Genomic DNA, 57,671 nt, shown 5'->3' with positions numbered 1-57,671 from the left:
CACCGTGCCCTGCATGCCGGCGTTGCGTGCGAAGGATGGATAGGGAGGCTTGGGGGATCTCAAAGGTTTAGTGCCAACGCCGTTCGCCGTGCCGCCTGCGCTGCCTCCCACTACACCGCTGCGCGATGTGGTGGAAGGAGTGCCGCTGCTGCGTGCGACGGCCTGCGTGCGAGGACGTGGCGGTGCGGGCTTCGGTTTGGCCACCGGATCAACAGGTCGAAGCGCGTCTTCTATCTTGGGAGCGGTGGGAATGGCAAAGATGTCTTCCATTGTCATCGCCTCGGCTATCTCTGGTAGATCAAGATTCTCTGGCGGCGTTTCGACGGCTTCGGGAATCTCGACTGGAAGAACAGGTTCCTCCTCCGCAGCCACTTCGTTCGCCTCAAGAGTCTGCAGTTCGGCCATCGAGGCTTCGATCATCGCTTGATCAGCGGCGATGTCTGCTTCGAGTGATTTCAGATGTATCGGCGGCAGATCGGCGGCGAACATGCCGACAATGCCCACAGCCAGAAAACTGGCGGTGATGCCCACGATCCAGGAAAGCGTGATCAATGCCTGCAAGGTGCTGCGACGACGCCAGATCGCCGGCCGGGCAGCGGCAGCGCTGGAGACATTCGGCATGGCTAGGTCGAGGCCCATGGTGGGGAGCGTGTTTATCACTTGGGAGGTCATGGCACAACCGGCGGGATGGCTGTTGAGCATGAATCGCAAGAAAAGAGCGTCAACTTGCAATTGAGACTCTATCGCAAAAAAGAGTTTGCTCGTTGATCCAATCCCCCTATTCTCCGCCGCCGTTGCGATAGAATCTCAGTATCAACTCACTCATGAACCCGAACTCACCCTCGAAAATCCAATGTTCCGTTGGCCCTGTTGCGGCAGCCGCCGCCCTCCTGTTCCTAGCCTTTGCCTCCCATGCTCGCTCCCAAACCGTGAGCAATCCGGTGACCAAGCCTGCCGCCAATGCCACCGAACTCGACGCCATCACGATCTATGGCGAGGCCGAGAGCGACTATTACACGCACAGCGTCTTCCCTGAGGCTGTCGAGGGCACCAAAATCTTCGCGGGCAAACGTGCGACCATCATCGACCTAGACGCGCTGCCCAAGGTGCAGGCCAACAACTACCGCCAGGCTCTCGCGCAGACTCCTGGTCTGCTGTTCTCCGAGGAAACCACTCCGCTGGTCAGCATCGGCTATCGCGGTCTCGGTGAGCCGCACCGTTTCCAGTTCATGCAGGTGCTCAAGGACGGCATTCCCATCCACGCCGACCCTTTTGGCTACCCCGAGGCTTACTACACGCCGCCGCTCGATGTCGTGGACCGCATCGAGTTCATCCGCGGCGGCGGCGGCTTGATGTACGGCTCCCAACCCGGCGGGGCCTTCAACTACATCACCTACATGCCACGGCGTGACAAAGCCTTCGGCTTCCGCACGCAGAACATCTTCGGCACAGACAATCTTTTCTCCAGCTACACCTCCGCTGACGGCACCGTCGGCAACCTCGGCTACTACGGCTACTTCAATCACCGCAGCAGCGACGGCTTCCGCAACTCCAACAGCGACTACCGTCTCGACGGCGGCAACGTGAAACTCGTCTATCACTTCGACGACGACACCCGCCTCATCTTCGGCGTGGACATGTACGAGGAGGAGCACGGTGAACCCGGCGGCCTCACGGCGGCGGCCTTTGCATCCACGCCCGAGATGACAACAAAGTTCAATGACCGCTTCAAACTCCGCCGCTACATCGGCAGCGCCGAGCTACAGCACCAGTTCCAGCCCGGCACCGAGCTCAGCGTGAAGGCCTGGGGCGGCTACTACCAGCGCTGGAGCAAGCGCCAGCGCACCAGCGCCGCCGGCGCGGCCCAGTTCGGCACCGTGCCCACGCTGCCAAACGCCGCCACCAACGCCATCGAAAACCAGGAGTTCTACACCCTCGGCATCGAGCCGCGCATACGTCACGACTGGGAAGCCTGGGGCAACACCCACACCCTCGCCGCCGGCATGCAGCTCTACTACAACTTCTCCCCCCGCGTGGACAAGCGCGGTGCCACCCCCGGTGCCGAGGACGGCATCATCACCGCCGACTCCCGTCGCGAGGTGTTTTACGGCTCCCTCTTCCTGGAAAACAAGTTCACCTTCGGCCGCCTCACCATCACCCCCGGCTTCCGCTTGGAGATGATCAATCAAAACGTGCACACGCGGAACTTCGCCCCCGCCACCGGCCTTTTCGTCAACGAGTCCAGCAAGAGTGTCTTCGAGCCGCAGCCTCTCTTCGGCCTCGGCCTTGCCTACGACCTTGGCCATGAAACGTCGCTCTACGCCAACGTCTCCCAAAGCTATCGCACCACCGTCTTCAGCGAATCCATCGTCGCCCAGCCCGGCACCACCACCACCGACATCGGTCCTAGCCTGACTTGGTCCTACGAGCTCGGCGTGCGCGGTAAGCCCGCCACCTGGCTCACCTTCGACACCAGCATCTTCCTCATCGACATGGACAACCGCTTCGGCACCACCGGCACACCCACCATCATCCGCAGCGTCGGCCGCAGCATCAACTACGGCTGGGACGGTGCCTTTGAACTCGATCTCATCGGCCTGGCCGACTCCCTTGGTGGAACACAACACGCCAAACGCGCCGGTTCGCTCAACTGGTACGCCAACGTCACCCTGCTCGAAGCCGAGCTGTACGGCGGCCCCGCCAACGGCGGCACCCCGCAATACGCCCCGGACTACATGGTCCGCAGCGGCCTCATCTACAAATACCAGGACCGCGTCAAAATCGGCTTCCTCGGCACCCTCGTCTCCGATCACAACGCCCAGGACGGCGGCCCCGCCTTGTTCGATGTGCCCTCCTACATGACCTGGGATCTCACCGCCGAAGTGAAGGTAAACGAGCACTTCACCGTCATGGCCGGCCTCAACAACGTCTTCGACGAAAGCTACTACGCCCGCGTGCGCACCGATGGCATCGACCCCGCCTATGGCCGCAACTTCTACGTCGGCGGCAGCTTGACCTTTTGATCCTTGTTAGGTTGGATCACGTCCCTGCGGGGCGCGGAAGTGGTGTTCCGTCCTCGCAGGGATTTTTCATGCCTTAACCCAGCCCTTCGATCTTCCAGCCGTCGCGATACTCGCGTTTCACCAGCGCGTTCGCCGCTTCGAGGTTGGAGAATTTCAAACCAGCGCGATCCCATTCGAGCCACTGGCTCGGAAAACGATCGGCGATGGTGCCGACGACGACGGTTTCGGTCAGCGGACCGCCGTGGCTGAAATCGCCACAGCTTTTTTTGCCCGCGAGGATCGCATTGACCCAGTCGTGATAATGATCCTGCGGTTTGATGCCACGCGGATACTTTTCCGCCGGGAAATCAGCCTCCGGCAGCACAAACGGACGCACGCCGTAGGGTTTGAAGATCGCACCATGCTCGCCGATCCAGAAACCGCCGCTGGCAGGAAATTTGGAGAGCACTGACGGCATCTTCACCACGCTCATGTCAGGATCAATGCCGCCATCGAGCCAGGTGAGTTTCAGTGTGTCACCGGCGATGAGTTCATTGCCCGCGAACTCGAACTCGACACGGCGTTTGTCGGCCCACAACGCCCCGCTGCTGCCTTCAGTCGTCTGACGCACGCGTTTCGGAGCACCGAGCTTCAAGCCATCGAACGTGGCATCGAAATGATGACAGCCCATGTCGCCGAGTTCGCCACAACCGAAGTCAAACCACGCACGCCACGTCTGCGGATGATAGGTGTCATTGAGATACGGACGTGGCGAGCGCACGCCGAGCCAATGGTCCCAGTCGAGTCCCTCCGGGATCGCATCGCCCTGCGGACGCAATTCCATGTTCTTCGGCCACCAGTTGAGCTTTTTGTTCTCCCACATGATCACCTCTTTAATTTTGCCGATGGCCTTGGTGCGCAGCAGTTCCACCATCATGCGGCTTTCAATGCTGGAGCGGCCCTGATTGCCGAGCTGCGTCACCACCCCGGCTTTGACGGCCTCCTGCGCCAGAACGCGGCACTCATGCGGCGTGGGAGCCATCGGCTTCTGCAAATAGACATGCTTCTTGGCTCTCAGAGCAATTGTTGCAATGGACGCGTGCATGTGATCCGGCGTTCCGACCGTCACCGCGTCGAATTTGTCCGCGTGTTTCGACAACAATTCGCGCCAATCCTTGTGCTGCGAGGCTTCGGGAAAGTCTTTGGCCGCCTGCGCGATGTGGCGCGCATCCACATCACACAAGGCGACGATCTTCACCTTTGCGTGCGAGGCCACGCTGCGCATCGTGTTCCCGCCCATGCGAGCCACGCCGATGCTGGCGACCTGCAGCATCGAATTCGGCGAAGCAGAGCGAAGAATGGCGGGGAATCCCAGCACTGAGGCAGCGCTGGATGTTTGAATGAATTGGCGGCGGTTCATGAGGCCATGCAAACGACCTCATGCCACGCAATCCTTCAGTTCGGGCTGAGAAGCGGCTTGTCAACGCCACCACCGCTCGGTTTGCTTCACGTATGTCAGCCGCCCTTTTTGCCGCCGGTTTGGGGGACGTGATTCGTTCCTGCTACCTGAACGCCGCCTACCGTGTGCTCAGCGAGGCCACGCAGCCGGTTCCAATCATCATGGCCTCGCATAATCCCTTCACGATCGAGATCTTCCGGCATCATCGCAACGCGAAGAACTTCATCCTCTACGATCTGGCGCACAAGTTTGAGGAGTTCTTCAACGCCGGGTTGCACGGGGTGGACATCAACCGCGCGCTTTGCGGTTTTGCCGGTGTGGATCATGCGAAATTGATCCGTGGCAGCGCGGACGGGCACATCCCGGTGTTCGACGCGCCGGACGAGGTCGATTCGCAGGGACACATCGTGTTCCAACCCTTCGCGGGAAACGCGTCCTACCGCTCGCTGCCGCCGGCGCTGATCGAAAAAACAGCGCAAGTGCTGCGCAAGCTGCCGTGCCAGGTGTTTGTGATGACACGCAGTTATTTTCGTCCCGGTGCGAAGGGAAAAACCATTCATGCCGTGGAAGACGCCCGCACCTTGGAAGGTGGGAACATCACCGTGCTCGACAGTCTGACGGTACCCGCGACGCTGAACCTCATCAAAACCTGCCGCGCCTATGTGGGAAGCTGGAGCAGCCTGCAGCAGGCGGCATGGTTTGAAAACAAGCCGGTGGCGGTGTTTTACCCGGAGAACTACGTGGACGTGCAAAAGAACACCGCGTACGCCTTTGGCATGGGGCGCGACAACACGCTGGGCTGCGAGTACCCGCAGGTGGATGCCGCGGTGCTGGAGGCGTTTCTGCGGCGCTGGTGATTCAGCGGGGGAGAAAACGCCGCAGCACCTCGAAATGGCCGGCGGCAGTGCTGATGTCCGCGTTCAAATCCTCCATGCGGATCTTGTAGGGCGAATCGACCGGCGTGATGAAGGGCACACGGCTGACGCGGGCAAAGATCATGCCGTGATAACGGCCGGTGAGGACGAAGCGCGACCGTGCGATGGTTTCAAACGCCGCCTGCGGACCGGGCCGGGCGACAATCTGCGATTGTGGAAAACGTTCTGCTACCTCAGCCAGCAGTTTGTCATCATCCACCGGTGCGCCCATGCCCAGCCAGCGAGTCGGCGTGCTGCTGGCGGCAAACTGGCGCATGTAGTGATTGATGAGTGTGTTCCGCGCATTGACGAGACCTGCGGGAACGAGTGTGACGACCTGCGAAGCCACTTCGGACGGATCAACCGTCGGTTGATACAAATAGGCCGCATCCGGGAAGAACTGCGCATCATCACGCCTGCTGATCTCCTGCGCGATGCGCACGCAGTTTGGCGAGCGCAGCGTGATGAAGGCCGCCTGTTTCAAGTAAGGCACCCACGGCCTGAGAGCGGTGGCATACTCGGCCTCGCGGTTGATTTGAAATTGAAAGCCGCACGATAGGATGCCCCATGGGATGCCGCGCGCGATGGCGGCATCCATGTAGAACTTCATGGCGCGGAAGTGCGGTGATTCCGCGTCTGCCGGTCCCTCCTTCGGGTTGTTGTAAAGAATGCCGCCGCCGCCGAGCACGAGCAGTGCGAGATCGTCCGGCAGGGCGGCAGGCAGGTCGGAATTGTAGATCACCAACTCGTGCTCCGGCAATTGCTGCGCGAAGACGAGTGGATAGGTGTCGTCGCCGACGTTGCCGTAGCCGGACGCGCCGACGAAGGCGATTCTCATGCGTGCTGCGTTCGTTTCGCGGATTTTTTGCCAACGACGGGAGCCAGGATGGCGTGGAACTGCTCGGCGATGTTGCGCCAGTCGAATTCACCACGGCGCACATGCACGATGCCCTGCGCGGAGAGCTTTGCACGAAGTGGTTTGTCTGTGTAAAGCAACTGCAAAGCCGCCACGAACGGCGCGTGATCGACGAGAGCACCGGCGGTGTTGATCTCGGGGTTGATGAGCAGCCTTGAGCACGGGATTTTCACCGCAGGCACGGCCCATTCGGCCAGGGCGGAGGAGTCCGGCACGATCTGCGGGATGCCGCAGGCCATGCCTTCCATGGTGGTGAGACCCCAGCCCTCACCAAGCGTGGTGGTCATCTGCACGTCGAGGCTGTTGTAGATGCGCTGGAGATGGCGCGGGCTTTGCAGGCCGCGAATGTCCTCGCAGCCGGTGAGCAGCAGACGGTCAGCGATGCCGTGGAAGGCGGCGACGCGGTGCAGATCCCAGCCGGTGTCTTTTTGCGCGCAGTGGAGCAGCAGGAAGGCGTTGGCGACGCGGTGCTGCTTGATCCAGTCGGCGAAGATGTGAATGGAGAGATCGAGACGCTTGCGCGGCTGGTTGCGGTTGAGATTGCCGACGATGAAGGCGTTGCGCGGCACGTTGAGGTCGAGCAGGTGGCGGGCTTCTTTGCGGTTCATCGGCTGGAACACCGCCGTGTCGATGCCATGAGAAATGACGTGGCGTTTGCCTTTGAAGCCGGCCTTCGCCGCCTCGCGATGGCCGTAATTCGTGTACCACACGGCGGCATGAAGTTTGTTCAGTTCGCGCATCGCCACTGGATCGAGATTGCCGCCGTCCACGGGCATGTAACCGATGATGGGAATGCCCTTCGGCGCGATCTTGGCAAACTGGGCGACGTTCCACCAGTCGTTGTTGATGACGACGGCGGCAGGATCGAACTCGGCGCAGAGATCCGCAAAGCGGTTCATGCCCCACATGTCGCCACCTTGCCAGGCAGGCATGACACGATAAGGCAGATGATGGGCGGAGCCGTCATAATTGACGCCGGAAACAACCACCTCCCAGTCATCGTGCAGATGATTCAGCATCGAGTGAGTGACGGTGGCGAAGCCCGTGGGCACCAAGGCATCACCGATCCACAGCAGGCGTGGTTTGCGACGCGTGACGCCGAAGAACCGCCGGAACCACCCCTTCCGGGAAGATTCTTTTTCAACAGTGGTGGTGCCGAAGGCAAATTCACCACTGGCCATCACCGGCATCGAAAGCGCACCCGTGGGGCGCGTCGTGACGGTTTTTTTCTGAGCGGACTTCGAGAAGGGCACTTTCCTGGTGGCAGGCGCCGTCTGCTTCGGCCGCGAGACCCTCTTGTTGGCGGCAGCGCCACGTTTCACTGGCGCGGTCTTTTTGATGGAAACCTTTTTCTTGGCAGAGATCTTCTTGGTGGCGGCAGCCTTCTGTTTTACCGGCGTCTTCTTCGACACCGGCCTCCTCCCGGCTACCGGACGCGCGGCTTTGACGGCTGTTTTCTTCACAGGAGGCTTGCTGCTTGCCTGCTGGCTCTGACGTTTGGTGGCCTTGCGGGTGTTGGATCGCGTGTTCATGAGGTGGTGTCGGTTGGATTGAAACGGTTTCTCCGCTAGTCGGCGTCTTTAATGAGGCAATCCGGCAGCAGCTTGCGCAGTTCATCGGCGATGAAGCTCTCCACCGGCAGAGCTGAACCGCCTATGCGCAACATCACCAGCCGCTTGCATGCGCCGAGGTGGGGGATCGCATCCCGGGTGACGGAAGGGCTGGCCATCAGGTCGAGGTTGGTGAGCGTCCCGATGGTGGCAAGATGCTGGAGCGCATCCGACGGCACCGCTATGCCGCGCAAGTTCAGATTCGCCACCGTGCCCGCCTCGCGAATGCGGGAGACGAGTTCCTCCAGCACCGCTTCATCCGAAACCGGCATCGTGGAAAGACACACGCGCCAGATGGTGAAGGGTTCCGCAGGCAAAGCGTCGGCAGAGTAAATATCGGCAACACCGCCCATTTGCTTCTCCGAACTGGCAGAGGTCTGTACATTGACGAAACCGCCATGGTCGAAGACCCATTGGACGAGATTCACCTGCTCGGGTGCCGACCTGGCCGACGGGGGCTCTGCGGCGGGCGCGGGCGGAGTCACTGCGGGTGCTTGGGCCCTTGCCTCCTGCCCTTTGGGCAGCCAGCCTGCCTGCCAGGCAGCAGTCGCGCCCACACCCAGCAGTACCAAGGCCGCCGCCCAAGCCAGCCAGTGCTTTGGCGCGGCACGTGACTTCATCCGAATCGTGTCGGCATCGGTGGGAATCCGCACGGGTTTGCCAACCGGCTCAGTGATCTCGCTTTTGGGATGACGACGGAAGTTTTTCCAGTTGTCGCTGTTTCGGAGCAGCTTTTCCAGCACCTGCGTCATGTCACTGACGTGCTGGTAGCGCTTCTCCGGGTTGTTCTGCATCGCCTTGCTGACAATGGCATCAATGCCCTTGTCCGCTCCAGAGCGAACCGAGGGCGGCTCCCACACGCCCTTGGGCACATGGCCGGTGAAAAGCTCATAAATCATCACGCCCAGCGAGTAAATGTCCGCGCGATGGTCGATCTTCCCGTCCTGATCGAGCGCTTCGGGCGCGATGTAATCCGGCGTGCCGAGCGTTGTGCCGGTGGCGGTGTAATCGACCGACTGCGGGCCGACAACCTTCGCCAGGCCAAAGTCCGCCACCTTCACATTGCCACGCTCGTCGATGAGAATGTTCGCCGGCTTGATGTCGCGATGCACGATGCCGCGCTCGTGCGCGAACTGCAGCGCCTCGCACACCTGGGTGATGATCTTGAGGATCTGCCGGGGCTCGGGTGGAGCGCGCTTGAGCAGGTGCTGCAGGTCCATGCCGGAGACGAACTCCATCGCGTAATACATCTGGCCGTCGGCGGTCTCGCCGAAGTCATGTACGGCGATGATGTGCGGATGGTTCAGCAGCGCGAGCGCGTGGGCCTCGCGCTTGAAGCGCTCGGCGAAGCTTTCCTTGTTCCGATGCACCTGGGGCAATAGTTTCACAGCCACCGTGCGGTTGAGGCTTTTCTGCACCGCCTTGTACACCGCTCCCATGCCCCCGCGTTCGATGAACTCGACAAACTTGTAGCCTGGAATCAGCGCGTCCAGCTCCTCCATGGATGGAGGGATGAACGGTTCAAACTGGATGGCTTCACCACCATGGTCTTTCCCCGGCTGCATAGGGCCATTTAAGGCTGGGCCGTTGATCTTGGCAAGACATCCGAGTCAGATGCCGCAAAATAATCACTAGAAAGCTCCGTCAGGCCGTCATCCATCGCGTTTGCGGCGGCTTGCGTTCTTCGTGATTTGAGCCATGAGACATGCGACATCATCAGGACGCAAACGCCGAAGGATGCAGGCGTTTGAGACAGCCCAAAGGGCTGTCCCGCAGGGGTGAGGGAGTCGTGAGGCGACGACCGAGTCAACCTGCGGGGATCAGACGAATCAATCGCAGGCCTACCGAGGTCGTGGCTTGAAACCTCCCAACACAGCTCTGGAGGCATAAGGCAGTGGCCTGCTCCCGGAGGTGGGACGGATCATAAATGTAATTCCAGCGTCCTTGGGTTGTTGATGTTGTGCTGTTCTCTCATGCTGTCAAACGCAGCGCAGGGCGTAGCCCGGAGCGGAGTTTGACAGCATGCGGCCACCTCCGCCGGGGTGCGATACCCCAGCGAGCTGTGCGGCCGACATTCGTTGTATTCGCGTCGCCACTCCTCAATGACGACTCGCGCTTCGGCCAGGCTGCCGAACACTTCACGGTTGAGGCACTCGTCGCGCAGCTTGTCATGAAAGCTCTCGATGTAACCGTTCTCCCACGGCGATCCCGGCTTGATGTAGCGCATCTTGATCTGGTGCTGCTCCGTCCAGTCTTGGATCGCGCAGGCGATGAACTCAGGACCGTTGTCGCTGCGGATGTGCTGTGGCGTGCCGTGCTTGCGCATGGCCGCCGCCAGCACGCGCAGCACGTCCTGCGCACGGATCGACCATGCCACATGCGTGGCGTGGCACTGGCGCGTGTGCTCGTCAATCAAGGTAAGGATACGAAAGGCGCTGCCGCCTTCCACTTGATCGCTCACGAAGTCCCAGCTCCACACCTGATTGCGACGGGTCGCCTCCTGACGTGCCCGCTGCCCAGGCCCCACGCGTCGCAGCCTGCGCTGCCGCTTGCGCACTTGCAGCCCTTCGGCCCGTCGCACTCGCGCCACACACTTGGCGTTCACGCGCCCGCCTTCGCGCTGTAGCAGCGCGGTGATGCGGCGGTAGCCGTAACGTGGATGCTTGCGGCTGAGCTGCACGATGCGGTGATGCCGTCGCTTCGCCTCCTGGCTCATCTGCCTCACCCGGTAGTAGCCCGACCGCGCCAGCCCAACGGCACGACACGCCTACGCGATCCCGCCCAGATCGCGCTCCACTGCGTGTCGCGCCGCCCGAGGTTTGCTGGCCGGGCTCACCATTTTTTTGCGTTGATGGCCTTCAAGATGCCGATCTGCACCGTCAAATCGGCCACGATGCGCTTGAGCCTTGCGTTTTGCTGTCGCTGCGCTCCACCCTCCGGGCAGCCTGCGGCTGGCTATCTCGCTGCGCTCGGTTCCTCACTCAGCGCCCGCGCCTGCCTGACTCCATCAACCTGCATCCCGCCATACTTCCGTTTCCAGCCGTAGTAGGTCTGCACGCTGATGTTGTGACGTGCGCACACGTCTTTGACCTTCATTCCACCCTGCGCTTCACGCAGGATGCCGATGATCTTCTCTTCACTGTGTCTGCTCTTTTTCATGTTGTTCTGTTCTCCGAGTTGTGGAGCCAGAACTACATTTTACCACTGTCCCGTTCCCAGGAGGCAGGCCACTGTTGACACGCTCACTGACGCATTCCATCTCACGTGGTGATTCCACTCGATCTGTCTCTTGCCGAAGTTCCCAGCCTGCCTGCGCATGCGGCGCGGTTGTTGGCGAAGGAAGGGATCAAAACGGTGGCGGATGTGGTGTGGCATCTGCCGTTCCGGCATGAGGACCGGCGGCAGATGCAGGCGCTGGCGTTTCAGGCGGGGCCGTTGCCGTCGTGTCATCATGTGTTGGTGACGAAGACGGGGAACAAGTTCTTTGGCGGGCGTTCCGGGGTGTTTGAGGCCGTGGTGCAGCATGCGACGGGGCGGCTGGGCCAGCAGCTCACGCTGAAGTGGTGGAACATGCCGTTCATGAGCCGGGTGTTTGCCGAAGGGCAGGAATTGATCGTCTATGGAGTGATCAAAGACACGAAGGGCCGTCTGAGCATGTCGCACCCGGAGTATGAGATCGTCAAAGGCGGGGCGGATGACGATGCGGAGCAGATCCACACCGGGCGCATCACACCGATCTACCGCCTGAAGGGCGCGATGACTCAAAAAGCGCTGCGCGTGGCGGCGTGGCATGTGTGTCAGGCGCTGCCAGGGGCGTTTTGCGAAGATCTGCTGCCGACGCCGAGCGCGGAAGGCGAGTTCGTCGGCCAAACACGATCACTAGCGCTGCGGGAGGTGCATTTTCCTTCCAGCATGGAGAAACTGGAGCAGGCGCGGCGCTATCTCGCGCTGGAGGAGTTTTACGGCTACCAGCTCCGCGTGGCACGGCGGAAGCGGCGGGTGATTGAATCGGGTGGGCGCAAGCAAATCGGCACAGGCGAGCTGCTGCGGGATTTTTTCAACGAGCTGCCCTTTCAGCTCACGACGGCGCAGCAGCGTTGCCTGGACGAGATTCATCGCGACATGGCCTCCGGCGCGCCGATGAACCGCCTCCTGCATGGCGATGTGGGCAGTGGCAAAACGGTGGTGGCCTTCGCGGCGATGCTGAGGGCGGTCGAATCCGGTCGGCAGGCAGTCTTGATGGCTCCGACGCAGATTTTGGCCGAGCAGCATGCGCGCAATGCGCGCAAGTGGCTGGAGCCGCTGGGCCTGCGCGTGGCGCTGCGGACGGGATCGAAGCGCGAGGATGGCGATGGTTTGGAATTGATACGCGGAAAGAGCAGTTCGGACAAACCAGAGATCGTGATCGGCACGCATGCGCTGCTGCATGACGCGGAGTTGATGCACAACACGGGGATCGTCGTCATCGACGAGCAGCACAAGTTTGGCGTGGCGCAGCGGGCGAAGCTGATCCGCAAGGGCGACACGCCGGATGTGCTGGTGATGACGGCCACGCCGATCCCGCGCACGCTGACACTGACGATCTACGGCGATCTGGAGGTCTCGACGATCGACCAGAAGCCGCGTGATGGCGTGAAGATCATCACGAAGGTGCGGCCGAAGACGAAACTGAAGGACGCGGCGAAATTTTTGCGCGAGCAGATCGAGGAAGGCAGCCAGGGTTACATCGTGTATGCGCTGATCGATGAATCGGAGAAGCTGGAGGCGGGTGCGGCGACGAAGGGGCATGAGGAGTGGTCCAAACTGCTCGCGCCGTGCGAAGTGGGGCTCCTGCACGGTCGGATGAGCGCGGAGGAGAAGGAGGATGTGATGAAACGTTTCCGTGCGGGCAAGCTGGACGCGCTGGTTTCGACGACGGTGATCGAGGTCGGCATCGACGTGCCGAACGCGACGGTGATGTTCATTCACGACGCGGGCCGGTTTGGCCTGGCGCAGCTTCATCAGCTCCGTGGGCGCATCGGGCGCGGGGCGCACACGAGCTACTGCGTCTTGTTTGTGGAGGACAAGGACGAGGAGAACCGCCAGCGCCTCGCGATCATGGAGGAGACGAGCGACGGTTTCCAGATCGCCGAGGAAGATCTGCGGCGGCGCGGTCCGGGCGATGTTTTGGGCCATGCGCAGAGCGGGCAGGCGCCGCTGCTCTTCGGTGAACTGCTGGCGGACACGCGGCTCGTTCGATTGGCGCGTCAGCTTGCCGAACGCACGCTGGATGAAGACCCGCACCTGCTGCGACCGGCGCTGGCGGTGTTCCGCGATGAGCCGGTGGTGGCTGAAAAGGCGCAGGCGATGATGCAATGAGGCGCAAGGCTGCGAGTTCGATGCCGGCGGCTCTGAGGCATGGCTTACTTAAGAGGGCTTGACGACTAGAGCTTTTACCCGGTCAGTACCGTGTGTCATGCACCCGCACGCCCCCATGCGCCAGACCGGCGCGCTTGTGGATCAAACCGAGGTCGTTCGCAAACGGCGTCGGCGGGGGAAGCCGCGTCTTATGACGATGATTCGGCTCGTGGTCGTCATCGCGGCCGTTGCGGGAGTCACGGGGGGTGTCTTGTGGTTGAAGGAAGAAACACCCCATCCGCAGGCGGTCGAGGCGACGCGTGAATCACCACTGGTCGAGGCTCGGAGCCTGCGGCCGCGACTGGAGACGGCCCAATCCTCTGAACTGGCGGCCTACGCGATGAAGAAAGAGAATTCGCAGGTGCCGCAGGAGGTGGTTCAGGTGGTTCAGGTGGTTCAGGTGGTTCAACCGCAGCCGGGCAGCATGCCAACCGTGAACCGAGATCTACCCGTGTGGCTGGTGGCAGACGCCACGAAGTCTGCGGAACTGCTGAGGCAAGAACTGCGCGAGCGTGGAGCGCGGCAGATGGGAGCCGCCGTGCGGTTTGCGATGCTGAATGTGGCCGAACTGATGGCGATGGATGGCAAAACCTGGGCGGCGAGCATGGCCACGCCCGCTGCGAGTGAAAACAATGCTTCGGCGCTGCTGCTGACATTTTACCTATATCATCTTGATCGTGCGGGAGACGCGGCGGGCATCACCGCCTTCCTGCGTGCGGTGGAAAACAACGCGCCGAAGGAGAAGGCGGTGAGGGAATTCATCCTCGCAGGACGCAGGCCGGTGGATTTCGAGCGTGAGATGGGTCTCGCTTTCGCGGGCATCGGCGTGGAGCTGCAGTTCACGCGGCGCGGAGGAGCGGTGCTCAAGCCGTGATGAAATCCGGGGAGATTCTTTTTGCCGATCCTCTGATTTGATCTTATCCCCTGCGCATCTGCATGAAAACCTCCTGGCCCATCCGCCTTGTGCGCGCGCTGTTCTTCGCCTTCTCCGTTTTCATCGGCATGGCGATTGCGATGGGGCTGCAGCAGGAGGCTTGGACCGGGGCGGTGAGCGGTGCGCTGTTTATGGGGCTGCTCATGGTGCTGGATGCGGTGTTCGCGCGTTTCACGCTGCGCGATTTTTCGCATGCCACGCTGGGTCTGGCAGTGGGTTTGTTCTGTGCGTCGCTGATCACGCGGATCGGCGTGTTCAATCTCGCCTATTTCCAGAATAACGCCGATGGCGGGATGATTCAAAACATCGTGGAGATCTGCATCTACGGCACGCTGGCGTTTTTCGGCGTCACGTTTGCGCTGCGCAGCGACCGCGATCAGTTCGCCTTCCTGATCCCTTATGTTCGGTTTCGGCGCGATGGTTCTGAAGGCGAACCGATGCTGCTGGACACGAACGTGATCATTGATGGCCGGCTGCCCGGTGTGTTTGCCACCGGATTTCTCAGCGGCGCGGTGGTGGTGCCGCGCTTCGTGCTGGATGAGCTTCAGCGTCTGTCGGATTCTGCGGAGGCCACCAAGGTGATGCGCGGCAAACGTGGTCTGGAGATGATGGAAAAGCTGCGAGCACTGCCTGAGATGACCGTTTCCATCTCCGAAGATGCCGGAGGAGCGGCGGATGCTCCGGTGGACACGCGCCTGGTGACCCTGGCGCGAGAGCTGAACGCCCGGCTGCTCACGAATGACGAGAATCTCGCCAAAGTGGCCCGTTTGCGCGGGATCACGGTGCTCAGCTTCCGTGAACTGGCCTTTGCCCTGCATCCAGAACTCAGTGTGGGCGATGAACTGAATCTGCCGCTGACGAAACCGGGCAAGGACAAGAACCAGGCGGTGGGCTATCTGCCGGACGGCACCATGATCGTCGTGAACAACGCCGCCGCGCAGATCGGCCAGACGGTGGAGGTGGTGGTTTCCGGCACACTGCCGACGAGCGCCGGGCGTTTGATTTTTGCCGAGATCAAACCTGCGGGGTGAGGCGTCTGCGCTGCATCAGGCAGCCAGCCGCCGCGAGCATCACCAAGAAAGCTGAGTGAGGCTCCGGGACGGCGGTGATCGTCATGATTTCAATCGCACTGGTCGAAATACGCGAGGCGTACAGGCTGGAGGGATTGTCCAGGGGCAGATCGGGGACGAAGGTCCAGCCAAACGAATCGGAACCTTGGTAAAAGCCGCCACGATCAAACATGGCAGCGTCGAAGTCGGAGCCATCCCCCACGGTGTTGTTCGTGTCGAAGCGGCCGTCGATGCTGTAGTTCACGCCTGCCAGTTTCCAGATGCCTCCGTCATTGACGAACACGCCGCCGCCGGAGTCGCCGCCGGACAAGGTGGCTTCCTCGGACGTGCCGCTGGCGCTGAAACTGGCCGTCAGCAGATCACCCAGTGCGCTGGCATAAACACCACTGACCGTGTTGCTGCCCCAGCGTGCCGTACCGTCCGGTGAACTGTGTTCCCAGCCGTGCAAGGTCGCGCCGTCCAGCACGTCGGCTCCACGTGGCCCGCCTCTGCCGTTGGTGACCAGGGTGAGCCCGATTTCCAAAGAGCCGGTGTAAAGCGGCGCGTAATATGGAAACAATTCCTCCACCTTAAAGATGCGCAGGTCGGTGCCTGCGATGTCCCAGTAGCCGGTGCCGCTGTTGACGGTGAGGTCGATGTTGTAAGTGACGTCCGAACCGCCGTTGAAGATGCCGCTGTGTGTGAACGTGCTGCCCTGCGTGCCGAAGTGCTGTGCCGTGATGAAGTACTGCGGAGCGATGATGGTGCCGAGATACGCGCCATACTGGCCTTCATACTGCCAGCCCGAGTCCTCGAAAGCACCCGTTGGAGCCGTGGTGTTGTGGCCGGAATCACCCGTGTCGTAAAACAACACAGCACGGCATGGCGTGACGCTCATGCACAGCAGCGCAAGCACCGCAGCCGTGAAACCTGCGCGTGAAGATGCCGATGCTTTGGAGCGCGTGAACATCAGGTACACTCCCACCACTCTTTTTGAATTGCCATAAATCTTTGCCGAATCGCTTCAAAATCATGGCTTTGGCGCTCAAGAAACGCTTTTGCATGCTGGCATGGTCTGCGCTCATCAAAAACGACACTCGACACCCCGGTCATTTTTGTTATGAATGGCAGGCCTGTGACTCAAAAATGAAAAATAAGTGGTTCAACATGTTGGGTGCCTGCGTGCTCCCGCCACTCGTTGGCGTGGGAGTTTGTGGCGGCATCATCCACTTTTTGAAGAACCACGAAATGTTCCGGCCCGGAACAGTCACGTTGCCCACCGCTGCGGTTACCAAGGTGCGCCAGGGCAAATTGAGCGAGGTAGTCTCCGCTGAGATTCGGGCTGCGTTGCCTGTCGATGCGACCTTCACTCCTGCGGTGCCGAAGATCGCTCCATCCACCGCCGAAAAAGACGCGCTCAGACGTGCTGCTGAAGCCGAGAAGGTGAAACCTGCCAATTCAGCGAAGCCAGCCAGCACGGAACCTGTGGCGACCTCGGCCGCGAAGCCGGGCAAGCCAGCGCCTGTCATGGCTGTCAAAGCGCCCGCATGGCGTCCGGTTTTCGATCCCATCACCGAACATTGGACGCGTTTGATGCCGCGCACGGACGCGCTGCCGCAGGCGTACCAAGCCGTGCTCAATGATGATTCCGCCCATCTCGCGAAGCTCATCGCGATGGGTATCCCGCCCAATGAAACGACCCTGAGCGGAGACACGCCGCTCTGCGCCGCCGTGCGCATGGGGCGCGCTGAATGCGTCCGCGTGCTCGCGCTCGCGGGGGTGGACATGAACCAGCCTGCGCATGAAAAGCAGCCGCCCATCGCGATCGCGTCACTCCGCCGCAACGTGGAGGTGCTGGAGGCTCTGATCGATGCGGGGGTCGATCCGAACACGCGTTTCAAAACGCCCGTGGCCAAGCAGCTCATTGACCGCTGCATGATCAAGGATCTGCGCAATGCCATGGAGAGTGATCGAGGCATCACGCCGCTGATCTGCTGTGCCGCGCGTGGTGATGTGGAGGGCGCGGTCACTCTGATGCGCGCGGGTGCCAAGGCCGGCCTCGGCACCACGCGCTACCATCGTTATCCGATCAATTTCGCCGCCACGCAGGGCTATCTGTTTCTTATGCGCGTGTTGCTGGGCCGTGATCCTGATTCTGAGCCGGACACGCTCGTCACCGTCGATCTTTCCAGCCAGCGCGCCTGGGTGATGAAGGAGGGCCGCATCATCAACAGCACCTCTGTTTCAACCGGACGCGAAGGCTATGGCACACCCGCAGGCCGCTACGTGATCACGGACAAGCACACCACCCACACCTCCACGCTTTATCACGTCGCCATGCCCTGGTTCATGCGTTTGAACTGCGGGGCGATCGGTCTGCACAGCGGTTACGTCACCGGACGTCCCGCCTCGCATGGCTGCATCCGGCTGCCCCATGAGAAGGCGAAACAGTTTTTCAGCCAGGTCCGCGTGGGTGACGAGGTGCAGATCGTTTATTAAAGCGTCTTCAGCAGCTTGTCGTGGATGCCGTCGAAGCCGCCGTTGCTGAACACTACGATCACATCACCGGTGCGTGTTTCGTTCTTCAGGCGGCTCACAATCGCTTCGGTGTTCGCTTCAAACCAGCACGGCTTGCCGCGTGCAGTTACTGACAACGCCACCTTGGCCGTGTCCAATCGTTGATCCGCCGCCACTTTCTCGGGATTTGCCACGGCGGCGATCACGGAGCCGTCGGCCTCGGTCAAAGCCTCGATCAATTCATTTTGCAGCACATTGCGGCGGCTCGTGTTCGAGCGCGGCTCAAACAGCGCCCACAGGCGGCGGCCGTTGTAGCGCTGGCGCAGGCCGCGCAGGGTCTCGCGGATCGCCGTCGGATGATGGCCGAAGTCGTCGATGATCGTGATGCCGTGCGTCGTGCCGCGTTCTTGCTGGCGGCGGCGGATGCCGCGGAAGCTCATCAGGCCCGCACGAATCGCATCGTCGCTCAATCCGGCGAAACGGGCCGCGCACACGCACATCGCCGCGTTGCGCGCGTTGAACTCACCCACCATTGGCACCTCAAACGCATCGCCATTGATCTCAAAATGCGTGCTCTCAGGCGTCACGCGGGTGATCTTGATGCGGAAGTCACACGTCGGCCCCAGACCGACCGTCTTGAGCGGGGCAGGGCACTTGGCGCGCAGCGTGAGGCAGTTGGGATCATCCCCATTGATCAGCACCAGGCCGTTGCGCGGCACGGTGTTCAGGAAGCGCTGAAACGAGAGCAGGATGGCATCCAGATTCTCAAAGATGTCCGCGTGATCGAATTCAATGTTGTTCACGATCGCGCACTCCGGCAGGTAGTGCAGGAACTTGCTGCGTTTGTCGAAATAGGCCGTGTCGTACTCGTCTCCCTCGATCACAAAGAGGTCGGAATGCGTGAAGCGCGCGCCTGATTCAAAATTCTCCGGCACGCCGCCGATCATGAAGCCGGGGTTCTTGCCCGCATGCTCGTAAATCCACGCCAGCATTGTCGTCGTCGTCGTTTTGCCGTGCGTGCCGCTCACCACGAAGCTGCGTTTGCCCTGGATCACCTCGCGCTTCAGCATCTCCGCCATCGAGACATACGGCAGTTTCTTTTCCAGCAGCGCTTCGAGTTCCGCGTTGCCGCGTGAGATCGCATTGCCCACCACATACACATCCGCGTTCAGCGGCAGATTCTCCGGCTTATAGCCTTCGGTGACGGTGATGCCCGCGTTACTCAGCACATCGCTCATGGGCGGGTACACTTTCTCGTCAGAGCCGCTGATTTGATGTCCCAGAGCCCGTAACGCGACCGCAGTCGAACCCATCGCGGTGCCGCAGATGCCGATGAAATGAATGTGCTTGGTGGTTGGTGCCATGAGGGGGGTAGCAGGCTGATTTAAGCCGGACTTTCCGGCCCTGCCCGTGAAAAGTTCAGCTTTCCGGGAATAATCACGCCCAGCGCCACTCCCATGTCGAAATGGCTCGCATGCCCTCATGGAACTCACCCTCGATTTTGGCATTGAACTGCCTGCATACCGCCCGATAGCACGCCGCGTGACCGATTCTCCGCCCAGCTTCGAGCAGATCGTGGACGCCCACTACCAGGGCCTCCACCGCTTCGCGCTGAGCATGTGCCGCAGCGAGGCCACGGCACAGGACCTGGTGCAGCAGACGTTTTTGCAGTGGGCGAAGAAAGGCCACACGCTCCGCGACACCTCGAAGGTGAAGACCTGGCTCTTCACCACGATCTACCGCGAGTGGCTCAGCATCGCCCGGCGGGAGAAAAAGCACGAGCAGGTCGAATTTGAGCCCGAGCTGCACGGCGTGGCCCATAACAGCGACGAGAGTGAAAATCCCCGCGTGGATGGTGCCACACTGCAAAAGGCGCTCGAACAACTCGATCCGAACTACCGCGCACCGCTGGTGCTGTTTTACCTCAAGGAACTGTCGTATCGTGAAATCGCCGAATCGCTCGGCATCCCCATCGGCACCGTCATGTCCCGCCTCTCCCGTGCGAAGAACCATCTCCGCTCCATCCTGCTCCAACTCGAAGAAAACATCATCCCTGCCCAATTCACCTCGTGAACCGCGAAGAAGCCAGACTCGAACTCGACGCCACGACGCTCCGCCCGCAGGACGCGACGCCGGAGGCCCGCGCGATGCTCGAAAGCGACGCGGAACTGGCCGCATGGCATGAAAAGCGCACGGCTTTTGACGAGGAAGTCGCCGCAGTCCTCGCGAATTTGCCCGTGACGGCCGGGTTGCGTGAAAACATCCTCCGCGCTGCGGAAACGCCCGCGAAACGTCCCGTGCATTGGATCACACCCACCGCCATCGCCGCCGCGGCCTGCGTTTTGTTTGGCTGGATCCTGCTGTGGCCCGGAAACAGTGCCATGGCCGCCTGGGAGTCTGAATCGCTCGCCGCTGTGGCCAAGGTCGAGTATGGCGTGATGAGGCTCGATGAGCGGGCGGAGAGCCTGGAGGCAGTGAAGAAACATCTGACGCTGGCCGAATGTCCGTGCCCGAGCGCGCTGCCTCCTGCGCTGGCCGGATTGCGCACCTATGGCTGCAAGCGCGTCCAGATCGACGGTCATGCCGCCACGATCATCTGTTTTGAGCTTCAGCCCGGCAAGGAGGCCCACCTCGTCGTCCTGGATAACACCAATCTCAGCAACGGCCCCGCTGACGACGCTCCCTGCTTCAAATCCGCCAAAAACTGGCGCTATGCTTCCTGGAACCACGGCTCGCACGCCTTCATGCTCGCCACCACGGCGGACGCGGCGGCGCTGAAGAAGCTGTTTGGGCTGACGTGAGTTGAGAGGCGTTTTCTTCACGGAATCTCACTCACCTGCACCTGCGTCTTGCCGAGCACGGTGTGGCAGTTGATGCACTGCTGACGCAGCGAGGCGAAAGCGTGGGTCGAATGACGCGCATCTTTCTTCTGCAGCGCGGTTTTGAGCTCGGCGAAGGAACCATTCGTCCAGCCAGCCAGCAGCGGGCGCAAATCAACCTCGGCTCCGCCAGCGGTCTTCTGCGCAGGAGCGCTGGTGATGGATTTGGAAACGCTGGCGTGCATGCGTTCCGCCATGGCGAGCGCTTCGTCCCATTGTCCTGCCTGCTGGAGCTTGCGCGTGTCGAGCATCTTGCGCTGCGCGGCCTTCATGCGGTGGCTGTTCATCATGCTGGCGCAGGATGGAAGTACGATCATCAAGGAGAGGACAAGGAGACGTTTCATGGGTGAGGCGAGTGAATCACCGCCCCGCGAACCTGTCACGTCCTTTCGCCAGCGCCTCGATCTTGCGGTCGGCGATGCTGCGCTTGAGCATCCAGAAGCCGCAGTCGGGGTGGATGAACTTCACGCGGCCTGCACCGAGCTTTTTCTCCGCCGCTTCGATGCGGTGGGCGATTTCATCGGCGGATTCGACGTGGTTCACCTTGATGTCCACGACGCCGAGACCGACGCCGATTTTTGGGTCGAGTTCCTTGAGCGCGTCTAGATCAGCAGCGGGGCGATGTGCGAGTTCGAGCACGAGGTGATCGGCGCGCAATGAATTCAAAAACGTGATGAGCGCGGCCCACTCGCCTTTCTGAATCGTCTGGCCGCCGTAGTTGCCGAAGCAGAAATGGACGGCTTTCGTGCCTTTGACCGCATCGAGCACGCGATTGATGCCCGCGGCGGCGATGGGAGCATCGGCGGGATTGCCGGGGATGTTGGCTTCATCGACTTGCACGCAGTCGCACTGCAAATCGGCGGCCTGCGCGGCCAAAGCATCGGCGATGGCCATGTTCAGCGCGGCGAAGTCGTTGTAATGCGTGTCCAGCAAGGTGCGGGCGAGCATGTAGGGGCTGGTGAGCGTGAACTTGAACGGTCCACCAGCCACCTTGCCCGCACGGGCGCAGTCCTCGGCCAGATTGAGCACGCCTTCGGTGATGGGGCCACGCACGACGGCGGCTGGCTTGCTGCGGAAGGCCATCTCATGCTTGGCACGAAACGCGGCGGTGTCTTCACGGCCCACGCGGCTGTCGATGCCGCCGAGCTTGTGGACGAAATACTCAATCATGCCGTTCGTGTCGGGATGATTGACATCGAAGCGATACAGTTCGCCATCGGTCGGCAGATCAATGCCCGCCTGGCGCTGCGTGTCGAAGACGACGCGAGTGGCATCAATGACGGCTGCTTCGCTGGGCAGGGCGCTGAGCCAGTCAGGAACAGGATAGGAGCCGACGGTGGTGGTCTGGATGGTGGCCATGCAGCAGACTAGTCATCAACGTCGGATGTTGGAAGACATGAGTGCCAAAATCCAAAGGCAGGCAGGCATCCAACAAAGCTACTTCGATTTCTTCGGCCCTTTGCCACGCACACTCATCTTGAAGGGGACACCGGGGGCGCTCCATTCGTCGCGGATGACCTTTTCGAGGTAGCGCATGTAGCTGTCGGTGAGTTTCGAGGCGCGATTGGCGAAGAGGACGAAGTGCGGCACAGGAATGGCGAAGCCTTCGGCTTCGTTGACCTGCGTGGCATAGAGCAGCTTGAAGCTGTGCGTGCTACGGCCCAGGGCACCGGGAGTGTTTTCGATGGCGTTGGCCAGCAGGCGGTTCAGAGCACCGGTGCCGATGCGGTTTTGCGAGCCGCTGCGCACTTTTTCGATCTGCACGAAAAGCTTGCCGACGTGCTCCTTGTTCTTCGCGGAGATGGCGACGAGCGGGGCGTAATTGAGGAAGAAGAACTCGCGGCGCATCAGCTCATCCAGAAACTCGATGCGGTCCTTCTGCTTGGCGTCAGGATGGAAGAGATCCCACTTGTTCATGACGAGGATGCAGGGCTTGCGCTCCTCCAGAATAATCTGGGCGATCTTGCGGTCCTGCATCTTCGCTCCTGCGGCGCAGTCGATGACCAGCAGGCAGAGGTCGGCGCGCTTGATGCTCTGCACGCTGCGTTCGACGCTGGAGATTTCGACCACGGTGTCGAGGTGGGCGCGGCGGCGGATGCCGGCGGTGTCGATGAGCTGGTAGTGCTTGCCGTTCCAGGTGGCCTGGATGTCGAGCGCGTCACGCGTGGTGCCGGGGACTTCGCTGACGATGGCACGTTCCTGACCAAGGATGGCGTTCACGAGCGAGGACTTGCCGGCGTTCGGACGGCCGACGATGGCGAGCTTGAGAGGGCGGATGTTTTGATGCGTCTTGGCATCCTCGGTTTCGGTCGATTCCTTCAGGTCGAGCCGCTCGGAGATGAGGGAGACGAGGTCATCAATGCCATGGCCGTGCGCGGCGCTGACTTCGACGCTGTCCTGGAAGCCGAACTTGGTGAACTCGCCGGCGTTGAGCTTGCGCTTGGGTGAATCGGCCTTGTTGCAGACGAGGATGACGGGCTTGCTGGTGCGGCGCAGCTCGCGGGCGAGGCTTTGGTCGATGGTGGTGATGCCATCGACGACATCGACGACAAAAAGCAACAGGTCGGCCACATCGAGGGCGATGGCGGCCTCGATCTGCACTTGGTCGGTCAAAACGTCGTCCGTGCTGGCACCGATGCCGCCCGTATCCATGATCTCGAACCACGCCGGGCCACGGCGGCACTGCGCGGTGATGCGATCCCGCGTCACACCGGCCTGATCGTGGACGATCGAGATGGTTTTGCCGGCGAGGCGGTTGAAGAGCGCGGACTTGCCCACATTGGGGCGTCCGACGATGGCGACGGTTTTGAGCATTGTTCAAGGAGCACTAGGCAGCGCCCGCGTCAATCGGCCCCGGCGGCTTTCAACTGCCGGACGCCGTCAACCAGATTGATAAAGCCGGACAAAGCGGTGAACAGGGCAGCAAAAAGCGTGGGCCAGATGAGCATGGATGGGACGAGATCGAGCAGTATCCACAGAATGGCCGCCATCTGGGCAAAGGTGGCCACTTTGCCCGTCCAGTGTGTGTGGATGGTGAATTTACCCGCAAAGTGGTCGATGAAAAACGCCCCGCCGATGGATAGCAAGTCACGGCCGATGACCAGCACCGGAAACCACAGCGGGAAATGCTGCCGCCAGGAGGTGAAACTCAGCAGGATGATGGCGGAGAGCATGAGCAGCTTGTCCGCCAGCGGATCAAGGATGGCACCGAGCCGTGTGCGCTGGTTGAAACGGCGGGCGATCCAGCCGTCGAGAGCATCGCTGAGGGATGCGATGCCGAAAACAGCGGCGGCCCACAGGCGCAGCGTCTCATTGGCAGCACCAGCACGCACGCTGTCGCCATAATAGATCACCAGCCCGATAAAAACGGGGATCAGCAGGATGCGGACGATGGTGATCTGGGTGGCGAGGTTCACGTTCGGAACGTTCAGGGCACATGATTCAAAGTTCAAGCAGGGGGATGCAAACTTTGCGCTGGCAAACAGGTGATTCATCCTGCCCATTCGTCACACACCCAACCTCTGCCATGAAGCGATTGTTCTCTGTTCTCCTGCTCATTCCGATCCTCACGAAGGCCGCGGAGGAACTGCCGCTCGATTATCCTAGCGCTGGCGGGTGGAAGGATTTGAAACTGCCGGATGGAGCGCAGGTCTCCCTGGTGCTGCCGGAAAAGGCCGTGATCGGCGGACAAATCCCCGCCAGGCTGGTCATTCGCAACCTGGGTACGCAGGCGTTCGAGATCACCACCGGCGGTGATTATCGCGCCACCGGATTCCCGCAGCGCATGAAGGTCCGGGTGCGCGATGCCGCTGGCAAGGCGCTGCGCGAACTCACGCATGAGAATTACGGCATGGGTGGCGGTGGATTGATCGGGCCGCGCACCGTGAATCCGGGTGGAACCCAGGAGATCGAGTTTCCGCTGGACCGTTATGTGGGTTTTCCCAAGGCCGGAACCTACACCGTGACCGCAGGCCACGATCTTGGCTGGCAGCGTGACGAGAAGAAGCCGCATCCGCTTGGAACGGCCACCATCGTTGTTGCCGAGCCCGCACCAGCACAGGCGGCGGAATTGGTGAAGGCCATCATCGCCGGCAAACAGGCCACGCCGACACATGTGGCCTTTCAAGGCAGAAGTTATCCGCCAATGCGTGAGGAGCCGCTCGATTATGTCACGCAGGCGAAGCTGTGCGTGCTGCGGCACCCGGTGTATCTGCCCGCGTTGCGAGAGGCGGCGCTGGGCGGCTCCGCCGAGGCGGTCTCCGGCCTCGGCCACATCGCCACGGCGGAGGCGACGGCGGCGTTGATCGCCTTGCTGAAGAATGAGCCTTCCCGCGTGCAGTCGGAGGCATTGAGCCAGCTCGTGCGCCGAGTGCCGGACTCAAAAGATACGTCACATCCTGCGGTGCGCTCCATGTGGGGCGGCGACACCTTTCAGATCGAGCCTTTGCTGCCGGAGTCATGGCGGGAGGAGTTTGCGGTGCCGGTGGCGGAGGAGGCGGCGCGGCTGCTGCTGCACACGGAGCCGAACATTGTCAGCGCGGCGGCCCTGCTCATCGAAGGATGCGGACAGGAGAAGGCCGGGCAGGCCGTGCTCGCAGCGCTGCAAAAGTCGCTCGACAAATGGCGTGACATCCGGCGTGAGGACACGGCGGCGCTGTACCCTTCTCTGCCGGAACCGGCGCTGCTCTCCGCGCTGGATGGCCTGCGCAAGCGCGGCTGGCGGTCGCCGCAGCCGGGTGGCACCGCGTTGCTCGTGGCGAAGTTTCGAGAGTACGCTGATGACTCGGTGCCGAAACCTGCGGACCCTCGCTGGAAGGACAGCATGCTCACCTGGGTCGAAAACGGGCCTGCCACCTTGAAGGAGAGCGCCCTGCGCGCCATTCCGCTGCCTTTGAGCAGCACCGCCGTGAAATCGGTGCTCAAGGCGCTTGAGGACGACAATCCGCGTGTGCTCGTCGCGGCGTGCGAAGTGGCGCAAAAATCCGCGCTCAAGGATTTCATTCACCCTTTGTGCCAGATCGTCGAAACAGACCGGGTGGAGCGCGTGCATGTGGCGGCCATGGATGCCGCGAATGCCTGCGGTGCGCGCATGGAGTTGTGGCAGGCCGTGGCGGACACTCTTGTGGTGAAGGAGCATCTCGTGGACTCGGTGCATGCGCTGGTCAGCGGCACCATGGATCTGCCGCTGGGCGGCGGTCGCGGTGGAAACAGCAACTTCACCCGTGAGCAACGATTTCAAATGCGCGCCGCATGGATCGCCTTTCTGAAGCAGCACGAAAAAACTCTTGCAAAAGGCCTCAAGCCGCCTCCTCCAGACTCAGAGACCACTGCCAGGCTCACTGGCATGAACTTTGAGAGTGGAAATCCAGTCGTCGATTACCAGCTCAAGGACGGCAGGCGCTGGCCTGCGGCCAAATAAGCTGAAAGCGCGGATCACATCGCTTGAAATATCAGGCGTGAAACTGGAAGCTCGCCGCCATGCCGAAAATCGAGCCTGTGGACCTGCTGAACGCCTACTGCGAGGGCGCCTTCCCGATGGGGGAGGACGACGGTTCCATCTCGTGGTACCGGCCGAAAATGCGCGGCATCCTGCCGGTGGCGGAGTTTCATGTGCCGAGGCGGTTCGAGCGTTATTTGAAGCAGCATCCCTTCGAAGTGCGCTGGAACACGGCGTTTGGCGATGTGATCCGTGGTTGTGCGGACCGTGAGGAGACATGGATCACGGACACGATCATGGACACCTACGAGGAGCTTCATCGTCTGGGCTTTGCGCATTGCGCTGAAGTCTGGCGTGATGGCAAGCTGCGTGGCGGCGTGTATGGCGTGAGCATCGGCGGGGCGTTTTTTGGCGAGTCGATGTTCAGCCGCGAGCCGCAGGCGTCGAAGGTGGCGCTCACGCATCTGCAATGGCGTCTCCACCAGCGCGGCTACCTGCTGCATGACACGCAATGGACCACGCCGCATCTCGCGATGTTCGGCGGGCACGAAATCCCCTGCGCGCAGTATTTGGAACTGCTCCAGCGGGCGATCCTGCGGAAGGCGACGTTTGCATGAAGCGAAGGGCGAAGTGCTGAGGGCGTAGAGTCGTCTTGCGGCATGCAAAAACCAAATCGCGACTCTTTGCCCTTCGCCCTATGCTCTACGCTTTGACTTAGCTCTCGAAATACGTGTAGCCGCGCAGACCGGCCTCGAAGCTCTCCATGATCTCACGGCGCTCGGTGGCGGTGATGCGGCGGGAGATGACGGCGCTTTCGGCGAGGTTGCGGAAACGGGTGAGCATGTCTTTGGGGTCGTATTCGACGTAGCTGAGCACTTCGGAGACGCTGTCACCTTCAAGTTCGCGGCTGTACTTCACCTTGCCGTTGTCCACGCGAACGCTGACGACATTGGTGTCGCCGAGGAGGTTGTGGAGGTCGCCGAGGGTTTCCTGATACGCGCCGACGAGGAAGATGCCGAGCATGTACTCGTGGCCTTTCTCGATTTCCGGATCGTGCAGCGGGAGGCTGGGGTTGATGCCGCTGGAGTGGGCGAATTTGTCGATCTTGCCGTCGCTGTCGCAGGTGATGTCGGAGAGCACGGCATTGCGCGTGGGTTTTTCCTTGAGGCGATGAATCGGCATGACCGGGAAGATCTGGTCGATGGCCCACAAGTCCGGCAGGCTTTGGAACACGCTGAAGTTGCCGTAATAGAAATCGGTGAGGATGGTGTCGAGGCGCTCCATCTGGCTGCCGTCGTGCTCGCATTTTTCACGCATGGTGGAAACCCAGGTGAGGATGTCCCAATAGAGTTCTTCACCATGCGCACGCTCGCGCAGGTTCACTTTGCCGTAGTTGAACTCGCTGCGCAGCTTGTCGCGGTAATAGACGGCGTCGTTGTAGATCTCCTGCAGGCGGTCGCGTGAGGTCTTGTTGGCGTTCTTTTCTGCATCGATGCGGAGTTCGTAGAGATTGCGCAGCAGGGCAGGGGCGTCCTTGTCGAGTTCGACATCGGCGATGCCTTCACGCGGCTCAAAGCGGTTGATGTCGAGGATGTTGATGATCAAAACGGAGTAGTAGGCCACGATGGCGCGGCCGGACTCGGTGATGAGATCAGGATGCGGCACGCCGGCCTCGGCGGTGACTTCGGTGATCGCCTCGATGATGTCGGCGCAGTATTCCTTGGTGCCGTAGTTGCTGCTGCCTTCGGTGGCGCCTTTGAGGCCGTCGTAGCTGATGGCGAGACCGCCGCCGAGATCGAGGATGCCCATGCGCGCGCCTTCCTGCACGAGGCCGACGTAAACGCGTGTCGCTTCCGTCACGGCCTGGCGGATGGCGCGGATGTTGGGGATCTGCGAGCCTTGGTGATAATGAAGCATGCGCAGGCAGTCGAGCATGCCTTTGTCGCGCAACTGATCGACGACGTGCATGAGCTGCGAGATGTTGAGGCCGAACATGCTGGCATCGCCGCCGGAGCCGCTCCAGTGGCCGGCGCTTTCCGCGCTGAGGCGGAAGCGCACGCCGAGGGTCGGACGCACGCCCATTTTTTTGCAGCGCTGGAGGATCAAATCCAGCTCGGTGGGCATTTCGAGCACGAGGATGACCTGCAGGCCCATCTTTTGTGCGTACAGCGCGAGGTCGATGAACTCCTCGTCCTTGTAGCCGTTGCAGACGATGTAGGCCTCCGGGTCATGCATGTAGCTCAGTGCGGCGATCAGCTCCGGCTTGCTGCCGGCCTCAAGACCGTAGTGATACTTGCGACCGTAGCGGGTGATCTCCTCGATGACTTCCTGCTGCTGGTTCACCTTGATGGGATACACGCCGCGATAGACGCCCTGGTATTTGCCTTCCTTGATCGCGGAAGCGAAGCCCTCGTTCAGCTCGTCGATGCGCCAGCGCAGCAGATCGCCGAAACGGATGAGCAGCGGGAGCTGCGTGCCGCGCTCGCGCAGGCCTTTGACGATGGAGGCGAGCGAGACGGGCTTCGTCTTCTTGCCGTCCTTCAACTTCACCACGACCTCGCCTTGCTTGGAAATGTCGAAGTAGTCATGTCCCCATTCGTGGATGCCATAGAGGTCGGCGCTTTCTTCGATGGACCAGGCGGGGGCTTTCATGGCGGTGAGCGGGGGATGGGATTTCAAGGGCCGCGATTATGGGGGCAAATCGGGAAATGCAAAGCGACATCTCGGACGAGGACGCGGTCAAAAAGTCAAGGGGTGGTCAAGCAGGTCAAGGCGTGGGTTTGCGGAAGGCGAAGGGCAGGTAGAGCACGGAGTAAAACACCACGCCGAGACCGATCGTGCTGAAGTTGTACCACGGCCATGGGCCGAGCTGGTCAAACAGGCTCGCATTCACCGGTTTCGCGCACTGGAAGGCGTAGTTGGTGCCCAGCATGACATTGATCACGGCCGTGACGGCATACCAGGACACGGAGAACGTCATGATCCGCCATACCGCGCCGGGGGCGGGGCGGTAGCGCAAACCGGTCACGACATAAACCGCCGCGATCGTCACCCCGCTGTGCAGCGCGAAGAAGGCGAAGAACCGTGGATCGGGAAAATCAAACTGCAGTGCTGGAGTGATGAGGCCTTGGGACGTTCCCGCGATGCCGAAGAAGTACACGATCTCGCAGAAGAACTGCCGGCGCGTCCAGAGGGCGATGCCTCCCGCAAGGCAGGCGATGTCGCAGTATTGCAGCGGCAGCAGCGTCTGCGCATTGAGCGAGCCGACCCACGCATGGCCTGTGAGCGTGGCGGGATAAACCAGCAGCAGCACGGTGCCGAGTGTTTTTTCCGCCGCGCTCGCGAACCGCGTTCGTGCGATGACCAGCATCAACCCGAGCAGCACGGCCGTGAGAACGAGCACCACATGGTGCGAGGTGCCGAAAGGGTGAAACTGGGGGGGCATCGCGCATCATGGCACGAGATGGTTGCGGATGTCAGCCGGTTTGTGCAAAGCTGCGCGCATGCTGAAGATGAACCGAATGTCCTCAAACGCCGTGCGTCCCGTGAAACAGTTCAGCGGCGGTTGTGCGATGCTGTTTGGCCTGCCATTCATCGTCGCCGGCCTGGCCATCGGCTGGTTTCTGTACTTTCCAGTGATCAGCACCTGGTGGTCGGCTCGCGGCTGGGAGGAGGTGCCGTGCTGGATTGAAAATGCGGAGATGAAAGCCACACGCGGAAGCAAAGGCGGCACCACCTACAAGACGGAGGCGAGTTATCGCTATCAATACCATGGCCGTACCTATCACAGCGAGGAAGTGAGCCTCTCCGGCGGCTCGGACAACATCGGTGACTTTCAAGAGAGGGCGCACGCGCAGATCCGTGCTTTCGAGGGGAAGGACCGTCCGTTCCGTTGCTATGTGAATCCGGCGAAGCCGGAGCAGGCGGTGCTGTTTCGTGAGCTGCGCTGGGGGTTGATGCTGATGATGTCCGTCTTCCCGATGGTTTTTCCGCTCGCAGGCTTCGCCGTCTCAATCGGCGCCGGATGGGAGGCGCGGAAGGCCGGCGTTGGCAGAAAACTGGAGGCGCAGCATCCTGGTGAACCGTGGCGCTGGCGGCCAGAATGGAGCGGAGAGACGATCCAGGCCTCGAAGAACGGCCTGCCCTTCATTCTCGGCATCGCGGGCTGGATCCTGCTGGTGCAGGCACCGCTGGCGCTGGCGATCATCGTCAGCGGTGAGTTGTCGCAATCACCTTTGGCCGCGCTGGCGCTGCTGCCATCGCTGCTGGCCTTGATTCCTTTATCGCTGGCCTGGAAACGCTACAAAACGCGGCAGGCACTCGGCAAACCGTCGCTCTGGCTCAAACAAACGCCGGTCAGCCCTGGACACACGTTGGAAGGCGAACTGCGCTTGGATCGCGTGCTCTCGCCACGTGAGGTCATCCAAGTGCGGCTGCTCTGCCAGCGCAAGATCACGCGCCGTGCCGGTAAAGGCATCTCCACCGTGACCGAGACGATCTGGGAGCACACGGAGACGCTTTCCGCCGGGGAAGCGCGGCGGGAGATGAGCGGCGTGGCGTTGCCGCTGCGCATCGAGATTCCGCGCGGTCTGCCGTGCGCCATCGTCGAGGACGCCGCCTTCATCACCGGTGGTGGCGAACGGCATGAGTGGAGCCTCGAAGTCAGGTCCGCCAGCGGTGGCAAGGCCGCTGTGCTGCCGCTGCCCGTGTTTGTCACCGGCGAGGAGGTGAAACTCGCCGAATCTGACTCGAGCCACGAGGTCGAGGTCATCGCGCCGAGCACGGAGCAGTTGGTGGAGCGGATGAAAATACGCGGTGTGCATGCGGAGTTCGACGCGGCGGGCATTCCGACGCTGATCGACTGCCCGCCGGGCCGTTTTCGCGCCTTCAGCATCTTCCTGCTCATCTTTGGTGCCATCTGGCTCACCGTTTTTCTTGTCATGGCAAGCAAGGGCGCGCCGTGGATCTTCCGCATCATCTGGGGCATCACCTCGCCGCTGATCATCGGCGGCGGATTGTGGACGCTGCTGCACCGGCGGCTGGTCGAGATCACGGCGGATGAGCTGCGCATTCAGCATAGCGTCGGTCCCTTTTACTCCTGGAAAGAAACGTATGCGCCGCGCCACTTCGTCGGCTTCACGCATGACACGAACATGCAGTCCGGCAACCAGTTCTACTACCGCGTCCGCGCCGAGACGACCTTCGGCAAAACCAAGACGCTCATCGATGGCATCACCGAATCCGTCACGGCGGAGACGCTGGCGAAGCGACTGGAGGATTGGCGGAAGCGTGGGTGATGATGGAGTGCCGACGACTCTCTGGCCTCTGTTGCTTTGGCTCCGAATTCTATGGGTTGGGCAACACTTGTGTCGGTTTGCATCGAGTTCCGAGACAAGGCAATATTTGTCTCGACTTGCTGCTCCAACCCTCGAAAAATGCCGCCTATAAATTAGCTCCGTGACAAACCCATATTTTTGTTTCAGAGCGCACCGTTAGACGTTTCCTCGCGTCCATGAAAACACTCGAAACTCTCAGCCTTCCCGAGCTTTTCCGACACTTTTTCTGCGGCGGCGCTTTCGTGTGGGTCTTTCGTTACAGCCGTGGTTCTCATGGCTTGCCAACCGTTGATTCCGCTGCGGTTCTATTCGTTATCGCGTTGCTCGCGGGAAGTTTCATCTATGCTGTTCACCGCTCTCTTATTTATCCAGCCTTTGGCCGCGCAGCATTATGGCTCGCACTCGGCCGACCGAAGCGCAAAGGAGCCCACTACTATAACCCGTTCAAACCGCTTCCAGGTGAGATTTCCCGCGATGTGGCCCGCTGGGAGCGCCGCCAAGACGAGAAAAGCGTCCAGTGTCACCTTGATGAGTGGGCAGATCAGGTTCATCTCCTTTACTGCGTCGCTTGGGCCACGTTACTTGCCACCACGATTGCGACGCTTTGGTTTCCACTTCCTGGCACCGGTGCGTCTCGTTTCAGTTGGCTCCTGACGTTCGCCGTATCCGTTTCTCTCGTAGCCGCGTTCCTCGCCGACTATCGACGGCGCCTCGTCGAGGAGCACCTGCCTAAGCCCATAGCAATGTGACCGAAAACGCCTATGCGCTGCAGCGACCGCTCCGTGCGTCACGGCCCTGCTTCCGCCGCCTTTCCGCCCACCATGCAGGTGCCGCGCCGCACTCTGCGGTCGCTGAGCTTGGGGTCGTTAACCACCATCCCTTAACGCCACCGCCGGATCAACACGCGCCGCGAACCATGCGGGCACCAGCGCGGCCATGAGGCAGAGGGCGACGGCGGTGGTGCAGATGGTGAGGAGGTCGCCGAGGTTGGTGTGGGCGGGGATGCTGGAGAGGAAATAGATATCTTGCGGGAAGATGTCGCGGCCGGTGAGCTTCGAGATGAGATCGCGCAGGTTGTTGCGGATGCTGAGGAAGAAGAATCCGCCGCCAAGGCCGGCCACGACGCCGAAGAGAGCGACGATGCCGGCTTGTGACACGAAGATGGCGATGATCTGCCAGGCGCGCGTGCCGAGGGCGGTGAGGATGCCGATCTCGCGGCGCTTTTTCACCGTCACCGTGATGGTGGTGTTCATCACGCAGATGGCGGCGACGAGCATGATGAAGAGCAGCAGGAACCACATCATGGTGCGCTGGTTTTCGACGGATTCGAGCATCATGCCATGCTCCTGCATCCAGGTGCGCCAGCCCCAGGTCTCGGGGATCGCGCCGGAGCGGTAGATCGCGTCCATGAGCGGTTCGGCGTTGTCCGGGTCCTTCAACTCCAGCTCGATGCCGCTGACATTGCTTTCGAGGTTGAAGAACTCCTGCGCGATGTGCAGCGGCACGTAACCACGCAACCCGGCGGTGTCGGCTCGCAGTGTGGCGACAAGGGTGAGGTCTTTCGACAGCACGGTGACGTTGTCGAGCGCTTCGGCGCGTTTTTTCTCCTCGGTGTCCTCGGGAATCTCGCGCACCTGCCGGATGAACTGGTTCACGCTGTCCGCCGCATGCACGACGAGCGTGTCGCCGATTTTCGCGCCGATGTCGCGGGCGAATTTGTCGCTCAGGACGATGGAATCGCCCTGGAGGTCGAACTTGCCCTCCTTGAGGTGCTTGCGGAGCTTTTGCAGCAGGCCGTTGTCCGCTTCATCCGCCATGCCGATGACGCTGACGCCTTGCAGATTGCCCTCGTTCTCGACGACGACGACGCCTTCCGCCACCGGCACGGCGGAAACGACCTCGGGACGCGCGGCGAGGGTTTTGCGCAGCTCGCGCCAGTCCGGTGATTGGGGGGCGTCGTCACGCGAGTTCATCGGCTGCACCATGGCATGCGGCTCGAAGCCGATGAGCATCTGCCGGAACTCGCGCTGCCAGCCGCTGAACACGGACATCACAAACACCAGCACGCCGACGCCGAGCATGACGCCGAGCATCGAGATCACGGTGATGACCGAGATGAACGAACGCGTGGGCCGCAGGTAGCGCAGGGCGAGGAATAGGGGGGCGGAGTTCAAGAGGGGGAGGGAATGTCGAATGACGAATGCGGAATGACGAATGGTGGGAAGAGTAGGATTTGAAATCAATCGCGGAGGGCGACGGCGGGATCGACGCGGGCGGCGAGCCATGCGGGTGGCAGGGCGGCGAGGAGGCAGAGGGTGATGGAGCCGAGGCAGGTGGCGAGGATGAACCAAGGCTCGATTTGCGCCGGGATGGTGGAGAGGAACATGCCGGCGGCCGAATCGGTGTTCCCGCCGCTGAGGATCGCGATGGCCAGGCGGATGTCATCGCGCAGCCAGAGCACCAGGCCGCTGAGAGTGAGGCCGGTCAGCGTGCCCAGCGTGCCCACAAAGGCCGCCTGCGCGACGAAGATGCCGATGATCTGGCTCTGTTGTGACCCGAGCGCCGTGAGCACGCCGATCTCGCGGCGTTTCTGCGTGGTGACGGTGATCGTGGTGTTCATGACGGAGAACGCGGCCACGACGGCGATGATCAGGAGCACGATCCACATCATGACGCGCTCGTTGCTCATGGCGGCGAGGCGCGCATCGCCCGCATCCGTCCACAGCGAGGCGCTCCAGCCTGCGGGGAGGATTTTCGCGTCGGTGAAGCGCTTGATCACGTCCTTCACCTCGCCGGGTTGCTTCAATTCGATCAGGACGCCGCTGACTTGATCGCCGAAGCCGAAGATTTGCTGGGCGGTTTCGAGCGTGGTGTAGCCGTAGGCCCCGGCGGTTTCGGCGCGCACACTGCCTTGCAGGATGATCTCCTTCGCATGCAGCTTGATGTCCTTGTAGGAGTCGTGGCGCTTTTTCTCATCCTGCTCGTCGGAGGCGATGCGGAAACGCTGCACGGCGCTGGTGACGTTGCTGGAGGCATAGACGCTGATTTTGTCGCCCGGATGCGCATCGAGCTGTCCCGCGATGTAATCCGCGCAGACCACGCCGCCGTGGCGCAACTCCAGCGAGCCTTCGAAGCGGTGTTTGGCGATCTTGGCCATGTAAAACTTCGCGCCGTCCTCCGGCAGTCCGAAGACATCCATGCCGGACTGCATCCCCTCACGCTCCGCATACATGACGCCGCGGATGTAGCTGCTCGCGGCGAGCACGTCCGGCTGCGCATGCACTTGGGCGAGCAAATCTGCTGTCGCTTTGGTTGAAGCAGGCTTCTGGCCCTGCGGATGCAGCAGGATGTGCGGCTCCGAGCCGATCAAGACCTTGCGAAACTCGCCCTCAAAGCCCTTCATCACCGAGCTGACGACGATCATCATCAGCACGCCCACCGCGACGCCGAGGATCGAGATGACCGTGATCACCGAGACGAACGAACGCTTCGCACGCAGATAGCGTCGGGCGAGGAAGAGGGTGACGTTCGAAAGCATGGCGGCGCATCAAAGCGATGCGCAGACTACTTGGCAACTGCTTCCACCCCAAACAGCGGCAGCGATTTTTTCACGGACTGGGTGACACCCCAGAGCAACGGGGTGGAGACGATGATCCAGATGAGGACGGCTTTCATGGCGTGAAATCAGGCGAGGGGCATTTCTTTGACGTGGTATTTCGGATCGACGGGGCGGACGAGCAGATTCGCGATGAGGCCGACGCCTAGCAGGCCGCACATGAGGTAGAAGGTGCCGTTGTAGGCCTGCGCCTTCGGCACACCGGCAGCGACGCGGCTGTCGTAGAAGCCGTTGATGAGCGAGGGGCCGATGACGGCTGCCATGCTCCAGGCGGTGATGAGGCGGCCATGAATCGCGCCGACCTGGTAGGTTCCGAACATGTCCTTCAAATAAGCGGGGATCGTGGCGAAGCCGCCGCCATACATGCTGATGATGAGCGCGGTGCAGATGACGAAGAGCGTGCGGTTTTGTGTCTCCTGCGTGTAGGGCAGGATGGCGTAGAGCACGGCACCGAGGATGAAATAGACGCAATAAACCGCCTTGCGGCCGATGAGGTCGGAAGTGGAGGACCAGACGAAGCGCCCGCCCATGTTGAAGATGCTCAGCAGTCCGGTGAAACCCGCGCCGATGGCCACGCCGACGCCAAACATGTCCATGCACATGTCCGCCGCGCGGCCGAGTACGCCGATGCCGGCACTGACGTTCATGCACAGCACCGTCCACAGCAGCCAGAACTGCGGCGTCTTCCACGCGGTATCGACGGAGACACTGGCGGTGGTGATCATGCCATGGGAGGCGGCCACTTTGGGCTCGTAGCCCTCCGGTTTCCAGCCTGGAGCGGGAACGCGGATGATGAAAGCGCCGAATAGCATGAAGCAGGCATAAATCCCCGCCATGGTGATGAGCGCCTGCATCGCGCCCGATGAGGTGCCGGACGCCAACGCATTGAGTGGTTCCTTCAGGGGAGCGATGAGACTGGCGAACAGGCGTTGATCAAAACTGAGGGCGGCACCTGCGGTGGCATCTGCTCCTGCAGTGAACAACTTCATCAATTCCTGCGCCAGCGGCGAACCGATGAGCGCCCCTCCGCCGAAGCCCATGATCGCCATCCCCGTTGCCATGCCGGGGCGGTCGGGAAACCATTTCACCAGCGTTGAGACGGGCGAGATGTAACCGAGGCCCAAGCCGATGCCGCCAATGAAGCCGTAACCGAAGAGAATCAGCCAGAGTATTTTGAGCTTCACCCCGAGAGCGGCGAGCAGCAGGCCGCCGCAGAAGCAGCAGCAGGAGGCCAACATCGTTTTGCGCGGGCCGGATCGCTCCACCCATTTGCCGAAAACCGCCGCCGAAATGCCCAGCATCATCAGCGCGATCATGTAGGCCCAGTTCACCTGGGAAACCGTTGCTCCCAACTCCGCGCTGAGCGGCTTGTTGAACACGCTGAAGGCATACACCTGCCCGATGCACATGTGAACCGCGACGGCGGCGGGAGGGACGAGCCAGCGGCTGAATCCGGGTTTGGCGATGGTGGCTTCGCGGGAGAGGAAACTCATGATGGGTCGGGAATGACGGTTACGCCGCGTGTTTTAGGGGGTCGGCGGGCGTTCTGGCAAGGAAAGATTAAAGATCGACAAGAAACGCCGGGTTTCATACGTTCGTGGGGTATTCCGGCAATTTCGCCGGGGCCATTCAACCACACACACATCCGATGAAAACTCTGATCACCGTCTTCGCTCTGTCCTTTGCCTCCGTCGCTCTTGCAGCCGACAAATGTCCCATCAGCGGCAAGCCTGCTGATTCCAGCATCACCAGCAAAGACAAAGACGGCAAAACCGTCGCCTTCTGCTGCGAGAAGTGCAAAGCCAAGTTCGACGCCAAGAACAAGCAATAACCACTGCGCTGACAGCCTCAGCGTTTGAAAGGCGGAACCGGGAGACCGGTTCCGCTTTTTGCTGGGCGTTCAGCGCCTTTTAACACCATCTCGCTCACGCATGAATTTCTCGTGACCGAGGCGCACAAAGTCATCGTCACGGGCGCGGATAAGGGCGTCCTCGAGACCGATGAATCCGTGGTTGGCCAGATGCATCAGGCTGTCATCAATGGTATGCATGCCATCTACCGCGCCGATCTGGATGAGATTGGCGAGCTGGGCAAGGCGTCGGGAACGAACACAGGCGGCGATGCCTGAATTTCCCACCAACACTTCGGAGGCCATCACTCGGCCCGGTTCATCCCGCCGCGATAACAACGACTGGCAGATCACGCCACGTAAAGATCCCGCGAGCTGTGAGGCCACGAAGTCCTGCTGCTCCTCCGGGAAGGCGTCAAGAATGCGCAAAATGGTGCCGGGCGCGTCCTGCGTGTGGAGCGTGCTGATCACCAGATGGCCCGTCTCAGAAGCGGTCAGCGCCGTGCGGATCGTCTCCAAGTCGCGCAGTTCGCTGATGACGATCACATCCGCGTCCTGACGCAGGGCGCTTTTGATGGCGGCGGCAAAGGAGTGCGTGTCCGAGCCCACCTGGCGCTGACGAACCAGGCTGTTCTCGTGGGCAAACAAATATTCGATGGGATCCTCGATGCTCACGATGTTCGCCCGCCGCGTGCGTGCGATGTGCTGCGTCATGGAGCTTAGCGTGGTGGTTTTGCCGCAGTTGCTGGTGCCGGTGACCAGGATCAGCCCGTCGCGCAACTGTGTGAAGCCTTCCACCGTCGGTCCATGGCCCAAGTCACGCAGCTCAGGGATCACGCTGGGAATGTAGCGGAAAGACGCCTCGATGCGTCCAAGCACATAGCAGGCATTGCCACGAAACCGGCCGAGGTTCTCCACCTGAATGGCAAAGTCCAGCTCCCATTCCTGCTCCAGCTTCGCGCGCTGGTTTTCCTTTAACACGCCGAAAATCAGTTCGCGCAAATCGCTGACATCCAGCAGTTCCTCGGTCATCGGCTGCAGGATGCCGTTGATGCGGCCCATCGGCGGGCTGCCGGAGCTGATGTGCATGTCAGAGCCTCCACGCTCAATGACCATGTAGAGGTATTCGATGAGATCGTGCGTGCGCATGAGGGAAAAATAGAATTCGTGGGAAAATCAGGAGGAAATGCCGCGTGCCGCCCGGCGGAACTCGGCCTCGCTGCCCGCCGAGGCGATCGCGGTCTGTTCATCGATGATGCCAGCCTCGTAAGCGGCCACGATGGATTGCAGGAAGGTGCGGCAGTTGGGGTCGTTCGCACGCGTCATGTAGTCGTTGATGTCGGACATCGAACGTCTCGCGATCCAGTCGCGCACCGCGCCGCCGTTTTGCAGGTGCTCCACCAGCAGCGTGAGCTTATCGTTCACATCCGGCACGAGCTTCTGGCAGAGAACGCCGACCAACTGATGCGAGAGCAGGTGCAGGCCGATCCCGACCTGGTCTGCGGGGAAAAGATTCACAAAACGCTCCATGGTATCTGCCACTGTGGCCGAATGCATGGACGCGAGCACCAGATGTCCCGTCTCGCAGGCCTGCAGCGCGGTGAAGGCCGTCTCATGGTCGCGAATTTCGCCCACATAGATCACGTCCGGCGCCTGGCGCATCGCCGCGCGCAAACCGCGCGGGAAGCTGGGAGTGTCGCGCCCCACCTCCCGCTGGGTGAACATGGAGCGGTTGTTCGTGAAGATGTATTCCACGGGATCTTCGATCGTCACGATGTGCCGCGCCACATTGGTGTTCATCCAGTGCAGCAATCCGGCCAGCGTCGTCGATTTTCCCTGGCCGGTGGAGCCGGTGACCAGAACCATGCCGTGTTCCAATTGTCCCCAGCGTGTGAGCAGCCAGTCAGGCGCGCCCAAGGCGCTCAAAGACGGCATGTCCGTGCGGATGCGGCGCAGCACGGCGGCCATGCGACCCAGCACTTTGTGCAGGTTCACGCGGAAGCGGATGTGCGAGCGCGAGACGAGGCCGGTGTCACGGTCCATGTCATTCAGCGTGTCTCCGCCGCAGGCCTGCCACAGGCCTGCCATCTGCGGTAGCAGCAGCGGCTCGTCGCCGAAAATCATCAACTGTTCCGCGATCTTCATGCGCGGCACCTCGCCTTCCTGGAGGAAAATATCGCTCGCCTGATGCTCTTCGGCGGCTTGGAGGATGTCATCGATGGAAATGGCCATGGGAGAAAACGCTAGCGGTGGCTTGCACGCGGCTCAACCCCGCAGTGCATGTTTCGTTACACGCAAACTTGGCTGTGCCAGTCAAGCTGTCGTCAAAGGGTCAAGGAGTGGTCAAGGGTCGTGACCTGCTTGACCACCCCTTGACGGCCTTGACCGGCGCAGCCTTGACCTTTCAACCCCTCACTCACCCGCCAGCAGCTCGCTGCAATACCACAGCATGCGCGGCAGATGAAACGGCCCTTTCCACAGGTTTCCCTTCAAAGTAACCGAAGGCGTGCCATCGCGGTGCAGATAGCCGAACCACTCGCCGTGCTCCGCGTCCGGGAAGTGCGCGAAGCTCCAGTCATGCACCAGCTTGTGCCACTGCGCATACTTGGCGTCACCCGTGATGTGCCAGGCCAGCAGCGTGGCGATGATGGCCTCGTTGTGCGGCCACCAGAATTTCATGTCGTGCCAGTATTCCTGCACGGGCTTGCCAAACACATCACGAAAATAGAACAGGCCGCCGTGTTCCGTGTCCCAGCCGCGCTGCCACATGCCGTCGAGGATCGCCAGGCCGAGCTTGATGTAGCTCGGCTCATTCCGCCAGCGGCCCTCATGCAGGATGAACCACGCGCATTCCAGCGCATGGCCTGGATTCAGTGTGCGGCCGTCGAAGTGATCGATGATCGACCCGTCTGGCGCGACGATCTCCATCAGCGCGCCGAGGTCCGGTTTGAAAAAGAACTGCTGAATCTCCAGGATGAAGCGGTCCACCCACTCCGAGCAGGTGTGGCCGGAAATTTTCACCTCGCCGAGGTTCACGCGCAGCTCCTGCGCGGTCGCGATGCCGATCATGAGCGCGCCGATGCCCATCAGCGGCCGCGTGTTCGGCTCGATCTTCGGCTGCATCAGGCCTTTTTCGAACGAGTGCTTCAAATACGTCGCGAAGTCCTTCCGCGCCCGTTCCGCATAGCTTTCGTCTCCCGTCGCCTTCGCATACGCCGCATGGGCGATGGCTGAGAAAGCCTCGCTGAACACATAACGCCGCATGCGCAGCGGCTTTCCCTCCCGTGTCACACTGAAGAAGAGTTTCCCATCCGTCGCGTAGCCGTGCCGCTGGAGGAAGGCCAGGCACGACCCCGCCGCGTCCAGCCAGTCGCTGCGCTGCTCCACCGTGTTGTAGAGCGTGGCGAAGGTCCAGGCCGCGCGGCCTTGGAACCAGATACTCTTGTCCGTGTCCAGAATCGACCCATCGCGATCCAGCGAGGTGATGATGCCGTCAAACTCACGATCCATGCCGTGCTTCAGCCAGAACGGCATCACATCGTTGAGCAACGTGTCACGGTAGAGCTTCCGCAGCTCCTCGCGATACCCTGGGTCGGTCAGATCATGGTTCATCGCCAGACTTTTGAACCACTCATGCTCACTAATCCAACACTGATGGATCTGATTCGGGCATCAGTGTTCCATGAGTGTGAGATGAGTGGTGTAAGAATCAGCAATACATCCACTCGGGTCGCTCCGCCTGAAACGTCACGTATTCCTTCTTCCAGGCAGGTGGGGAATGTCACAGATGAGCCCCGCCCGCTACAATGTCGAAGACCACTGATCTTGCGAAAATCCTGACGGTCGTGGCGTTGGCGCTGGCGACTTGTTAGGCATTTTTGAATTTTGCGACGAGACGGTAGTCGGGCAGAACAACAGCAATCGCTTGCTGGCTCACGAATCCATCCTCTCGCACCTCGTCGTGATAAATCCGGTAGAGCGCTCCTCCTTCTCCGTCTGCCTCTCGAATGAAATAGGGATCACCGGTGCCGATGCTGCATCCGCCAACCGGAATGTACCCGAGCTTCGCGACGGCGATGCCGGGATAAAGATCTTCTCTTTCGCTACGTGAACCCTCGTCGTCTAGCCACTCGATGCACGCACCAACGCCGGACAAGTCTGCGGACTCGGGAATCTCGGTCTCTCTGCCGGCGAGACCTTGGTCCTTAATGAACTTCTTCCAATGCGGCGGCATGCTTTGCCTAACGTTGTTTAGCCACACTAAATTGTGGGCGAATCAGATTCGTCCACAGTTTTTTGTGGTTTCGGCCTCAGTTCAACCGGCATGCGCCCATGCGGGCCGCTCGGCCTCAAAGGTCACGCGTTCCTTCGTCAAAGGATGCTGGAACGTGATCTTCCAGGCGTGCAGGCACAGCGGCGGGTCGTCCACGGCCAGGGTTTGCGTCTCGCCGATCTCGCCATCGGCCAGATAGGCGGCGTCACCGATGATCGGGAAGCCGAGATGCCACAGATGGATGCGGATTTGATTGGTGCGGCCGGTGATGGGCCTTGCTTCGATCAATGCGGTGCCGTCGGCATCGCGCTGGAGCACGCGGAACTCGGTTCGAGCCTCCAAACCGGCCTTATCGACGTTTCGTCCGCCCAGCTTGCCTGCTTCGGCGCTGACCGGAGCATCGCAGATGAACTCATCCTGCGGTGGGTGGCCTTTCACACGGGCCAGATAGAGCTTTTCGACCTCGCCACGCTCAAACTGCGGCTGCACGAGGCGGGCGAAGTGCCGTGTCTTGCACAGGACCATGACGCCCGTCGTGTTCGCGTCCAGCCGATGCACCGTGCGCGGACGCAGCGGATGCCAGACGACATCGACGATGAATTGCAGCGTGTTGCGATTGAAGCGACCGCCCACATGCACGGGCAGCGGCGCGGGTTTGTTCACCACGAGGATGGCCTCGTCTTCAAACAGCACGCGGATGTCCGCGTTCACGTCCGGCTCGCGCTGCGCGGGGGTGAGGTGCAGGTAGTGCTCGCCTGCGCGGACGATTTGATCCGCTGTGACACGATGGCCGTCCTTGTCAGCGAGATGGCCTGCCTCGGAGGCCGCCAGCCAGATTTCGCGACCGAGGTGTGGCATCACATGGCAGAGCGTGTCGAGCAACGTTTGGTGATCGCAGGCAGCGGGCACATGCAGCGGGCGTTCGTGCTCGTAGGGCACGCTGCCGGGAAGAGGAGTGGCGGCGGCACGAATCGCCGCATGGCGTTTCTCGATCTGCTCGCGCTGCTGCTGCTCGGTCGTTTTGAAGCAGTAGGGGCAGGACACATGCTCCACATAGCGTGGATCGGCCTGCTCCTCCGCCGTCAGCGGCGTCTGGCAGGCGAAACATTGCGAGGAGGCCGTCTCATGCAGCCCGGGATCGACGCCGACACGCTGATCGAACACGAACAGCTCGCCGTCGTAATGCGCGCTGCCGCATTCCTCAAAATACTTCAAAATGCCGCCCTCAAGCTGCCACACATGCTCAAAGCCCTCGCGCTCCATGAACGGTGCCGCCTTCTCGCAGCGAATGCCGCCCGTGCAGAAGGATACGATCTCGGCTTGCTTCATCTCCGCAGGCAATCGGGCCACTGCGGCCGGGAAATCGCGGAAGGAATCAATCCCCGCCACCACCGCGCCTTTGAAAGTGCCGAGCTTCACCTCGTAGTCGTTGCGGGTGTCGTAGAGCACGACCTGCCTGCCTTCATCCAGCCACTGCTTCAGCACCTTCGGCTCCAGCCGTGGGGAGGTGTACTTCGCTGGTTCGATGCCTTCGACGCCAAACGCGATGATCTCCTTCTTGATGCGCACCAGCATGCGCCGGAAGGGCTGCTCCGCGCTCTCGCTGTACTTCGGCCTGAGACCTTCCAGCCCCGGAATGCCGTGCAATTCATCGACAAGCGCATCCACATCCTCGCGAATGCCGGCGACGAACATATTGATGCCCTCGGTGCTCAGCAAAATCGTGCCCTTCAGTCCGCGCTCCTTGCACATGTCCAGCAGCCGCTGGCGCAGCTCTTTCAAGCCGGAGAGCTCGGCGAATTGGTAGCAGGAGATGTTGGTGATGACGGCGGTGGCGGACATGGACGGTGGAAAAAGCACATGAAGCCGGTGACGGCGAGTGCAATTCATCACCCTCCTTTGCCGTTCGTTCACCATGCGCCTCATTCTCGCCGCCATTCTGCTCTCCACCTTCGTCCATGCCCAGCAGCCCGCCGCACCGAAGCCGAAGGCTTACACGGACCCTGCTCAAACGGACGACGATTTCGTGATCCAAGGCGAGTACACCGGCCAGCTCGAAGGCAAAAGCTACGGTGTGCAGATTTGGGCGCAGGGCGGCGGCAAGTTCGAGGCGGTGAGTTATCAGGGCGGACTTCCTGGGGCCGGTTGGGATGGAGATCGTGAAAAAGTGACCAAGACCACTGGTCAGCGTGGGGAAGGGGAGAAATCGGCGCTCTTCACGGTCAAGGACGGCACTTTGAAGGCCGAGGCGAATGGCCAGAGCATCCTCGTGAGCAACACCGACGGCGTGCGCGTGATGGAACTCAACCGCACGGACCGCAGTTCGTCCACCTTGGGTGCGCAGCCGCCGGAAAATGCCGTGGTGCTCTTCGATGGCAAAGGTGTGAACCGCTTTCCCAATTCTCGCGTCGATGCGCAGATCGGCGCTCTCATGGAAGGCATCACCAGCGAGGACACGTTTGGCGATTGCAGCCTGCATGTGGAATTCTTGCTGCCCTACATGCCGGACGCACGCGGTCAGGGTCGTGGCAACAGCGGCCTCTACCTGCAAGGCCGCTACGAGGTGCAGATGCTCGACAGCTTCGCGCTCGATGGGAAGGACAACGAGTGCGGCGGCCTCTACAAGATCGCCGTGCCCAAGGTGAACATGTGTCTGCCGCCGCTCACCTGGCAGACTTACGATGTCGATTTCACCGCCGCGAAATACGATGCCGAAGGCAAGAAGACTGCGAACGCTCGAATCACCGTGAGGCACAACGATGTCGTGATTCACGAGAACCAGGAACTGCCTGGATCGACCACTTCCGCGCCGAAAAAGGAGGAGAACACGCCGGGACCGATCTACCTCCAGAACCATGGCAATCCGGTGCGCTACCGGAACATCTGGGTGGTGCGGAAGTAAGGGCTTCGAGTTGGCATTGTGAACAACCCGGCCGGTTGTGAATACAGGAGCCGTATTTTTTCGCGAATAATTATGGCAATCGGACTGAGAATCCCTTATTTAAGGCCCATTAAGTACTAATCTCGCCAGTGTCTGCTCCTGGTCGTTGTGATCGCCTGTCCATGTCTGCCGTCAAGAAAGGCTCGAAAAAGTCAGCCAAGCGCTCGTCCAGCAAGCGCAAGGGTTTGGACACTCACGTGATCGACTACGAGCCGGAATCGCCGGTGATTCGTGAGCATGAGGCCAGCGAGCGCCGACGTCGTGGCTTCCGCACGGCGATGTGGCTGATCGCAGCGATGATCGTGATCGGAGTCGGCTGGGTGACGTGGCATGAGGCGCTGGAAAAGAACTCGCAGTTCCTGCTCAAGAGCGTCGTCGTGAACACCGAGGGCACGCTCACGCGCGAGCAGATCGTTGCCGCCACGGGACTCACCGAAGCCACGAACCTGCTCACCATGAATCTGCGCGAGGTGCGGGCCAAGATCGAGCGCCTGCCGCAGGTGAAGTCCGCCGTGATCCATCGCGATTACCATGGCAAGCTCACGCTTGATGTGGTGCAGCGCATGCCGGTGGCGTGGATCGAATGTCCGAAACAGAAGCTCTTTGAACCCTTGAGCGGCAAAGGCTGCCTGATGGACGCCGAGGGTGCTCCGGTGCCTTGTGACGTCATCACCAAGACATACCTCGCGATGCCGCGCATCCAGTTCCCAGGATTGAGCGACACATCTCCTGGCAAACCGGTGGGCGACATGCAGGTGCATGCGGCGCTGCGCTTGATGGAGAAGCTGCAAAGCCGTGATGACAGCGGCCATGCGGCGCTGGAGGCGATTGAAATTCCGAATGCGTGGTCGCTCGTCGCGCATTTCAGTGGCGATGCGAAGGTCACCTTCGGGGTCGATGATCTTGATCCGCAGCTTGTGCGTTTTGACCGCTTCATGCACGAGGCCAGGGCACGCCAATGGCGTGTGGCCACGCTGAACCTGCTCTCCCGCATCAACACTCCCGTCACTTTCCACGCCCCGCCCGATGTCACCGGGCTGACTCTGGCCGATACCGCTTCCACCACCCCCGCACGCTGAAAATTCATGGCCAAAAGCACGATCTACGCAGGACTCGAAATCGGAACGCACAAGATTTGTGTCGTCGTCGGCGAGGCGAAGCGTGACGGAGCCATCAAGATCCTTGGCGTCGGCCAGGCGCCCTCACGTGGCGTGCGCAAAGGCGAGATCGTCGATTTTGAAAAGGTGCAGACCTGCGTGAACGACGCGCTCGTGCGTGCCGAGGACCGCAGCGATGTGATGATCCGCAACGTCTTCCTCGGCGTTACCGGCGCTCACATTGAAAGCCTCAATAACCGTGGCCGTCATCGTCTGCCGGACGATCAGACCGAGATCACTGAGGATGATGTCGAGGAGTCCAAGGAGATCGCACGCAGTGTCTCCATTCCGCAGTCGAATGTGTTTCTGCACAGTGTCACACGGCAGTACATCGTCGATGGCGTGGAGGCCGTGCGGCAGCCGATTGGCCGTGAAGGGCGCACTTTGGAGGCGGACTACCACATCATTCACGGCATTCGCGGCCGGGTGCAGAACGCCATCCGCTGCGTGCGCGAGATTCCGCTCGAAGTGGAGGACGTGGTGTTCAATCCCGTCGCCGCGGCCCAGGTGGTGCTGACCCGTGAGGCAAAAATGCAAGGGGCGCTCATGATCGACTTCGGCGCAGGCACCTGCGACTACGTTTTGTACGAGGACGGCATGATCACCGCATCCGGCTGTGTGCCGCTCGGTGGCGATCACATCACCAACGACGTTTCCATGGCGTTGCAGATTCCGAATGGCCGAGCCGAACGCCTCAAGGTGGAGGAAGGCAGCGTTTTGTATGATGAAGTGCCCGCAGGCGAGATGCTCAGCATCGAAGACGACACCGGTCTGATCCTCGGCGAGGTCGAGCGCGCGTTTCTCAATGAAGTCATGAACCTGCGCACCAAGGAAATTCTCACGCAGGTGCGTGTGCGCGTGGAGGACCACCTCGGCCGTCTCGGCGCGGGTGTTTATCTCACGGGTGGCGTCAGCCTGATGAAAGGCGTTGACGCCGTCGCCCGCGAAGTGTTTGGAATCAAAGTCACCCGCGCAGGTTCGGCTCCCGTCAGCGGCATCACCGCCACGTTCGAAAATCCGCAATACTCCGCCCCCATCGGCCTCATTCGTTATGCGCAGATCCTGGACAGCGAGAAGCCTTTTCTCTCCCCTCTGAAGCGTCTTGGCCGGCGCATGCAAGAACTCCTTTCAGCCGTCACTTTTTAAAGCACACTCCAAACTCAACCACCCACGATTATGGTAGAATACGACCGCTCTCAGTCACGCGAAGGCCCTGAAGCTCCCGGGCCCCGCATTTGCATCGTCGGTGTCGGCGGTGCCGGCTCCAATGTCGTCGATCGCATCACACTTGATCGCATCGTCGATGCCACCCTCGTCTGCGCGCATACCGACGTACGCGTGCTCGGCCATTCGATGGCACCGTTGAAAATCCAGCTTGGTGCCGAGCTCATGAAGGGCATCGGCGCCGGTGGTGATCCCGATCTCGGACGCGAGGCGGCGCTCTTCTCGCGCGAGCAGATCCGTCAGGCGGTCGAAGGGCATGACATCATCTTCATCAGCGCGGGTCTCGGCGGCGGCACCGGCAGCGGTGCGGCTCCAGTGATCGCTGAGATCGCAAAAAACACCGGCGCTCTCGTGCTCGTCGTCGCCACCATGCCATTCAGCTTTGAAGGCCGCCGTCGTCTGGCGCAGGCCGAGGAGGCTCTCGAACTTTTGCAGAAGCGCGCCGACGCCCTTGTGTTGTTTGAGAATAATCGCATGGGCGAGCTCATCCTGCCGAAGGACGGCATTCAAAAAGCCTTCAATCAGGCCGATCAACTCATCGCGCAGAGTCTGCGTGCCGTTGCCACCATCACAACCACGCCGGGACTGGTGAAACTCGGTCTCGATGACCTCACCGCCGCGCTCGCCAATGCCAATGGTCGTTGCCTCTTTGGCTTCGGCGAGGCCCGTGGACAGAACCGTGGTGTCGAGGCGCTCAAGAAGGCGCTCAAGAGTCCGCTCATCGACTCAGGCCGTCTCCTGCATCAGACGAAGAACCTGCTCGTTCATGTCGCTGGTGGGGAATCGCTCACGCTCGTCGAAGTCGAAGGCGTCATGAAACAGCTCGGCCGCCACGTGCCCGATCAAACGCACATCCTCTTCGGTCTCGGAGTCGATGCGAAGCTTGGCGACGCCATTGCCGTCACGCTCATCAGTTCGCTTGGACTCAACCAGCTCAACGCGCACGCCACCGCCGCGCCGCCGTCAGAGATGCTTCAGCCACGTGCCGAAGTGCCTGCCGCCGCACCGAAACGCGAAGCGCCCGCGAAGAAAACGCCGCCGCCGTATGCTCCTCCGGTCGAGACATCCGCCAGTTTCCTTTTCAAGGGCGAGGAAATGGCCGTCGTGCCTGTCGGCGAGGCATTCCCATTGAACCACGGCATGCCCGCCGAAGAAAAAGAGACGGAAGCCGTCGAGCAGCCCGTGCTCATGCAGGACGAGCCTGTGGTTGAGGAATCCGCCGCTCCCATCATTGAGTCCACGCCTGAAACCGCCCGCATTCCGGTGCGCACGCCCGCAGCGAAGGAACTCGCCGATGCCGCCCGTGGCAAGGAATCCACCCTTGCCTCCGTCGTCGCCCGCAGCGTCACATTGCAGACTGAGGCCGCGCCACCACAGGATGACCTGCTCACCTTTGACACACCAGTCGTCTCCACCATCAGTGCCACCTCCACCGTCATCGCCCGCAAGCCCGCCGCCACCGAGCAGCAGACCTTCAGCCTTGGCGAGGAAGACCGTGGTCGTTTCAAGGACACCGAGCCTTCCATCGTTCAAGGCGAGGATCTCGACGTGCCGACCTGGATGCGTCTGAAGAAAAAGCTGCGCAGGTAGGTCGGGAACGGCGCCGTTACATCGGCCATTTCAGATGAACAAAGATGACGATCCACGGGATGACGAGTGGCCGTTCGAGCGTCGTGTCGAAGCTGCGGATGGATGGCTGACGTTGCGCGACTGGCAGCAGGCCAGGGCGGAGCTCGACAAGATCACCAGTGAAAAAAGCCGGAAGCGGCCGGAGGTCTTGAAGGCCTATGCGGACGTCTGGGAGGTGTCCGGCAATCACGAGGCGATGGTCCGCTACATGGAGGTGCTGATTCTTTATGAGCCGGATGAAATCGGCCACTGGCTGCGTCTGAACGCCGCGCTGTTGTTTTCCGGCCGTTTCACGGAGGCGCATGAGCGCATGCTGGAGATTTTGAAGGTACATCCGCAGCATCCGGCGCTGCTGTTCAAGCTGGCGGTCACGTTGGGCGCGCTGCAGAAGCATGAGGAGGCGGAGTGGGTGCTGGCGGAGTTATTCACGCTGGAGAACGGCAAGTATGAGCGGACCTACCTGTACATGGCGCTGAACTGGGAGGAACTGGCACCGCTGCGGGAGCAACTGCTGATCATCCAGCAGAAGCTGGAGGAGCACAAAGACGGCGACGCGGATGCCGAAGTCAGCGAGTGAGCGTGCGCGCACGGATGAATCCGGCGTTCCTTTTCATCGCAGCATGAAGGAGTGCAGGTGCGCGGCCTCGGCGGTGGAAAGGCGGTGATTCCCGGCCCAGATGAGCGCGTCATGCCAGCCCCAGTGGCCTTGCAGCACCAGGCGGGCCGGCTCGTGGGCGAGCGGCTGGTCCTGGCGGAACAACCACCAGACACCAACATCGCTTTCGAGGTTCCAATAGACGTACACATAATTCAAATAGCGCACCCAGGCCGCGCGACGGGCGAATTCCTCGTCAAACATGGCGTAGATTTTTTCATCCGTCGTTTCGGGGAAGTGCTCGTGGATGGTGGAGACGGACAGCATCTCCTGCACGGTGACGACGATTAGCGCGAACTCCTTGGTGCGATGCAACACGCGGTCGAACACTCCATGCACGAGGCGGCTGTAAAAAATTTCCTCCGGGTTTTCCTCCCAGCCATTCAGCAGCGTAAACGGCGGCAGATGCAGAAACCAGAACGGTTCGCCCGGTCTGGCGATGAAGGGATGCCGCACGCATGCGATGTAGCTTTTCCCGGCCTCCGGTGCGAAATCGAAGAACTGATGGTCCGCGATGAGCTTGGGATTGATCTGGATCGTCTCCAGCGCCCGCTCATTCAGCTCCTGGCAGAGATGAATGCAACTGGTGTCGTAACCGCACAGGCGCGCCCAGGAAGACAGATCATCCAGGCGCGGTGCGCATGGCTCCTCGTGACAGGTCCGGCACTCAAAGAGCACGCTGTCGTCGCCTAGGTCATTTGGGTCTGCGCTCATGACGATCGGCTGGATTTGTTGGAGGAAGAAGCACGCCTGACGAGCGGCGAAGAATCAGATTCATGCCAACCATGATCATGAGCAGGCCACCCCCGGCCAAATAAAGCGCCCAGCGCCCGCCCTGCTCCCAAAATCCGAGCAGGGCTGCCAGCCAGGCACCCGCCGCGAACAGCATCGCGATCATGCCGGTTCGGGCGAGAAATCGTCCCAGAGGAATCATGGTGAGGAAGGATCAATCACTGTTCTCCCAGGTCAAGATGCCATCGCCCTCATTCAATCCGAGCCAGAGCAGGCTGTTCATGCTGATTTTGACCCAGATCCACGCTTCGCATGATTCTTCGAGTTTTTCACGATCTACGCACAGCGAGCTGCCCAGGTCCAGCTCGCGCAGAATCGAGTCGATGAAGCTCGCGGTCTCCTCATCGATGGCATCGTAACAGCGGCCATTCCATTTCGGGCCGGTGAAGTACGCATTCAGCTTCTCAGCGGCGCTTCCTGGCAAAGGAACGAAGACGCCCTCGATCTCGGGATGCCGGCAGGCATAGCCGCCGACTTGATTCGAGTAAGCCACGCGGGACGGACAGGCGATGATGAGACCGAGGCCGGTCATTTCGTCGAGTTCGATGGTGAAGAGCGGGGAAGTCATGAGAAGTCAGTGGCGAGGTGACAGGCGTGGCTCCAGCAGCGTCTTCACGCGGTTCAGGTCGTCCTGGCTGGCAAAGGTGATTTTGATCCGTTGTGTCACATCCTCAATCAGGAACCCGTGTTCCGTGACGAGGAATGAATCCGCCGGTTTGCCGTCGAGCATGAGCATCAGGTGCCGTCCTTGGCGCCAGCCGGCAGGATCGCGCAGCCGTTCATCCTGCGATTCAAACTCGATTTCCATCTTCGGGCTGTGCCAGGAAGTTGCGATCGACAAACCAAGAAGGTTGTGAGCCATGATCACCGGCAAGGCGCGGGCATGACCAGGTTGGTTGATGCCAAACTCCTTCAACGGCAAGCTCTCCTCGACAGGCGTGTCACTCACCTCATGCAGACTCAGCAGGGTGAAATCCCGCGCCAGCACGCAGCGGAAGCCGGTGTCCTCGTACAGCGACTCAAACGCAGGCATGACTTTCTTGTGCAGTGATGCCGCAGTCTCCTTGTCATCGGTGCTGTAACTGCCGCCGCGCGCGAACCCCAGCGCGCTTTTCTCATCAGAAGCGAACATCGGCAGCGCCACATCCGCCATCGTGCCCGCGCACCATTCCCAGGCGTTGCCCGCCAGGTCGTAAAGCCCCTGCGCATTGGGTTCAAAACTGCCGACCGGCGCGAGTGTCGCAAAGGCATCCTCATAGCCTTCGATGCCGCCACCGTCCTCGGTCATTGTTTTGGCTGACACCAGCCCTGCGGCCCGGAGCTTTTCATAACGCTCGCGGATTTCACCTCCTCTAAAATTGCCCGCACCGGGTGGTGGCGGCCATGTTTCGCCCCACGGGAAGGTGCCGGATGCCTTGCCTGCGGCGAGCGTCCATTCTTCCTGTGTCGGCAGGCGGTAGTAATCGTGTTCGCCGATGAGACCGTCACGCCGCTCCTTTTGTGTCAGCCAGGAACAAAAGGCGGCAGCGTCGTACAGATTGACCACCGTGGCAGGCTCCCAGCCGTAGATGTTGATGGCCGTCTTTCGATCCCACGGTCGTCCGGTATCCTCCACGAACTGGCTGTAGTCCTTCTCGCGCGTCTCCCATACGCTGAACCGCACCGTGGTACCCGGCAGCGGGATGAACCGCATGCCGAGGCTGTTTTCCCAGCCTCTCATGGCATGGATGCGTTGATCGAGACCGGTTTGAAATTTTCGCACGGCCTCGGCTTTCACTGCGTCGGGCTTCATCGCCAGGTAAGTTCGCAGATGCCGCTCTGCCGCGCGCAGCTCATCCGCCGCAGCCTCCGCCACGCTGAGATAATAATACGCTTCAGGAATCCACGGCGCGATCTGCGCGCAGTCGCGGAAATCTTGAACCGCCTTGCTCAGATCATTCTGTGTCCGCGCTTCGCCGAGATGTTTGCGCGCCTGCTCAAAGATGGATTCGAGCGCGGCGGGGAGCACTGGCGGTGGTTCCAGTTTCGCAGCGAGCGCGTGCAGCTTCAGCGCAAGCACATGCACCTGCGCATGGCTGTGCAGCGCGAGATGATAGGCCAGCTCATCGCGGTAAGCCGCAAACGCCTCATAAAGCCGGCCCTCCTTCTCCAGCTTCTGCGCATACGAGTCCGTCTGTGCCTTGCCAAGTTCCGCCATCCCCAAAAAAAGCGGCGGCGTGACGATCTGCCATTCATCCGCCAACTGCGCCCTGATCCAGCGTGTGCCCAGCCCTGTGCTACTGATGACGAGTGCCATGGTGGCCGTGGTCATCATGCCGGTCAGCCATCTGCCCCAGCGTGTGCGCGGCAGCAGCACCAGGATGCAGGCGAGCAGCAGCAGCCCGCCCACGCCGATCAAATCTGCCGTCAAAAGACTGGTCGTCACTAGGCCGAGATGCGCGGCCAGCATCCAGCCCATGCCCGCCAGCAGGACGCCCAAGGCGGTCAGGCACAAGATTTTGGCGGCGGCTGACATGATGAAAAAGGATGGGGCCGAGGGATCAGGGTTTGGCCGGCAGTTGCGGCGGTGGCGGCTCGCTTTGCGTCTTCTTTTTCTCATCCGGCAGTTCACCGCCGGCGAGGAGCGTGTCGAGTTTGCTCTTGGTTGCCTGGAGATCATTGCGCTTGTTGACGAGTTCCACCTCGGCTTTGCCCTTGTCGGCCTCCGCCTGAATTATGAGCGCGTCAGCCTCCTTTTCCTGCTTGGTGGCGGCCGCCAGCAGCGCCTGCGCCTCGGCGCTGTGGCCGGCCTTTTTTTTCTTCGCATCCTCGGTGTCGTCGGGCATGGCCTTGATCTCCGCCAACTTCGCCTGGGCTTTTTCCACCTCTTGCTGCGCGGTTTCTTTGATCTGCGTCGCCTCCGCCACTTTTTTCACCGTTTCCTGCACGGTTTTCACCGTTTCGGCCAGCTCTTGAATCTGTCGGGCGGCCACCGGCATCACCTGCTCCATCTGCGCTCGGAGTTTAGGCATGGTCGGCGTGATCTTCTTCAAACCTTCCCCGGACACGCTGGTGCCGAGAAATTTGCCGCCGTTCATGCCCTCGCTGCCTTGCTGCGCGGTGTAGCCCAGCCGCGCCAGCGCCTCGGCGGGTGTTTTCTCTCCCATTCCGACAAATGGCGCAAAGGCGTCCAGAGAAGCCTTGAGCATGGCCCGCAGTGTCTCCGCCTGCTTGTAGGCGCTGGCCGTCTGGAGTTCTTGTCCTGTCTGCGCCGGCATCTGAAACCCCACATAGCTGTCGGTGCCAAACGGCTGCTTCACCTCGACGAGTTGCTCCGCTGCCTGCTGCTTGCGCTCATTGACGACCGCATCGCGCAGATCCGTCTGCTTGCGCGTGTAATCCCGCGATTGCTCCACGAGCGCCGCCACCTCCTGACGATGTTTTTCCTCGGCGGCACGCAACGCCTGGTCAGCGGCCAGTTGTTGCGCCCATTTGTCTTGTGCGAGCTGGAGGTTGTTCTGGTAGCTCTGCCAGCCGGGATAAAAACGGACCGCTTCCGCGAATGCCTTGACTGCTTCCGCCCAGTTTCCTTGTTCCCCAAGCTTTTGGCCGCGGTCATTGGCGTCTATCGACTGACGGCGTGCTTGCTCAACTTGTGCTGCCACACGCTGCGTCTCACGAGCCTCCTCCACAATGCGGATGTTGGCGCGGTAAACATCCGAATCAGGATTGTAGTTCCACGCGAGGCGGAAGTACTTCTCTGCGCTGTCCCATTGCCTGGCCTGATGATAAAGGCGCGCATACTCGTTGTAGCACCAGGCGATGTTTTTGTTCACGACCCTCAGGTAAGCCGCCTGATTGGGCGACCACTGGCGCAGCAACGCCTCGGCATTGAAAAGGTTTTGCAGGGCGCTTTTCAGCGAGCTGGCACTGCCCGTGCGCTGAAATTCACGAATGTCGCGATCCGCCTGCCGGGACCATTCGAGCGCACGATCCGCATTGATGTCGGCCTGGCTGCGCTGCGGCACCGCCACGGGTGGCTGCCGCGACCAGCCGGTGTCGGGCGTTCTGCGGAATCCCACGCAATCGTGTCCGAGGGGCATGTAAGCCCGGCATGCGCTGCACCAGCCGAGATTGTATCCTGGGCTGCTGCTTTGTCCAAGCACCTGAGGCAGAGCCAGTGCGAACACCGCGCCAAGCACCACCAGCCAGGGCACACGATAGACGTGGCTCATTTCGCTCCTCCTTTCCGGGATTTGGCGCTGTCTGGAAACACGGTCGTGATCTCATCAGCCTCTTTCTCCGTGGCGATCTTGCCGATCATGGTCAGCGAAAAGAGAAACCGCTGGTCCAGCAGCTTGTAGGCATCCTCGTACTCCTTCACGGTGAGCTGTTTTTGATCCACTCGCGTCACCAGCTTTTCCGTTTCAGTTTTCCACATCTGGTAGGCCTCGAAAACACGCTCCTTCTCATCATTCTGCACGCGATCAAACGAGTGTAACAGACGCAACGCTTCCTCTTTGATCTGCTGCATGGCCTGTTGCAACGGCGTAGGCTTCGCCGGTTCCGGCGGCAGAATGAGATCGAGCAGATCCTCATCACTGTCCTCGGGCAGTTGGAAGGCCCGGCGCAGTTCTTGGTTGGTTTCCTTCTGCCGCATCGCCACGCCCTGCTTCAATCCTTTTTGCGCCTGCCCGTCCAGACTGGCGATGAGTTCGGCATACGACATCGTGGCGAGGCGGGAGTTCCGCCCGCCCGCCCGCGCCTTGATCTCCTCATGGACAGCAACAGCCTCCTTGCCCGCAAGGTGTTCTCTCACTCCTCTGGCATAGCCCTTCACCTTGGCGGGATCGACGGTGAAATCCTTCACAGCACGCAGATCCACCACGCTGGCCGGAATCACCGGCTCCACGGGCATGGTCTCGACCTTCTGCAAGACACCGGTCAGCGCCTCAATACGTCCCTTTGCCGCCGTGATCCCGGCATCGCAGGTCGCCATCGCATTCCGGGCCTTCGTGATGGCCTTTTGAATGACGGGCACGGATTCCTGATCTCCATCTGCCTGCGCCTTGGCCAGCAGTGCCTCCGCTTGGCTCAGCAAGGTGGCAGATTCGCTTCGCTCGGATTCCATCTGCCGCGTCTCAGCGTTTGCCTTTTCAAGGCGCTGTTGCAATCCGGCATTCAAAGCCTCGGAGCGCACGTCAGCAATCATCAGCATCAGGCCGCAAGCAAAGACGGTCTTTTTGAAGAAGCGGGCAAAGCAAGGCATGACAATCCTTCCTGTTGACTGGGCTGGATGCTACGACCACGCCACTGGCGTTGCAAGACGCAATCCTCGCGATGAATCGCCCGCGAAACGCGTTTGTTCCACCCATGAACGACATTTCCCGCCGCCGTCTTCTGCAAACCCTGCCGCTCGCCGCCCTCGCTAGCAGCTTTCACATCCATGTCCGCTCGCAGGAGTCAAAAAAGTCCTGGATCACCGGCAACCCGGCCATCGACAAACCGCGCGAGGTTGCGATCAACCTGCTGAAGCCCACGCAGGCGCAGATCGAGCACGCATGGGAGCTGCATTTCGGCTCGGTGGTGTTTGAGAGCTACGGATTCGCGCCACGCTGCGCCATTGATGCGGAGGCGATGAACGAGGTGATCAAAGCGGGCGCGTCAGCGGCGGAGATCGCCGATATACGCGAATCCATGTCGATGAACCGCAACGCGACGAACGAGCGCGAGCGCAAGGAGTTCCTCGACGCCTTCCATGCCGCCGGTGTGACCTGCATTTTCCAAAACACCGGCGAGGAAGGCAGCGATCCGATGCGCCTGATCAAACGTCTCGCACATTTCACGAAGGCCACCGACCTGATGAAGCCCGCGCTGTCGAAAGTGGTCACGGCGGAGGAAATCGTGGCCTTGAAAAAGTCAGGGAATGTTGGCCTGTGCTTCACCACCAACGGCGTGCCGCTGATGATGGACTGGGAAAGCGTGAAGGATGAGCTGCGCTTCATCCGCATCTTCCATGAGCTCGGCACACGCATGATGCACGCCACCTACAACCGCCGGAACCCCATTGGTGATGGCGCGGGCGAGCCGCACGACGGCGGATTGAGCGACTTCGGCCATGCCGCCGTCGCGGAGATGAACAAGATCGGCGTCATCGTCGATGTGGCGCACAGCGGCTGGAAAACGGCCTTCGATGCCGCCAAGGCCTCCGCGAAGCCGATGGTGGCGAGTCACACGACCTGCGCCTCGCTCTACAAACACTTCCGTGGCAAGCCGGATGATACCATCAAGGCCATCTGCGACACCGACGGCCTCGTCGGCATGTGCTGCATCCCACGTTTCCTCGGCGGCAAGGGCGACATCACCGCACTGATGGATCACCTCGACCACGTCATCAAAAAGTTCGGCTCCAAGCACGCCGCCATCGGCTGCGATGTGGCCTACACCTCGCGCTTTGACAAAGAACAGCGCGCCAAGCTCATGAAAGCCCCTGGCGGCAGGGCGGATCGCTGGGAGCATCTGTGGCCGAAGGATGACTATCAAACGACCATCGAGGCCGAGCAGAGTGTCGCCTGGTCCAACTGGCCGCTCTTCACCCTCGGCATGATCATGCGCGGCCACAGCGACGACACCATCCGGCAGGTGATCGGCGGAAACATGCTGCGCGTGCTGAAGGCGAACCAAGCCTGACCTTCTGGAGCCTGCAAGGCAGCCCATTTCCTGCGCGTTTGGTTTTTGGAGTTTCGGCGCTAAGCTGCCGGGTTCCAAAAACCCCCAGATGACCCCGCGTTTCCAGTTTCCCTCTCTCGCTTTGGGCGGCTTTGCCGTCGCCTGCTCGTTCGCCTCGGCGGCGGACACCTTTCCGCCGGACCAGATCGAGTTCTTTGAGAAAAGCATTCGTCCCGTGCTCGCCGAGCGCTGTTACGAGTGCCATGGGGCGCACAAACATCAAAACGGCCTGCGCCTCGATTCTCGTGCCGCCATCGTGCGCGGCAGCGAATACGGCAAAGTGGTCGAGCCGGGCAATCCGAGTGCGAGCAAGCTGATCAAGGCCATCAATCATGCTGCAGGTGTCGAGGCGATGCCGAAGAAGGGCGACAAACTGCCCGCACCGCAGATCGCCGCGCTGGAAAAATGGATCAGCCTCGGTCTGCCGTGGCCTGCGGAACCGGAGGTGGCCGATCATGCGGCCCCGAAGGCCGATCCGATGCAGCACTGGGCCTACAAGCAGGTGCAGAAGCCTGCGCTTCCCGCAGGTTTCACGGGCAATCCGATTGATGCCTTGGTCGGGGCCAAATTGAAAGCCGCCGGTCTTGATTTCGCCGCGCCAGCCGATCCACGCACGCTGACTCGTCGGCTGCATCTCACGCTCACCGGTCTGCCGCCGAAGTCGGATGAATCAGCCCAATCCGACCTCGCAGCGCTGATTCCCAAACTCCTCTCCAATCCCGCCTACGGCGAGCGCTGGGCGCGTTTCTGGCTCGATGTCGTGCGCTACGCGGACACAAACGGCTACCAGGTCGCCGGACGCAGCAATTTTTACCCCTACGCTTACACCTATCGCGACTGGATCGTGAAGTCGCTCAACGAGGACATGCCGTATGACCAGTTCGTGAGCTACCAGCTCGCGGCAGACCGTCTCACGGCGGCCACGCCGAATTCGCCGCATCTCGCGGCGCTGGGCTTCTACAATGTCGGCGAGCGCTTCATCAATGATCGCGTGCTCATCGCTGATGACCGCATTGATGTCGTGGGTCGCGGGCTGATGGGCCTCACGGTGGCTTGCGCGCGCTGCCACGATCACAAGTTCGATCCGATTCCCAGCCGCGACTACTACGCGATGTTCAGCATCTTCAACAGCAGCGACGAGCCGGACGAGCCTGCCATGCCCATCATCGGCAAGGCGGCGAACGAGCAGGAGGCCAAAGATTACGAAGCAAAGATTGTGGAGATCGAGAAGAAGGCGCTCGACTTCAAACGCACCGTTTACGACGAGTTCCGCCAGCCCGAGCGCCTCACCGAGTACCTCGTCTTTGCGCAGGAAACCGTCGGCATCGCGGACAGCACCGTGTTCAGGGGCAAAGCCGGCCAGATGAAGCTGCGGGA

General features: G+C 61.1%; 48 protein-coding genes and 1 pseudogene (2 of these 49 running past the window's edge). 20 read left to right on the top strand and 29 right to left on the bottom strand.

Going from position 1 to position 57,671, the window contains the following annotated elements:
• Positions 1–639, bottom strand: the 5' portion of a protein-coding gene (locus tag U1A53_RS26115; RefSeq protein WP_322284849.1) for a TonB family protein. The gene continues 174 nt to the left of window position 1, outside the view; the window shows 639 of its 813 coding nt (coding positions 1–639); its start codon is at positions 637–639; the stop codon falls past the left edge of the window.
• A 185-nt stretch (positions 640–824) separates the two neighbouring features.
• Between U1A53_RS26115 and U1A53_RS26110 the strand changes: the two genes are divergently transcribed.
• Positions 825–3,023 carry a TonB-dependent receptor gene (locus U1A53_RS26110; RefSeq protein ID WP_322284848.1) on the top strand — a complete coding sequence of 733 codons (2,199 nt, stop codon included), beginning with the start codon at positions 825–827 and terminating at the stop codon, positions 3,021–3,023.
• A 73-nt stretch (positions 3,024–3,096) separates the two neighbouring features.
• Here U1A53_RS26110 and U1A53_RS26105 read toward each other — a convergent pair whose 3' ends face one another.
• Positions 3,097–4,422 (bottom strand): Gfo/Idh/MocA family oxidoreductase, encoded by a 1,326-nt coding sequence (locus U1A53_RS26105; protein WP_322284847.1) that lies wholly within the window; start codon positions 4,420–4,422, stop codon positions 3,097–3,099.
• Positions 4,423–4,514: 92 nt separating this feature from the next.
• Here U1A53_RS26105 and U1A53_RS26100 point away from each other — a divergent pair, with 92 nt between their 5' ends.
• Positions 4,515–5,318 (top strand): hypothetical protein, encoded by an 804-nt coding sequence (locus U1A53_RS26100; protein ID WP_322284846.1) that lies wholly within the window; start codon positions 4,515–4,517, stop codon positions 5,316–5,318.
• Between the two features lies 1 nt (position 5,319).
• On the opposite strand, the gene U1A53_RS26095 is transcribed toward U1A53_RS26100, so the two are convergent.
• The 5 genes and pseudogenes from U1A53_RS26095 to U1A53_RS26075 all read right to left on the bottom strand — a co-directional run bounded on the left by U1A53_RS26095 (position 5,320) and on the right by U1A53_RS26075 (position 11,060).
• Positions 5,320–6,213, bottom strand: coding sequence for a polysaccharide pyruvyl transferase family protein (locus U1A53_RS26095; protein ID WP_322284845.1), 894 nt, complete (start codon positions 6,211–6,213; stop codon positions 5,320–5,322).
• Complete coding sequence (locus U1A53_RS26090; RefSeq protein ID WP_322284844.1) at positions 6,210–7,823, bottom strand: glycosyltransferase; 1,614 nt, start codon at positions 7,821–7,823, stop codon at positions 6,210–6,212. Before U1A53_RS26090 ends, U1A53_RS26095 begins: the two co-directional genes overlap by 4 nt.
• 35 nt (positions 7,824–7,858) lie before the next feature.
• A complete protein-coding gene (locus U1A53_RS26085; RefSeq protein WP_322284843.1) occupies positions 7,859–9,403 on the bottom strand; it encodes a serine/threonine-protein kinase in 1,545 nt (514 codons plus the stop codon).
• A gap of 419 nt (positions 9,404–9,822) precedes the next feature.
• Positions 9,823–10,656, bottom strand: a pseudogene (locus U1A53_RS26080) (IS3 family transposase); the annotation flags it as partial.
• 200 nt (positions 10,657–10,856) lie between these two features.
• Entirely contained in the window at positions 10,857–11,060 is a 204-nt protein-coding gene (locus U1A53_RS26075; protein ID WP_322284842.1) for a transposase, read from the bottom strand.
• Positions 11,061–11,168: 108 nt separating this feature from the next.
• Here U1A53_RS26075 and recG point away from each other — a divergent pair, with 108 nt between their 5' ends.
• The 3 genes from recG (at position 11,169) to U1A53_RS26060 (ending at position 15,263) form a co-directional block, all read left to right on the top strand.
• The gene (recG, locus tag U1A53_RS26070; RefSeq protein WP_322284841.1) at positions 11,169–13,259 is read left to right on the top strand and encodes an ATP-dependent DNA helicase RecG; all 2,091 of its coding nucleotides are present in this window, start codon (positions 11,169–11,171) and stop codon (positions 13,257–13,259) included.
• Between the two features lie 115 nt (positions 13,260–13,374).
• Positions 13,375–14,172 carry a hypothetical protein gene (locus tag U1A53_RS26065; protein ID WP_322284840.1) on the top strand — a complete coding sequence of 266 codons (798 nt, stop codon included), beginning with the start codon at positions 13,375–13,377 and terminating at the stop codon, positions 14,170–14,172.
• Positions 14,173–14,234: 62 nt separating this feature from the next.
• Positions 14,235–15,263, top strand: coding sequence for a PIN domain-containing protein (locus U1A53_RS26060; protein WP_322284839.1), 1,029 nt, complete (start codon positions 14,235–14,237; stop codon positions 15,261–15,263).
• Here the strand turns inward: U1A53_RS26060 and U1A53_RS26055 are convergent.
• A complete protein-coding gene (locus U1A53_RS26055) occupies positions 15,247–16,251 on the bottom strand; it encodes a hypothetical protein (protein ID WP_322284838.1) in 1,005 nt (334 codons plus the stop codon). The two genes, U1A53_RS26060 and U1A53_RS26055, sit on opposite strands and share 17 nt — an antisense overlap.
• Before the next feature lie 212 nt (positions 16,252–16,463).
• Here U1A53_RS26055 and U1A53_RS26050 point away from each other — a divergent pair, with 212 nt between their 5' ends.
• Entirely contained in the window at positions 16,464–17,780 is a 1,317-nt protein-coding gene (locus tag U1A53_RS26050; RefSeq protein ID WP_322284837.1) for a L,D-transpeptidase family protein, read from the top strand.
• Here the strand turns inward: U1A53_RS26050 and mpl are convergent.
• A complete protein-coding gene (gene mpl, locus U1A53_RS26045; RefSeq protein WP_322284835.1) occupies positions 17,777–19,162 on the bottom strand; it encodes a UDP-N-acetylmuramate:L-alanyl-gamma-D-glutamyl-meso-diaminopimelate ligase in 1,386 nt (461 codons plus the stop codon). The genes U1A53_RS26050 and mpl overlap by 4 nt on opposite strands.
• Before the next feature lie 118 nt (positions 19,163–19,280).
• Here mpl and U1A53_RS26040 point away from each other — a divergent pair, with 118 nt between their 5' ends.
• Positions 19,281–19,871, top strand: a complete 591-nt coding sequence (locus U1A53_RS26040; protein ID WP_322284834.1) for an RNA polymerase sigma factor — start codon at positions 19,281–19,283, stop codon at positions 19,869–19,871.
• The gene (locus U1A53_RS26035; RefSeq protein ID WP_322284833.1) at positions 19,868–20,599 is read left to right on the top strand and encodes a hypothetical protein; all 732 of its coding nucleotides are present in this window, start codon (positions 19,868–19,870) and stop codon (positions 20,597–20,599) included. The genes U1A53_RS26040 and U1A53_RS26035 overlap by 4 nt, the downstream gene beginning before the upstream one ends.
• Before the next feature lie 17 nt (positions 20,600–20,616).
• Here the strand turns inward: U1A53_RS26035 and U1A53_RS26030 are convergent, their stop codons facing one another.
• From U1A53_RS26030 to U1A53_RS26015, 4 genes are all read right to left on the bottom strand, one after another.
• A complete protein-coding gene (locus U1A53_RS26030; RefSeq protein ID WP_322284832.1) occupies positions 20,617–21,021 on the bottom strand; it encodes a hypothetical protein in 405 nt (134 codons plus the stop codon).
• A 16-nt stretch (positions 21,022–21,037) separates the two neighbouring features.
• A complete protein-coding gene (locus U1A53_RS26025; RefSeq protein ID WP_322284831.1) occupies positions 21,038–22,036 on the bottom strand; it encodes a cobalamin-independent methionine synthase II family protein in 999 nt (332 codons plus the stop codon).
• Positions 22,037–22,114: 78 nt separating this feature from the next.
• Complete coding sequence (der, locus tag U1A53_RS26020; protein WP_322284830.1) at positions 22,115–23,491, bottom strand: ribosome biogenesis GTPase Der; 1,377 nt, start codon at positions 23,489–23,491, stop codon at positions 22,115–22,117.
• Positions 23,492–23,520: 29 nt separating this feature from the next.
• Positions 23,521–24,093 (bottom strand): CDP-alcohol phosphatidyltransferase family protein, encoded by a 573-nt coding sequence (locus tag U1A53_RS26015; RefSeq protein WP_322284829.1) that lies wholly within the window; start codon positions 24,091–24,093, stop codon positions 23,521–23,523.
• Between the two features lie 110 nt (positions 24,094–24,203).
• On the opposite strand from U1A53_RS26015, the gene U1A53_RS26010 reads away from it, so the two are divergent.
• Both U1A53_RS26010 and aat read left to right on the top strand, forming a co-directional pair.
• Positions 24,204–26,096, top strand: a complete 1,893-nt coding sequence (locus tag U1A53_RS26010; protein ID WP_322284828.1) for a hypothetical protein — start codon at positions 24,204–24,206, stop codon at positions 26,094–26,096.
• 59 nt (positions 26,097–26,155) lie between these two features.
• Positions 26,156–26,731, top strand: coding sequence for a leucyl/phenylalanyl-tRNA--protein transferase (aat, locus tag U1A53_RS26005; protein ID WP_322284827.1), 576 nt, complete (start codon positions 26,156–26,158; stop codon positions 26,729–26,731).
• Positions 26,732–26,828: 97 nt separating this feature from the next.
• Here the strand turns inward: aat and speA are convergent, their stop codons facing one another.
• Together speA and U1A53_RS25995 are read right to left on the bottom strand one after the other, a co-directional pair.
• Positions 26,829–28,766, bottom strand: coding sequence for a biosynthetic arginine decarboxylase (speA, locus tag U1A53_RS26000; RefSeq protein WP_322284826.1), 1,938 nt, complete (start codon positions 28,764–28,766; stop codon positions 26,829–26,831).
• Positions 28,767–28,881: 115 nt separating this feature from the next.
• A complete protein-coding gene (locus U1A53_RS25995; RefSeq protein ID WP_322284825.1) occupies positions 28,882–29,559 on the bottom strand; it encodes a TIGR02206 family membrane protein in 678 nt (225 codons plus the stop codon).
• Between the two features lie 76 nt (positions 29,560–29,635).
• Here U1A53_RS25995 and U1A53_RS25990 point away from each other — a divergent pair, with 76 nt between their 5' ends.
• Together U1A53_RS25990 and U1A53_RS25985 are read left to right on the top strand one after the other, a co-directional pair.
• Positions 29,636–31,411 carry a DUF3592 domain-containing protein gene (locus U1A53_RS25990; protein WP_322284824.1) on the top strand — a complete coding sequence of 592 codons (1,776 nt, stop codon included), beginning with the start codon at positions 29,636–29,638 and terminating at the stop codon, positions 31,409–31,411.
• Positions 31,412–31,626: 215 nt separating this feature from the next.
• Positions 31,627–32,199, top strand: a complete 573-nt coding sequence (locus tag U1A53_RS25985; protein WP_322284823.1) for a hypothetical protein — start codon at positions 31,627–31,629, stop codon at positions 32,197–32,199.
• A gap of 117 nt (positions 32,200–32,316) precedes the next feature.
• Here the strand turns inward: U1A53_RS25985 and U1A53_RS25980 are convergent, their stop codons facing one another.
• From U1A53_RS25980 to U1A53_RS25970, 3 genes are all read right to left on the bottom strand, one after another.
• Positions 32,317–33,624, bottom strand: coding sequence for an FtsX-like permease family protein (locus U1A53_RS25980; protein ID WP_322284822.1), 1,308 nt, complete (start codon positions 33,622–33,624; stop codon positions 32,317–32,319).
• Positions 33,625–33,689: 65 nt separating this feature from the next.
• Complete coding sequence (locus U1A53_RS25975) at positions 33,690–34,988, bottom strand: FtsX-like permease family protein (RefSeq protein WP_322284821.1); 1,299 nt, start codon at positions 34,986–34,988, stop codon at positions 33,690–33,692.
• Between the two features lie 146 nt (positions 34,989–35,134).
• Positions 35,135–36,559, bottom strand: coding sequence for an OFA family MFS transporter (locus U1A53_RS25970; protein WP_322284820.1), 1,425 nt, complete (start codon positions 36,557–36,559; stop codon positions 35,135–35,137).
• Between the two features lie 155 nt (positions 36,560–36,714).
• Between U1A53_RS25970 and U1A53_RS25965 the strand changes: the two genes are divergently transcribed.
• Complete coding sequence (locus U1A53_RS25965; RefSeq protein WP_322284819.1) at positions 36,715–36,897, top strand: hypothetical protein; 183 nt, start codon at positions 36,715–36,717, stop codon at positions 36,895–36,897.
• Between the two features lie 69 nt (positions 36,898–36,966).
• Here U1A53_RS25965 and U1A53_RS25960 read toward each other — a convergent pair whose 3' ends face one another.
• The 5 genes from U1A53_RS25960 to U1A53_RS25940 all read right to left on the bottom strand — a co-directional run bounded on the left by U1A53_RS25960 (position 36,967) and on the right by U1A53_RS25940 (position 43,030).
• Positions 36,967–38,064: a PilT/PilU family type 4a pilus ATPase gene (locus tag U1A53_RS25960; RefSeq protein ID WP_322284818.1), complete on the bottom strand. Its 1,098-nt coding sequence runs from the start codon at positions 38,062–38,064 to the stop codon at positions 36,967–36,969.
• Positions 38,065–38,091: 27 nt separating this feature from the next.
• Complete coding sequence (locus tag U1A53_RS25955) at positions 38,092–39,147, bottom strand: ATPase, T2SS/T4P/T4SS family (protein ID WP_322284817.1); 1,056 nt, start codon at positions 39,145–39,147, stop codon at positions 38,092–38,094.
• 180 nt (positions 39,148–39,327) lie between these two features.
• Positions 39,328–40,527, bottom strand: coding sequence for an AGE family epimerase/isomerase (locus U1A53_RS25950; RefSeq protein WP_322284816.1), 1,200 nt, complete (start codon positions 40,525–40,527; stop codon positions 39,328–39,330).
• Between the two features lie 256 nt (positions 40,528–40,783).
• Positions 40,784–41,149, bottom strand: a complete 366-nt coding sequence (locus U1A53_RS25945; protein WP_322284814.1) for a hypothetical protein — start codon at positions 41,147–41,149, stop codon at positions 40,784–40,786.
• Positions 41,150–41,230: 81 nt separating this feature from the next.
• Positions 41,231–43,030: a pseudouridine synthase gene (locus U1A53_RS25940; RefSeq protein WP_322284813.1), complete on the bottom strand. Its 1,800-nt coding sequence runs from the start codon at positions 43,028–43,030 to the stop codon at positions 41,231–41,233.
• Positions 43,031–43,103: 73 nt separating this feature from the next.
• On the opposite strand from U1A53_RS25940, the gene U1A53_RS25935 reads away from it, so the two are divergent.
• From U1A53_RS25935 to U1A53_RS25915, 5 genes are all read left to right on the top strand, one after another.
• Positions 43,104–44,090, top strand: coding sequence for a DUF1080 domain-containing protein (locus U1A53_RS25935; RefSeq protein WP_322284812.1), 987 nt, complete (start codon positions 43,104–43,106; stop codon positions 44,088–44,090).
• A 161-nt stretch (positions 44,091–44,251) separates the two neighbouring features.
• Entirely contained in the window at positions 44,252–45,208 is a 957-nt protein-coding gene (locus U1A53_RS25930; protein WP_322284811.1) for an FtsQ-type POTRA domain-containing protein, read from the top strand.
• A 6-nt stretch (positions 45,209–45,214) separates the two neighbouring features.
• Positions 45,215–46,432: a cell division protein FtsA gene (gene ftsA, locus U1A53_RS25925; protein WP_322284810.1), complete on the top strand. Its 1,218-nt coding sequence runs from the start codon at positions 45,215–45,217 to the stop codon at positions 46,430–46,432.
• Positions 46,433–46,462: 30 nt separating this feature from the next.
• Positions 46,463–48,100 (top strand): hypothetical protein, encoded by a 1,638-nt coding sequence (locus tag U1A53_RS25920; protein WP_322284809.1) that lies wholly within the window; start codon positions 46,463–46,465, stop codon positions 48,098–48,100.
• A gap of 34 nt (positions 48,101–48,134) precedes the next feature.
• Positions 48,135–48,716 carry a hypothetical protein gene (locus U1A53_RS25915; protein WP_322284808.1) on the top strand — a complete coding sequence of 194 codons (582 nt, stop codon included), beginning with the start codon at positions 48,135–48,137 and terminating at the stop codon, positions 48,714–48,716.
• Positions 48,717–48,749: 33 nt separating this feature from the next.
• Here the strand turns inward: U1A53_RS25915 and U1A53_RS25910 are convergent, their stop codons facing one another.
• From U1A53_RS25910 to U1A53_RS25885, 6 genes are read right to left on the bottom strand one after another with little or no spacing between them, the layout of a single operon-like run.
• Positions 48,750–49,508, bottom strand: a complete 759-nt coding sequence (locus U1A53_RS25910) for a hypothetical protein (RefSeq protein WP_322284807.1) — start codon at positions 49,506–49,508, stop codon at positions 48,750–48,752.
• Entirely contained in the window at positions 49,489–49,692 is a 204-nt protein-coding gene (locus tag U1A53_RS25905) for a hypothetical protein (RefSeq protein WP_322284806.1), read from the bottom strand. The genes U1A53_RS25910 and U1A53_RS25905 overlap by 20 nt, the downstream gene beginning before the upstream one ends.
• Positions 49,693–49,740: 48 nt before the next feature.
• The gene (locus tag U1A53_RS25900; protein ID WP_322284805.1) at positions 49,741–50,154 is read right to left on the bottom strand and encodes a DUF6210 family protein; all 414 of its coding nucleotides are present in this window, start codon (positions 50,152–50,154) and stop codon (positions 49,741–49,743) included.
• 6 nt (positions 50,155–50,160) lie between these two features.
• Entirely contained in the window at positions 50,161–52,101 is a 1,941-nt protein-coding gene (locus tag U1A53_RS25895) for an SUMF1/EgtB/PvdO family nonheme iron enzyme (RefSeq protein ID WP_322284804.1), read from the bottom strand.
• A 25-nt stretch (positions 52,102–52,126) separates the two neighbouring features.
• A complete protein-coding gene (locus U1A53_RS25890; protein WP_322284803.1) occupies positions 52,127–53,800 on the bottom strand; it encodes a hypothetical protein in 1,674 nt (557 codons plus the stop codon).
• Positions 53,797–54,834, bottom strand: a complete 1,038-nt coding sequence (locus U1A53_RS25885; protein ID WP_322284802.1) for a hypothetical protein — start codon at positions 54,832–54,834, stop codon at positions 53,797–53,799. Before U1A53_RS25885 ends, U1A53_RS25890 begins: the two co-directional genes overlap by 4 nt.
• 104 nt (positions 54,835–54,938) lie before the next feature.
• Here U1A53_RS25885 and U1A53_RS25880 point away from each other — a divergent pair, with 104 nt between their 5' ends.
• Complete coding sequence (locus tag U1A53_RS25880) at positions 54,939–56,255, top strand: membrane dipeptidase (protein ID WP_322284801.1); 1,317 nt, start codon at positions 54,939–54,941, stop codon at positions 56,253–56,255.
• Positions 56,256–56,343: 88 nt separating this feature from the next.
• A protein-coding gene (locus U1A53_RS25875) for a PSD1 and planctomycete cytochrome C domain-containing protein (RefSeq protein ID WP_322284800.1) crosses the window boundary here: on the top strand, positions 56,344–57,671 show its start. It continues 1,942 nt past the right edge of the window; 1,328 of the gene's 3,270 nt are visible here — the first part of the coding sequence; its start codon is at positions 56,344–56,346; its stop codon lies beyond the right edge, outside the window.

Origin of the sequence: Prosthecobacter sp. (assembly GCF_034366625.1) — a bacterium.
In the GTDB taxonomy this organism is placed as follows: domain Bacteria; phylum Verrucomicrobiota; class Verrucomicrobiia; order Verrucomicrobiales; family Verrucomicrobiaceae; genus Prosthecobacter.
This window is presented reverse-complemented; position numbering and strand designations above follow the sequence as displayed.

Coding starts and splice junctions, on each gene's coding strand:
- U1A53_RS26110 (WP_322284848.1), top strand. CDS start 825: ATGAACCCGAACTCACCCTCGAAAATCCAATGTTCCGTTGGCCCTGTT.
- U1A53_RS26105 (WP_322284847.1), bottom strand. CDS start 4,422: ATGAACCGCCGCCAATTCATTCAAACATCCAGCGCTGCCTCAGTGCTG.
- U1A53_RS26100 (WP_322284846.1), top strand. CDS start 4,515: ATGTCAGCCGCCCTTTTTGCCGCCGGTTTGGGGGACGTGATTCGTTCC.
- U1A53_RS26095 (WP_322284845.1), bottom strand. CDS start 6,213: ATGAGAATCGCCTTCGTCGGCGCGTCCGGCTACGGCAACGTCGGCGAC.
- U1A53_RS26090 (WP_322284844.1), bottom strand. CDS start 7,823: ATGAACACGCGATCCAACACCCGCAAGGCCACCAAACGTCAGAGCCAG.
- U1A53_RS26085 (WP_322284843.1), bottom strand. CDS start 9,403: ATGGAGGAGCTGGACGCGCTGATTCCAGGCTACAAGTTTGTCGAGTTC.
- U1A53_RS26075 (WP_322284842.1), bottom strand. CDS start 11,060: ATGAAAAAGAGCAGACACAGTGAAGAGAAGATCATCGGCATCCTGCGT.
- U1A53_RS26065 (WP_322284840.1), top strand. CDS start 13,375: ATGCGCCAGACCGGCGCGCTTGTGGATCAAACCGAGGTCGTTCGCAAA.
- U1A53_RS26060 (WP_322284839.1), top strand. CDS start 14,235: ATGAAAACCTCCTGGCCCATCCGCCTTGTGCGCGCGCTGTTCTTCGCC.
- U1A53_RS26055 (WP_322284838.1), bottom strand. CDS start 16,251: ATGTTCACGCGCTCCAAAGCATCGGCATCTTCACGCGCAGGTTTCACG.
- mpl (WP_322284835.1), bottom strand. CDS start 19,162: ATGGCACCAACCACCAAGCACATTCATTTCATCGGCATCTGCGGCACC.
- U1A53_RS26040 (WP_322284834.1), top strand. CDS start 19,281: ATGGAACTCACCCTCGATTTTGGCATTGAACTGCCTGCATACCGCCCG.
- U1A53_RS26030 (WP_322284832.1), bottom strand. CDS start 21,021: ATGAAACGTCTCCTTGTCCTCTCCTTGATGATCGTACTTCCATCCTGC.
- U1A53_RS26025 (WP_322284831.1), bottom strand. CDS start 22,036: ATGGCCACCATCCAGACCACCACCGTCGGCTCCTATCCTGTTCCTGAC.
- der (WP_322284830.1), bottom strand. CDS start 23,491: ATGCTCAAAACCGTCGCCATCGTCGGACGCCCCAATGTGGGCAAGTCC.
- U1A53_RS26010 (WP_322284828.1), top strand. CDS start 24,204: ATGAAGCGATTGTTCTCTGTTCTCCTGCTCATTCCGATCCTCACGAAG.
- aat (WP_322284827.1), top strand. CDS start 26,156: ATGCCGAAAATCGAGCCTGTGGACCTGCTGAACGCCTACTGCGAGGGC.
- speA (WP_322284826.1), bottom strand. CDS start 28,766: ATGAAAGCCCCCGCCTGGTCCATCGAAGAAAGCGCCGACCTCTATGGC.
- U1A53_RS25995 (WP_322284825.1), bottom strand. CDS start 29,559: ATGCCCCCCCAGTTTCACCCTTTCGGCACCTCGCACCATGTGGTGCTC.
- U1A53_RS25990 (WP_322284824.1), top strand. CDS start 29,636: ATGTCCTCAAACGCCGTGCGTCCCGTGAAACAGTTCAGCGGCGGTTGT.
- U1A53_RS25985 (WP_322284823.1), top strand. CDS start 31,627: ATGAAAACACTCGAAACTCTCAGCCTTCCCGAGCTTTTCCGACACTTT.
- U1A53_RS25975 (WP_322284821.1), bottom strand. CDS start 34,988: ATGCTTTCGAACGTCACCCTCTTCCTCGCCCGACGCTATCTGCGTGCG.
- U1A53_RS25970 (WP_322284820.1), bottom strand. CDS start 36,559: ATGAGTTTCCTCTCCCGCGAAGCCACCATCGCCAAACCCGGATTCAGC.
- U1A53_RS25965 (WP_322284819.1), top strand. CDS start 36,715: ATGAAAACTCTGATCACCGTCTTCGCTCTGTCCTTTGCCTCCGTCGCT.
- U1A53_RS25960 (WP_322284818.1), bottom strand. CDS start 38,064: ATGCGCACGCACGATCTCATCGAATACCTCTACATGGTCATTGAGCGT.
- U1A53_RS25955 (WP_322284817.1), bottom strand. CDS start 39,147: ATGGCCATTTCCATCGATGACATCCTCCAAGCCGCCGAAGAGCATCAG.
- U1A53_RS25950 (WP_322284816.1), bottom strand. CDS start 40,527: ATGAACCATGATCTGACCGACCCAGGGTATCGCGAGGAGCTGCGGAAG.
- U1A53_RS25945 (WP_322284814.1), bottom strand. CDS start 41,149: ATGCCGCCGCATTGGAAGAAGTTCATTAAGGACCAAGGTCTCGCCGGC.
- U1A53_RS25940 (WP_322284813.1), bottom strand. CDS start 43,030: ATGTCCGCCACCGCCGTCATCACCAACATCTCCTGCTACCAATTCGCC.
- U1A53_RS25935 (WP_322284812.1), top strand. CDS start 43,104: ATGCGCCTCATTCTCGCCGCCATTCTGCTCTCCACCTTCGTCCATGCC.
- U1A53_RS25930 (WP_322284811.1), top strand. CDS start 44,252: ATGTCTGCCGTCAAGAAAGGCTCGAAAAAGTCAGCCAAGCGCTCGTCC.
- ftsA (WP_322284810.1), top strand. CDS start 45,215: ATGGCCAAAAGCACGATCTACGCAGGACTCGAAATCGGAACGCACAAG.
- U1A53_RS25920 (WP_322284809.1), top strand. CDS start 46,463: ATGGTAGAATACGACCGCTCTCAGTCACGCGAAGGCCCTGAAGCTCCC.
- U1A53_RS25915 (WP_322284808.1), top strand. CDS start 48,135: ATGAACAAAGATGACGATCCACGGGATGACGAGTGGCCGTTCGAGCGT.
- U1A53_RS25910 (WP_322284807.1), bottom strand. CDS start 49,508: ATGAGCGCAGACCCAAATGACCTAGGCGACGACAGCGTGCTCTTTGAG.
- U1A53_RS25905 (WP_322284806.1), bottom strand. CDS start 49,692: ATGATCGCGATGCTGTTCGCGGCGGGTGCCTGGCTGGCAGCCCTGCTC.
- U1A53_RS25900 (WP_322284805.1), bottom strand. CDS start 50,154: ATGACTTCCCCGCTCTTCACCATCGAACTCGACGAAATGACCGGCCTC.
- U1A53_RS25895 (WP_322284804.1), bottom strand. CDS start 52,101: ATGTCAGCCGCCGCCAAAATCTTGTGCCTGACCGCCTTGGGCGTCCTG.
- U1A53_RS25890 (WP_322284803.1), bottom strand. CDS start 53,800: ATGAGCCACGTCTATCGTGTGCCCTGGCTGGTGGTGCTTGGCGCGGTG.
- U1A53_RS25885 (WP_322284802.1), bottom strand. CDS start 54,834: ATGCCTTGCTTTGCCCGCTTCTTCAAAAAGACCGTCTTTGCTTGCGGC.
- U1A53_RS25880 (WP_322284801.1), top strand. CDS start 54,939: ATGAACGACATTTCCCGCCGCCGTCTTCTGCAAACCCTGCCGCTCGCC.